49 protein-coding genes and 2 tRNA genes (1 of these 51 running past the window's edge) are annotated in these 57,671 nt (G+C 36.1%); 34 read left to right on the top strand and 17 right to left on the bottom strand.

Annotated elements, in window-relative coordinates; all coding sequences use genetic code 11:
* The 6 genes from AC6I5C_RS16075 to AC6I5C_RS16050 form a co-directional block, all read left to right on the top strand.
* A protein-coding gene (locus AC6I5C_RS16075; protein ID WP_497906034.1) for a formimidoylglutamase crosses the window boundary here: on the top strand, nt 1-1,058 show its 3' portion. 109 nt of this gene lie to the left of the window's left edge; 1,058 of the gene's 1,167 nt are visible here — the last part of the coding sequence; its start codon lies off the left edge, out of view; its stop codon occupies nt 1,056-1,058.
* A gap of 202 nt (nt 1,059-1,260) precedes the next feature.
* Complete coding sequence (gene porK, locus AC6I5C_RS16070; protein WP_497906046.1) at nt 1,261-2,619, top strand: T9SS ring complex lipoprotein PorK/GldK; 1,359 nt, start codon at nt 1,261-1,263, stop codon at nt 2,617-2,619.
* A gap of 75 nt (nt 2,620-2,694) precedes the next feature.
* Nucleotides 2,695-3,342, top strand: coding sequence for a type IX secretion system motor protein PorL/GldL (gene porL / locus AC6I5C_RS16065; RefSeq protein ID WP_053975922.1), 648 nt, complete (start codon nt 2,695-2,697; stop codon nt 3,340-3,342).
* Between the two features lie 55 nt (nt 3,343-3,397).
* Nucleotides 3,398-4,945: a type IX secretion system motor protein PorM/GldM gene (gene porM / locus AC6I5C_RS16060; RefSeq protein ID WP_497906033.1), complete on the top strand. Its 1,548-nt coding sequence runs from the start codon at nt 3,398-3,400 to the stop codon at nt 4,943-4,945.
* Between the two features lie 69 nt (nt 4,946-5,014).
* Entirely contained in the window at nt 5,015-5,905 is an 891-nt protein-coding gene (gene porN, locus AC6I5C_RS16055; protein ID WP_497906032.1) for a type IX secretion system ring subunit PorN/GldN, read from the top strand.
* 97 nt (nt 5,906-6,002) lie between these two features.
* Nucleotides 6,003-7,046, top strand: a complete 1,044-nt coding sequence (locus AC6I5C_RS16050; protein ID WP_497906031.1) for an NAD(P)/FAD-dependent oxidoreductase — start codon at nt 6,003-6,005, stop codon at nt 7,044-7,046.
* Here AC6I5C_RS16050 and AC6I5C_RS16045 read toward each other — a convergent pair.
* Nucleotides 7,027-7,419 carry a DUF983 domain-containing protein gene (locus AC6I5C_RS16045; protein ID WP_497906030.1) on the bottom strand — a complete coding sequence of 131 codons (393 nt, stop codon included), beginning with the start codon at nt 7,417-7,419 and terminating at the stop codon, nt 7,027-7,029. The two genes, AC6I5C_RS16050 and AC6I5C_RS16045, sit on opposite strands and share 20 nt — an antisense overlap.
* A gap of 83 nt (nt 7,420-7,502) precedes the next feature.
* Between AC6I5C_RS16045 and AC6I5C_RS16040 the strand changes: the two genes are divergently transcribed.
* The 21 genes from AC6I5C_RS16040 to AC6I5C_RS15940 all read left to right on the top strand — a co-directional run bounded on the left by AC6I5C_RS16040 (nt 7,503) and on the right by AC6I5C_RS15940 (nt 35,448).
* Nucleotides 7,503-9,410, top strand: a complete 1,908-nt coding sequence (locus AC6I5C_RS16040; RefSeq protein WP_497906029.1) for an ABC-F family ATP-binding cassette domain-containing protein — start codon at nt 7,503-7,505, stop codon at nt 9,408-9,410.
* Between the two features lie 59 nt (nt 9,411-9,469).
* A complete protein-coding gene (locus AC6I5C_RS16035) occupies nt 9,470-9,646 on the top strand; it encodes a CPXCG motif-containing cysteine-rich protein (protein ID WP_497906028.1) in 177 nt (58 codons plus the stop codon).
* A 152-nt stretch (nt 9,647-9,798) separates the two neighbouring features.
* The gene (locus tag AC6I5C_RS16030; RefSeq protein WP_497906027.1) at nt 9,799-10,704 is read left to right on the top strand and encodes a leucine-rich repeat domain-containing protein; all 906 of its coding nucleotides are present in this window, start codon (nt 9,799-9,801) and stop codon (nt 10,702-10,704) included.
* Nucleotides 10,705-10,811: 107 nt separating this feature from the next.
* Nucleotides 10,812-10,884 (top strand) — tRNA-Met (locus AC6I5C_RS16025).
* 55 nt (nt 10,885-10,939) lie between these two features.
* The gene (locus AC6I5C_RS16020) at nt 10,940-12,283 is read left to right on the top strand and encodes a tyrosine-type recombinase/integrase (RefSeq protein ID WP_497906026.1); all 1,344 of its coding nucleotides are present in this window, start codon (nt 10,940-10,942) and stop codon (nt 12,281-12,283) included.
* 2 nt (nt 12,284-12,285) lie between these two features.
* Entirely contained in the window at nt 12,286-13,014 is a 729-nt protein-coding gene (locus AC6I5C_RS16015) for a hypothetical protein (protein WP_497906025.1), read from the top strand.
* A 5-nt stretch (nt 13,015-13,019) separates the two neighbouring features.
* Complete coding sequence (locus AC6I5C_RS16010) at nt 13,020-13,547, top strand: hypothetical protein (RefSeq protein WP_497906024.1); 528 nt, start codon at nt 13,020-13,022, stop codon at nt 13,545-13,547.
* A 360-nt stretch (nt 13,548-13,907) separates the two neighbouring features.
* Complete coding sequence (locus AC6I5C_RS16005) at nt 13,908-14,219, top strand: DUF6660 family protein (protein ID WP_497906023.1); 312 nt, start codon at nt 13,908-13,910, stop codon at nt 14,217-14,219.
* Between the two features lie 110 nt (nt 14,220-14,329).
* Nucleotides 14,330-18,664 carry a CusA/CzcA family heavy metal efflux RND transporter gene (locus tag AC6I5C_RS16000; protein ID WP_497906022.1) on the top strand — a complete coding sequence of 1,445 codons (4,335 nt, stop codon included), beginning with the start codon at nt 14,330-14,332 and terminating at the stop codon, nt 18,662-18,664.
* A 4-nt stretch (nt 18,665-18,668) separates the two neighbouring features.
* Entirely contained in the window at nt 18,669-19,874 is a 1,206-nt protein-coding gene (locus tag AC6I5C_RS15995) for an efflux RND transporter periplasmic adaptor subunit (protein WP_497906021.1), read from the top strand.
* A gap of 2 nt (nt 19,875-19,876) precedes the next feature.
* Nucleotides 19,877-20,290 (top strand): Fur family transcriptional regulator, encoded by a 414-nt coding sequence (locus AC6I5C_RS15990; RefSeq protein WP_497906020.1) that lies wholly within the window; start codon nt 19,877-19,879, stop codon nt 20,288-20,290.
* 58 nt (nt 20,291-20,348) lie between these two features.
* Nucleotides 20,349-22,301, top strand: coding sequence for a heavy metal translocating P-type ATPase (locus AC6I5C_RS15985; RefSeq protein WP_497906019.1), 1,953 nt, complete (start codon nt 20,349-20,351; stop codon nt 22,299-22,301).
* Between the two features lie 60 nt (nt 22,302-22,361).
* Entirely contained in the window at nt 22,362-22,775 is a 414-nt protein-coding gene (locus tag AC6I5C_RS15980; protein ID WP_497906018.1) for an HYC_CC_PP family protein, read from the top strand.
* A gap of 108 nt (nt 22,776-22,883) precedes the next feature.
* The gene (locus tag AC6I5C_RS15975) at nt 22,884-26,591 is read left to right on the top strand and encodes an efflux RND transporter permease subunit (protein WP_497906017.1); all 3,708 of its coding nucleotides are present in this window, start codon (nt 22,884-22,886) and stop codon (nt 26,589-26,591) included.
* Entirely contained in the window at nt 26,588-27,811 is a 1,224-nt protein-coding gene (locus AC6I5C_RS15970) for a TolC family protein (RefSeq protein WP_497906016.1), read from the top strand. Before AC6I5C_RS15975 ends, AC6I5C_RS15970 begins: the two co-directional genes overlap by 4 nt.
* Before the next feature lie 3 nt (nt 27,812-27,814).
* On the top strand, nt 27,815-30,316 hold the full coding sequence (locus tag AC6I5C_RS15965; protein ID WP_497906015.1) for a heavy metal translocating P-type ATPase: 2,502 nt from the start codon (nt 27,815-27,817) through the stop codon (nt 30,314-30,316).
* Between the two features lie 4 nt (nt 30,317-30,320).
* Nucleotides 30,321-32,087: an efflux RND transporter periplasmic adaptor subunit gene (locus AC6I5C_RS15960; RefSeq protein WP_497906014.1), complete on the top strand. Its 1,767-nt coding sequence runs from the start codon at nt 30,321-30,323 to the stop codon at nt 32,085-32,087.
* Between the two features lie 32 nt (nt 32,088-32,119).
* A complete protein-coding gene (locus tag AC6I5C_RS15955) occupies nt 32,120-32,560 on the top strand; it encodes a heavy-metal-associated domain-containing protein (protein ID WP_497906013.1) in 441 nt (146 codons plus the stop codon).
* Between the two features lie 141 nt (nt 32,561-32,701).
* Nucleotides 32,702-32,884 carry a hypothetical protein gene (locus AC6I5C_RS15950; RefSeq protein WP_497906012.1) on the top strand — a complete coding sequence of 61 codons (183 nt, stop codon included), beginning with the start codon at nt 32,702-32,704 and terminating at the stop codon, nt 32,882-32,884.
* Between the two features lie 488 nt (nt 32,885-33,372).
* The gene (locus tag AC6I5C_RS15945) at nt 33,373-34,707 is read left to right on the top strand and encodes a tyrosine-type recombinase/integrase (RefSeq protein ID WP_497906011.1); all 1,335 of its coding nucleotides are present in this window, start codon (nt 33,373-33,375) and stop codon (nt 34,705-34,707) included.
* A gap of 3 nt (nt 34,708-34,710) precedes the next feature.
* Nucleotides 34,711-35,448 (top strand): hypothetical protein, encoded by a 738-nt coding sequence (locus tag AC6I5C_RS15940; RefSeq protein ID WP_497906010.1) that lies wholly within the window; start codon nt 34,711-34,713, stop codon nt 35,446-35,448.
* A 1,193-nt stretch (nt 35,449-36,641) separates the two neighbouring features.
* Here AC6I5C_RS15940 and AC6I5C_RS15935 read toward each other — a convergent pair.
* The 12 genes from AC6I5C_RS15935 to AC6I5C_RS15880 all read right to left on the bottom strand — a co-directional run bounded on the left by AC6I5C_RS15935 (nt 36,642) and on the right by AC6I5C_RS15880 (nt 47,784).
* The gene (locus AC6I5C_RS15935; protein ID WP_497906009.1) at nt 36,642-37,424 is read right to left on the bottom strand and encodes an ABC transporter permease; all 783 of its coding nucleotides are present in this window, start codon (nt 37,422-37,424) and stop codon (nt 36,642-36,644) included.
* Complete coding sequence (locus AC6I5C_RS15930) at nt 37,417-38,124, bottom strand: ABC transporter ATP-binding protein (RefSeq protein ID WP_497906008.1); 708 nt, start codon at nt 38,122-38,124, stop codon at nt 37,417-37,419. Before AC6I5C_RS15930 ends, AC6I5C_RS15935 begins: the two co-directional genes overlap by 8 nt.
* Nucleotides 38,121-39,344 (bottom strand): nitrous oxide reductase family maturation protein NosD, encoded by a 1,224-nt coding sequence (locus AC6I5C_RS15925; protein WP_497906045.1) that lies wholly within the window; start codon nt 39,342-39,344, stop codon nt 38,121-38,123. The genes AC6I5C_RS15930 and AC6I5C_RS15925 overlap by 4 nt, the downstream gene beginning before the upstream one ends.
* A 32-nt stretch (nt 39,345-39,376) precedes the next feature.
* A complete protein-coding gene (locus AC6I5C_RS15920; RefSeq protein WP_497906007.1) occupies nt 39,377-39,811 on the bottom strand; it encodes a CopD family protein in 435 nt (144 codons plus the stop codon).
* Complete coding sequence (locus tag AC6I5C_RS15915; protein ID WP_497906006.1) at nt 39,811-40,251, bottom strand: nitrous oxide reductase accessory protein NosL; 441 nt, start codon at nt 40,249-40,251, stop codon at nt 39,811-39,813. The genes AC6I5C_RS15920 and AC6I5C_RS15915 overlap by 1 nt, the downstream gene beginning before the upstream one ends.
* Nucleotides 40,248-40,862, bottom strand: a complete 615-nt coding sequence (locus tag AC6I5C_RS15910) for a hypothetical protein (RefSeq protein ID WP_497906005.1) — start codon at nt 40,860-40,862, stop codon at nt 40,248-40,250. Before AC6I5C_RS15910 ends, AC6I5C_RS15915 begins: the two co-directional genes overlap by 4 nt.
* 114 nt (nt 40,863-40,976) lie before the next feature.
* Entirely contained in the window at nt 40,977-42,938 is a 1,962-nt protein-coding gene (gene nosZ / locus AC6I5C_RS15905; RefSeq protein ID WP_497906004.1) for a Sec-dependent nitrous-oxide reductase, read from the bottom strand.
* A 39-nt stretch (nt 42,939-42,977) separates the two neighbouring features.
* Nucleotides 42,978-43,550 (bottom strand): fasciclin domain-containing protein, encoded by a 573-nt coding sequence (locus tag AC6I5C_RS15900; RefSeq protein WP_497906003.1) that lies wholly within the window; start codon nt 43,548-43,550, stop codon nt 42,978-42,980.
* Between the two features lie 7 nt (nt 43,551-43,557).
* Nucleotides 43,558-44,067, bottom strand: coding sequence for a c-type cytochrome (locus AC6I5C_RS15895; RefSeq protein WP_497906002.1), 510 nt, complete (start codon nt 44,065-44,067; stop codon nt 43,558-43,560).
* 218 nt (nt 44,068-44,285) lie between these two features.
* Nucleotides 44,286-45,140 carry a hypothetical protein gene (locus tag AC6I5C_RS15890; protein WP_497906001.1) on the bottom strand — a complete coding sequence of 285 codons (855 nt, stop codon included), beginning with the start codon at nt 45,138-45,140 and terminating at the stop codon, nt 44,286-44,288.
* Nucleotides 45,141-45,176: 36 nt separating this feature from the next.
* Complete coding sequence (locus AC6I5C_RS15885; protein WP_497906000.1) at nt 45,177-47,015, bottom strand: TonB-dependent receptor; 1,839 nt, start codon at nt 47,013-47,015, stop codon at nt 45,177-45,179.
* A gap of 400 nt (nt 47,016-47,415) precedes the next feature.
* Nucleotides 47,416-47,784 carry a hypothetical protein gene (locus tag AC6I5C_RS15880; protein ID WP_497905999.1) on the bottom strand — a complete coding sequence of 123 codons (369 nt, stop codon included), beginning with the start codon at nt 47,782-47,784 and terminating at the stop codon, nt 47,416-47,418.
* Between the two features lie 776 nt (nt 47,785-48,560).
* Here AC6I5C_RS15880 and AC6I5C_RS15875 point away from each other — a divergent pair.
* The 3 genes from AC6I5C_RS15875 to AC6I5C_RS15865 all read left to right on the top strand — a co-directional run bounded on the left by AC6I5C_RS15875 (nt 48,561) and on the right by AC6I5C_RS15865 (nt 51,327).
* On the top strand, nt 48,561-48,995 hold the full coding sequence (locus tag AC6I5C_RS15875; protein ID WP_497905998.1) for an RrF2 family transcriptional regulator: 435 nt from the start codon (nt 48,561-48,563) through the stop codon (nt 48,993-48,995).
* Nucleotides 48,996-49,279: 284 nt separating this feature from the next.
* Entirely contained in the window at nt 49,280-50,002 is a 723-nt protein-coding gene (ric, locus tag AC6I5C_RS15870) for an iron-sulfur cluster repair di-iron protein (protein ID WP_497905997.1), read from the top strand.
* A 149-nt stretch (nt 50,003-50,151) separates the two neighbouring features.
* Nucleotides 50,152-51,327: a hypothetical protein gene (locus AC6I5C_RS15865; RefSeq protein WP_497905996.1), complete on the top strand. Its 1,176-nt coding sequence runs from the start codon at nt 50,152-50,154 to the stop codon at nt 51,325-51,327.
* A 31-nt stretch (nt 51,328-51,358) separates the two neighbouring features.
* Here AC6I5C_RS15865 and AC6I5C_RS15860 read toward each other — a convergent pair whose 3' ends face one another.
* From AC6I5C_RS15860 to AC6I5C_RS15850, 3 genes are all read right to left on the bottom strand, one after another.
* Nucleotides 51,359-51,487 (bottom strand): hypothetical protein, encoded by a 129-nt coding sequence (locus AC6I5C_RS15860; RefSeq protein ID WP_497905995.1) that lies wholly within the window; start codon nt 51,485-51,487, stop codon nt 51,359-51,361.
* A gap of 119 nt (nt 51,488-51,606) precedes the next feature.
* Nucleotides 51,607-52,557 (bottom strand): IS4 family transposase, encoded by a 951-nt coding sequence (locus tag AC6I5C_RS15855; RefSeq protein WP_497905994.1) that lies wholly within the window; start codon nt 52,555-52,557, stop codon nt 51,607-51,609.
* A 303-nt stretch (nt 52,558-52,860) separates the two neighbouring features.
* Complete coding sequence (locus AC6I5C_RS15850) at nt 52,861-53,328, bottom strand: hypothetical protein (protein ID WP_497905993.1); 468 nt, start codon at nt 53,326-53,328, stop codon at nt 52,861-52,863.
* Between the two features lie 616 nt (nt 53,329-53,944).
* On the opposite strand from AC6I5C_RS15850, the gene AC6I5C_RS15845 reads away from it, so the two are divergent.
* A tRNA-Met gene (locus tag AC6I5C_RS15845) sits at nt 53,945-54,035 on the top strand.
* A gap of 213 nt (nt 54,036-54,248) precedes the next feature.
* A complete protein-coding gene (locus AC6I5C_RS15840; protein WP_497905992.1) occupies nt 54,249-54,425 on the top strand; it encodes a BF3379 family histone-like protein in 177 nt (58 codons plus the stop codon).
* 473 nt (nt 54,426-54,898) lie between these two features.
* On the opposite strand, the gene AC6I5C_RS15835 is transcribed toward AC6I5C_RS15840, so the two are convergent.
* Complete coding sequence (locus AC6I5C_RS15835) at nt 54,899-55,765, bottom strand: helix-turn-helix domain-containing protein (protein ID WP_497905991.1); 867 nt, start codon at nt 55,763-55,765, stop codon at nt 54,899-54,901.
* Nucleotides 55,766-55,905: 140 nt separating this feature from the next.
* On the opposite strand from AC6I5C_RS15835, the gene AC6I5C_RS15830 reads away from it, so the two are divergent.
* Together AC6I5C_RS15830 and AC6I5C_RS15825 are read left to right on the top strand one after the other, a co-directional pair.
* On the top strand, nt 55,906-57,042 hold the full coding sequence (locus tag AC6I5C_RS15830; RefSeq protein WP_497905990.1) for an acyltransferase family protein: 1,137 nt from the start codon (nt 55,906-55,908) through the stop codon (nt 57,040-57,042).
* A 5-nt stretch (nt 57,043-57,047) separates the two neighbouring features.
* Nucleotides 57,048-57,602, top strand: coding sequence for a sugar O-acetyltransferase (locus tag AC6I5C_RS15825; protein WP_497905989.1), 555 nt, complete (start codon nt 57,048-57,050; stop codon nt 57,600-57,602).
* Nucleotides 57,603-57,671: the final 69 nt, after the last annotated feature.

Below are 57,671 nucleotides of genomic sequence, written 5' to 3'. Positions count from 1 at the left end.
GATTTCCTGATTTAGAAGGAGTGCAAATGGCTGTCATAGGTGTGCATGAAAACCGAAATGATGTCGATTACATGGGGGAAATAGTTGCTTTTGATTCTATTAGAACTTCTTTGTATAGCCTTTTCCCTGGAAATTGGTACACCACCATGGCCGATTTAGGGGATATTCTCCCAGGAGAAAGTGTTGAAGATACTTATTTCGCTCTTAGAACTACTATAGGTAGTTTGTTGGAAAAACAAATCATACCTATAATATTAGGAGGGAGTCAAGACTTAACGTATGCCAATTACAGGGCATATGATACCATAGCGCCTATGATCAACATTGTAAATGTTGATAGTAATTTTGATTTAGGTGATGCATCACTTCCTATTAAGAACAATAGCTTTCTTGGAAAGATCATTTTAGAAGAGCCCTTCAATCTATTCAACTATTCTGCTGTAGGCTATCAAACCTATTTTAATTCGCAGGAGGAAATAGACTTGATGGAAAAGCTCTATTTTGAAGCTTACAGATTAGGAGAAGTTTCCAATAGTATTAGTTTGGTAGAACCGGTTATGAGAGATGCGCATATAGTAAGTGTAGATTTAAAATCGGTGAAAGCCTCAGAACTTAGCTCAAGTCAACGCTATTCTCCAAACGGTTTGGATGGGAAGGAAATTTGTGCAGTAGCTAGATATGCAGGTATCAGTAATAAGGTATCCTCTTTTGGGATATATGAGTTTAAGCCGTCTAGGGAAGATGGGGTAACGGCGATGCTGGTTGCGCAAATGATATGGTATTTCATCGAAGGAGTAAACTGCAGGGTAAAGGATGATGATTTTAAAAATGATGCTAATTATCAGAAATACAATGTGTTAATTGAAGATGATGAGCTGATATTTTTTAAAAGTATTAAAACTGGAAGATGGTGGATTGAAATCCCTTTTTTACCAAATGTTAATAATAAATTGAAAAAGCATACGTTATTACCTTGCATGTACGAAGATTATGTGGAGGCTACTCAAGGCAAAATTCCTGAAAGATGGTATAAGGCCTATAAAAAGAATAGTTTTTAGTATCTTTACTTTTTGATTTTTTTAACACTTTATCATCGATGAAATGCAAACTTTATAGGATGAAATGCAAAAAAAATCAAAAAAAAATTGTTTTTTTGAAAATATATAGATATGTTTACAGCCTTTAAAAAAATACGCTCAGTGTTTTTTTGAAAAAAAAGATAATTACAACTAAATAATTTAACCTCGAGTTTCTATGAATATGAAGAAGTTTGCTTTATTAACCGCTGTATTGGCTCTATTACACAGTTGTAGCTCTGGTGACAGAGGAGAACTGGTAGGAGTTAAAGGAAAGAAATGGCATCCTGAAAAACCTTATGGTATGACCCTTGTTCCGGGAGGAGCATTCATCATGGGTAAATCGGATGATGACCTAGCTGGTGTGCAAGATGCACCAACTAAAACGGTAACCGTAAGGGCGTTTTATATGGACGAAACTGAAATCACAAATAGTGAGTATCGTCAATTCGTGAATTGGGTTCGTGATTCTATCGTAAGAACCAAGTTGGCGATCCTAGCCGATGAAATCGGTAAAACACCAGATGATGGTGGTATTGGTGAGTTTGCATTTAAAGATGCTGACACTGCCAATATGAGTGTGTACGAAAAGTACATGTTGGATAACTATAGTGGTTTGGGCCCAACAGGATATGAAGGTAGAAAGCTTAATAAGGATGTAGACCTTATTTTTGATACCAACGATTATCCAGATGAGTACTACGCTGAGGTTATGGATACCATGTATCTTCCTATAGAGGAGTCTTATAATGGACAGCGTACTTGGGACGTAACTAAGTTTAAGTTCCAGTATACTTATATGGATATTCAAAAGGCTGCTAAAAACAGAAACCTTAGAAGGAGTGATGTGTTGATTACTGATGAAGTAGCTGTATATCCGGATACCACCGCTTGGATTCGTGATTTTGCATACTCCTATAATGAACCAATGCATAACGATTATTTCTGGCATGATGCTTATGGAGCATATCCAGTGGTAGGTGTGTCTTGGAAACAAGCTAATGCATTCTGTCAATGGCGTACTATTTATAAAAATGGTTACCAGAAATCTAGAGGTAAAGCTCATGTTAACTCTTTCAGATTGCCGTCTGAGGCAGAGTGGGAGTACGCTGCTAGAGGTGGTCTTCAAGGAGCTACTTTCCCATGGGGAGGTCCTTACACCAAAAACGATAGAGGATGCTTTATGGCAAACTTCAAACCGCTACGTGGAGATTATGCAGCAGATCAAGCTTTGTATACTGTAGAAGCTGATGCATATGAGCCAAACGATTATAACCTATATAATATGGCCGGTAACGTGTCTGAATGGGTACAAGGATCTTACGATCCAGGATCGTATGAGTATTTCTCTACAATTAACCCTAACGTAAACGATGCTGCTAACGAGCGTAAAGTAGTACGTGGTGGGTCTTGGAAAGATGTTGCCTACTTCTTACAGGTAAGTTCAAGAGATTATGAGTATGCAGATTCAGCTAGAAGCTACATCGGATTCAGAACTGTACAAGATTACATGGGTACTGAAGTAACCAAAAATTCACACTAAAAATATTAAAACTAAAATCTATTATTAACCTACTTAAGTAATAATACATATTAACTTAAACTAAAAACAAAAATTATGGCACAGTCAAAAGCAGGTAAGCGTTTTATGAACATGGCTTACGGATTAGGAGCATCAATCGTAATCATTGGAGCACTTTTTAAGATTACTCACTTCGAATTAGGACCACTTACTGGTAACGTAATGTTAACTATTGGTCTTGTATCTGAAGCAATTATTTTCGCGATTTCCGCATTCGAACCAGTAGACGATGAATTGGATTGGTCTTTGGTTTACCCAGAATTAGCTGGAGGTAAGTCAGCTCCAAAAGCTAAGAAAGAAGAGCCTAAAGACGCTGAAGGTCTTTTATCTAAAAAATTAGACAACTTGTTGAAAGAAGCTAAAATTGATGGTGAATTGATGGCAAGTTTAGGAAACAGCATCAAAAACTTCGAAGGAGCTGCAAAAGGAATCAGCCCTACAGTAGATTCTATCGCTGCTACTAAAAAGTATGGTGAGGAATTATCTCAAGCAGCTGCTCAAATGGAGTCTTTAAACAGTCTTTATAAAGTACAGTTAGAAAGTGCATCACGTCAGGCTTCAATTAATGAAGAAGCAGTAGAAAACGCAGCTAAACTTAAAGAACAAATGCAATCTTTGGCATCTAACTTGTCTACACTTAACGGTGTTTACGGTGGAATGCTATCTGCTATGAACAAAAACTAATTAGGTTTTTTAGTCTGAAATTTAAACAATTAACAACACAAAAAACTAATTAGAAATGGCAGGAGGAAAATTATCTGCAAGGCAGAAAATGATTAACTTGATGTATTTGATCTTCATTGCGATGTTAGCATTGAATATGTCAAAAGAAGTACTTTCGGCTTTCGGTTTGATGAACGAAAAACTGACCGAATCCAATGAGGCTTCTACTGAAAGAAATACTCAGTTTATGAATGGTTTGGCAGCTAAGGTTGATGAGCAACCAGCTAAATACAAACCATTAAAGGATGCTGCTGATCAAATTGATCAATTGGCTACTGGTTTGGATTCTTATATCGCTAGCCTTAAAACTGATATGACCGCTAAGTTGGAAGATCCTACTCAGTATGAGTCTATGGACAAAGGTGATTATTTGGATAACCTTTGGTTTAAAGGAGATAAACTAAAAGATGATGGACAGACCTTTAAAGCTGAAATCGCTAAATTTAGAGATGGAGTAGTTGCAATTTTGGAAAGCAATCCTACTACAGCTTCTATGGCTCCAGCTGTTAAGGCAAAATTTGCTACTGACGATGTAAAAAGAGGTGCTGGAACTGTAGAATGGTTAAGCCATAACTACAAAGGATTCCCTTTGGTTGCTTCTTTAACTAAGTTAACTCAAATGCAAGCTGACGTTAAAACTACTGAAACTGAAGTATTGCAATCGATGTTGGGTGAGCAACTTAAAGTGGAAGCATCTTTAACAAACTTTGACGCTATCGTTGTACCGGACAAAACTGCTTTCTTCTCAGGAGAAGAGTTTACAGGTAGAATCATTTTAGGTAAAAATGACAAAACGTTAAGAGCTGATAAAGTAATTATCAATGGTAAAGAATTACCTGCTGAAGCTATGCAAGCTGGACAAACTATGTTGAAGTTTGCTGCTGGTAATGTTGGTGAGCAAACTATTGAAGGTGAGTTCCAATTTAAAGAAGGTGACTCTATCATCTCAATCCCTGTTAAGAGTACTTATGCGGTTGTACCGAAACCTAACTCAGCTACTATTTCAGCTGATAAGATGAACGTTGTTTATCGTGGTGTATCTAACCCAATGACAATTTCTTTCGCTGGAGTTTCTGATAACAATGTATCAGCTTCTGCTCCTGGTTTGAAGAAAGGTTCTGGTGTTGGTAAATATGTGATGAATCCTGGAACAGGTAGAGAAGTAACTATAAATGTATCTGGTACATTACCTGATGGTACTAAAGTTAGTGATAAAGCTACTTTCCGTATCAAGGATATTCCTGCTCCTACAGGTACCATTCGTGGTGAAGCTGGAGTTGTACAAATGCAACGTAACGGTTTAGAAATTTCTTCTATCGGGGCTATGTTGGAAGACTTTGATTTCGATTTACCATTAGCGGTATCTGGATTTAAATTCAAAGTACCGGGTCAACCAACTATCACTGTAGGTGGTAACAAATTGAACGATCGTGCTAAGGCGGCTTTACGTAAAGCTAAGCGTGGTGATGCAGTTCAGATTTTTGATATCGATGCAAAAATTACTGGAAATAGCGGTTATAAGCTTAAAAAGGTATCTCCAGTATTTATCGAATTAACAAACTAAGATAATTTAGTTAGACAACAAACGTTTTATACGTAGAGACTTAAAGTCCCAAACATTAAAAGATTTAAGATGAAGATTAGAAATATTGTATTAACCGTTTTAGGAGTTGTTGCTACAACTGGGGCATTTGCTCAGGCAAATATTCTTAACGCTAAAACACCAGACCAAATAGGAGTTAAAACAGAAGCTCAATTGGCATTGGATCATGACAGACCTTTAGAGTATGGTTATGTAGATGACAGAGATATTTTGTTTTCAAAAATGACCTGGGAAAGAATCGTTTTAGATGAGCGTGCCAACTTCCCGCTTTACTACCCTGTAGATACTAACAATATTGGGAGTAACAGACGTTCTTTGTTTGATGTGATCATGAAGAATGTAGCAAATGGTAATATTGAAAATATTTACGCTGACTCTTATTTCACTGAAAAACGTACACTTAAGGATCTTGATGGCGCTTTAAAACTTGTAGATACTACAAACCTTGGTTTTGAGCAATACAATGCTGAAGGGATTGTTGATCCACAGTATATCAGAAAAAGAGAAATCTCTTCTTATGATATCAAGGAATACCGTATGAAAGGATTATGGTATTTTGACAAGCGTCAAGGAGAATTAAGATACCGTCTTTTAGGATTGGCACCAGTTTGCCCAGATGTTAACTTTATTGACGAAGAAAACCCTGATTTGGTAGAATTATTCTGGATATTTTTCCCTGAGGCCAGAGATGTGTTGCACGAAGCAAAATCGTTTAACAACAAGAACAGTGCTGTACCAATTTCGTTTGACCACTTGTTAAATTCAAGACGTTTCAGCGGCTTTATGTACAAGGAAGAAAACGTGTATGGAGACAGAGAAGTTAAGGAGTATATTGCGGACAACGCTTTAATGCAGTTGTTGGAGTCTGACAGAATCAAAGAGAAGATTCGTAACTTCGAACAAGATATGTGGTCTTACTAAGGTAAATCACAATCATTATAGAGAAAAGCCCACTTTTTAGTGGGCTTTTTCTTTTTTGGGTATGGGTTATTGTTGCAATCCTAGTAATTTTGCAAACATGAATGTAGATTATTTTATAGTAGGTTGTGGTTTGGCTGGTATCGCTTTTTGTGAGCAATTGCGCCAACATGATAAATCTTTTCTGGTTTTTGACAATGGATCTCAACAATCATCTAAGGTAGCGGCGGGATTGTACAATCCGGTTATTTTAAAGCGCTTTTCAGAGGTTTGGATGGCTAAGGAACAGTTGGAATTGGCCTTGCCCAAATATAAAATTGTAGGAGAGCTTTTAAAGACACAAGTTGATTATCCTATTCCTATTCATAGAAGGTTTGCTTCTATTGAAGAACAGAATTTATGGTTTTCCGCGTCAGATAAACCAGGTTTAGAACCGTTCTTATCTATTTCTTTAGTTAAAAACCATAATGAAGAAATCAATGCGCCTTTTGGATTTGGGGAAGTATTGCATACCGGACGTGTGGATACCACGGCCTTAATTGATGGTTATCAGGACTACTTAAAAAAAGAAGGAAGGCTTGTTTCTGAAGCGTTCAATCATGAGCTATTTAATGTTGAATCCAACACATTTTATTATGGTGAATATATAGCGGATAGAATTGTCTTCTGCGAAGGATTTGGTATAAAGAGCAATCCATATTTCCAACACTTGCCTTTAAATGGCACCAAAGGGGAAACTATCACCATTAAGGCTCCTAATCTTAAATTGGATGTTATTTTAAAGGGATCAGCGTTTCTATTGCCTCTTGGAGGCGATGTGTATACTGTTGGTGCGACCTATAATTGGACGGATAAAACTAATCAACCTAGTCAAGAAGGACGGGAAGAATTGGTAAATAAAGTAAAGGAACTTATCAATTGTGACTTTACTGTGATAGATCAGGAGGCAGGTATTCGGCCAACCGTAAAGGATAGACGTCCTTTGGTAGGGGAACATCCAGAGCAACCAAATATGTACATTTTAAATGGGTTGGGAACTAGAGGTGTTATGATTGCACCATATGTATCTGAACAGCTATATGAGCACATCGAAAACAATCAAACCCTGAACCCCGAGATCGACATTAAGCGGTTTTCTTCTTAGCCCATTCTTTATCGTAATGCATAAAAATATTGATCCAGATATTTCTTGATAAGCGCATAATAACGGGGTAAAAGGCTATCATCGTACCTACTATGGCGATAAAGGCGGTTTTTAAGGAGGTTCCTAAAATTAAATAGCTTATCACAAACGCGGCAACGGCAAAGGCAATACCAACAGCATAGCTTACATACATGGATCCATAAAAAAACGATGGTTCCAATCGATATTTAGTACCACAATGGGAGCAATGATCATGAATTTTCAAAGTGTCAGTAATGATGTACGGATTTTTGTTAATGTACATAGATTCTTCTTGACACTTTGGACAAGTTCCTTTCAAAATGCTATACAGTTTGGTCCCTTTTTTTATCATGGATTTATAGTGTATTTTTGCGTTTTCTATTGAACTGTAAAGTTACGTTTTATAGAAACATTAATTGTAACAAAAGTCACTAAATGCTCAATATCCATAACCTTTCTATTTCGTTCCAAGGCGAATATTTATTTGAAGAAATTACGTTTAAACTCAATCCAGGAGATAGGGTTGGTTTGATAGGTAAAAATGGCGCTGGTAAATCTACAATGCTTAAGATTTTGTCTGGAGATATGGAACCTGATTCAGGACAAATTGCTTCTGATAAAAATTTAAGCATAGGCTTTTTAAGACAGGATATTGATTTTATTCTGGGAAGAACCGTTTTAGAAGAGTCCTATGAAGCCTTTCAGGAGATTAAGACTTTGGAGCGCAAATTGGAGGAAATCAACCTTGAAATGGCTGAACGCACCGATTATGAAAGCGAAAGCTATCACCAATTGATGGTAGACTTGAATGAAATTCAGCATCAATACGAAATATTGGGAGGTTACAATTATCAGGGTGAAACTGAAAAAATCCTGCAGGGCCTAGGTTTCAAAAGAGAGGACTTCAACAAACTTACCGACACTTTCTCTGGTGGGTGGCGTATGCGTATTGAATTGGCCAAGTTGCTACTTCAAAACAATGATATTTTGCTATTGGATGAGCCTACCAACCACTTGGATATTGAGTCCATTATTTGGTTGGAAGGATTTTTAAAAGGCTATTCTGGAGCTGTGGTGATTGTGTCTCATGATAAAATGTTCTTGGATAATGTGACCAACAGAACAATAGAAATATCCTTGGGACGTATTTACGATTACAACAAACCCTATTCAAAGTTTTTGGTTCTTAGAAAGGAAATCAAGGAGCAACAGTTGGCGTCTCAAAAGAATCAGGAGAAGCAAATTCAGCAAACTGAAAAACTTATAGAAAAGTTTAGGGCTAAGGCTTCCAAAGCTTCCATGGCGCAATCCTTAATCAAAAAATTGGATAAAATTGAGCGTATTGAAGTTGATGAAGATGACAACAGTGTAATGACTTTAAATTTTCCAGTGTCCATTACACCTGGTAAAGTGGTGGTTGAAGCCGAAAATATTACCAAGAATTATGGTGCTTTACAGGTTTTAAATGGTATAGATTTAAGTATTGAAAGAGATTCTAAAACTGCTTTTGTAGGCCAGAATGGTCAAGGTAAATCTACTTTAGCTAAAATTATTGTTGGGGAAATAAAGCATGAAGGTCATTTAAAGTTAGGACATAATGTACAAATAGGGTATTTCGCTCAAAACCAAGCGGAATATTTGGACGGTAATAAAACCGTTTTGGATACTATGATTGATGCTGCCAACGAAACCAATAGGAGTAAGGTAAGAGATATTTTGGGATCTTTCCTGTTCCGTGGTGAGGAGGTTGATAAATATGTGCGAGTACTTTCTGGAGGGGAACGAAACCGTTTGGCCCTTGCAAAGTTGTTGCTGCAACCTTTGAATGTGTTGGTAATGGATGAACCTACCAACCACTTGGATATTAAATCCAAGAACGTTTTAAAAGAAGCGTTGAAGAAGTTTGAAGGAACTTTAATTTTAGTATCTCACGACCGTGATTTTCTTCAAGGGTTGACTAACAAAGTATATGAGTTCAAAGATCAACGAATCAAGGAATATCTTGGAGATATCGATTTTTATTTGGAACAGCGTAATGTAGAGAGTTTGAGAGACGTTGAAAAGCGTGATGTTGTAAAAGACCAACCAAAGGAGGCCAATAAACAATCTTACCAGGACCAAAAGAAGATGAAATCCTTAGCCAATAAGTTGAGCAATACTGAAGCTAAAATCAGTCAACTGGAAAAGGAAATTAAGGCTATAGATGCCGAACTTGCTATAAATTATGATGCTTTAGTAGCGGACCCTGGTTTTTTCAAAAATTATCAAGCCAAAAAGGATGAATTGGATAATCTGATGCTGGATTGGGAAACAATTCACGAGGAACTTGATAGTTTTAATTAATAGGCATCCATTTATAATAGAGGGATTTAAAATCGTTTCAAAAATCTGTAACTTACAGTATGGAAACGTATGTCTTTCAATGTCCATATTGTTGGCAACAAATCTCTGTTGTGGTAGACAAGTCTATTCCCAATCAAGCCTATATTGAAGATTGTGAAGTATGCTGTAATCCTATCTCTTTGGAAATCAGTATTAAAAATAATGACATATTTTACTTTCAAGCAAGTGGGGTATAAATGGCAGTTTCGGGTGCATTATTTTGGTTTATAGTGGTTTATGTTGTAGTTCTTTTTGTTCGGCTGCGCATTTCGTCGAAAAAAATTTGTATTTCACCGAATTAAGATTATATTCGTTAATGTAAATTTTTTCTCGTATCAAATCTACAGTTATGAAAACACTCCAACTATCCTTCCTCTTCTGTTTAATTAGTGTATTGTCATTTGGCGCAATATCGTCCAAAGAAAAAGCAGCCTTAATAGCATTGAATGTTTCTACCCAAGGTAAAAATTGGTTTAAAACATGGAACCTTAATGCTCCGGTATATACCTGGTGCGGTGTGATTATAGAAGATGATAAGGTTGTAGGGCTCAATTTGGATTCCAATAACCTTACAGGCACACTTCCTGAAGCATTGGGAGATTTGGTCCACTTGAAAAAAATTAGCTTTTTCAGAAATCATCTTACGGGAAAAATTCCTTCCTCAATTGGGAACTTAACAAGTTTAACAACGCTTAATATGGCTTTCAATGAGTTAAATGGGACTTTGCCAAGTTCTATTGTAAATCTGAAATCTTTGGTGTCGTTACAATTGTTTATGAATAGAATTGAAGGAGAGATTCCTCGACAGATAGGAAATTTGGCTAATTTGGAATATCTGGAACTGTACAATAATGATATTGAAGGGACCATTCCAAAGTCAATAGGAAAGTTGGCCAAGCTTAAAGAGCTTTTAATTAGTAGTAATAAAATAACCGGAAAATTGCCCACTGAAATATCAGGAATGACTTCGCTTAGAGTGTTGAGTGTTTTTGATAATAAAATGTTAGGTATTGTTCCAAAGTCTATTGGTAAATTAGCTGGGTTGGAGGAGTTAGTTTTGGCTAACAATGCTTTCTATGGAGATTTGCCAAATGAGCTTGCCAGCTTGGTAAACCTGAAAGTTTTGCTCTTAGGAAACAATGCTTTTAAGGGGGATTTGGCGGCTTTGGAAAAAAACTTTCCAAAAATGAAAAATTTTGATGTGCAAAATACAGAGGGAAGAGGGGTGATAGTAACCTTGGACCCAGAAGATTAAAAGTTGTCCGTAATAAATGTGTGGCTCCTGGCAAGAAATTGTTGGGAGTTATTTTTTAAAATATGCTTTGTATTCTCAAAAAACGTCTTATATTTGCACCACGATATCGCGGGATAGAGCAGTAGGTAGCTCGTCGGGCTCATAACCCGAAGGTCACTGGTTCGAGTCCAGTTCCCGCTACAAAGGACAAAAGTCAAGTATAACAAACGGTTTGGAGTTGCCAAACCGTTTTTTTATGCCTAATTTTACCGACCTTGTCAACAATGCATATGAAAGTGCATATGGAAATGCATATGATTTGTCCTTGAAAAAAAAGTATTCCAAACCCAAAATCTACACAGCAAAAGGCGACCTCAAGAAACGATGGTATGTCTATTTTTCCTATCGAGATCCCCAATCTGGGAAGCTCAAAATGCAGACCCCATTTTATGGCGATGCCAATAAGTATAAGACCAAGGAAGAACGTTTGGCAGCTTTGGGGATTTACAGTAAGGTCATCAACAAACTTTTATCGGAAGGTTACAATCCCTATGAGGATAACACCGAGCGTTTCTATTCAAGCGAAGAAGGCAAAGAGGTTGTTGTAAATAAGGAGCCAGTCCCAGAGGTGAAAGTGGAAACTGTGAAAGCTGTTGCAAAAGTAGAAGTTCCCCAGGAATCCAAAGAGACGGAAACAGGGGAGGGATTCATAGAGGCCCTTGATTTTGATCTGAATTTAAAGAAGCGTTTGCTACGGGAGAGCAGTTTGAGGTCTTACGAGAACCATCTGAGTGTGTTCAGGAGATGGATTGAGGAGAACCATCCCAAACTCAAATATATTGCCCAACTTGATAAGAAGGTTGTTCTTGAGTTTTTGAATGACGTGCTGGATAGAACCTCTGCAAGGAACTATAACAATTATAGGGCGAGTTTGAGCAGTATGATGGGAACCCTTGAAAGCAACGATAAGGTGGCGAGCAATTTTGTAAAGAACATCAAAAAGCTCAAAACGGACCCCAAAAGGAATAAAACCTATAGTAGGGAAGAGCAGGAGCGAATATTCCAATATCTTGAAGACAACGATCCATTGTTGCTCCATTTTATCAAATTTGTTTCCTATAGTTTTATGCGTCCAATTGAGGTGTGCAGATTAAAAGTGGGCGATCTTGACCTAAAGAACAAGACCCTTAGCTTTAAGGCCAAAAACAGCCCGTTGAAAACAAAGATTATCCCTGATATTCTCATTGATGAACTGCCTGACCTTTCTGATCTAAAAAAGAAGGATTCACTGTTTACACCAAATGGATTGGGAGGTGTTTGGGATATCACTCCCGACCAAAAGAGAGGTTATTTTACCAAACGCTTCAAGAAAGTGGTAAAGGATGAGTTTGGTTTTGATGAAGACTACGGAATCTATAGCTTCAGACATACTTTTATTACGAAACTATACAGGCAAATGTCCCAAAAGACAAATCCACATACTGCAAAGGGGAATCTAATGTTGATTACGGGGCATACCTCAATGGCTGCCCTTGAAAAATACCTTAGGGATATCGATGCCGAACTGCCAAGTGATTATTCAGAAATGTTAAAGAATTAAAAATGCCGAATGTACTGTCTATGGAAGAGATTCTTTTGGACCTTGGAAAAAATCTTCTAAGGTCTTTGGTGTTTTATTTGCCCAAGAACCTCTCGGAGTATTTGGATGAAGAGGGAAAGGGACTTTGGGAGGAACATGCCAATAAATTAATCTTGATTGAAAACAATGGCTCGAACTATTTTGTAGAAGATAAACTGGCCTGTCACCACATCATGTCCAAATCCATGTTGCTCAGTGATAATCTGTTCAAGTTAATGGAGCTGAAAGGTGATATAAAAGAAGAGAGTCTGGGCTATCTTTTGAAGAAGTATGGGCAACAGGTGGAAGGTTGTGTGTTGATGAGCCAATGGTTTCTTGACAATTGGCAACGTGATATACCCGATATTACCAAGGATCAACAGAGGGCGATAGCATTTCAGCTAAAAAGCTTTCAGGAGCATTTTGAGGAGTTCAAATCCCATTTTGGAAGCTATGTTTTGGAGAAGAATGATATAAATGAACTTCGTCGTGAGGCTATAGAGAGGTGGAAAGAACAATTGGTTCAAATCAAAGCGCCAATTGTTGTTCCCGCACTGCCTCAAAAGGAACCAGAGAAAGTCACCAAAAATGATGAGAGGAAACAGCGTTTGGATAAGGTGAAAGAGCGAGCAATGAAAAATGCAAAGGAACAGATACTCACACAAATCTTCAAAGTTAAATTTAGGGAGGAAACAACCGATATAACCAATTAAGGCATATGGCTAAAAAGAAAAAGATTCAAAACGAAGAAGAGAGCTTAAATTTTAGAATTCCAAAAGAGCTTAAGGCGACAATAGTGTCACGAGCTGAAAAACGTAATATCACCGTTTCCAAATATGTTAGGGAGGTATTGCAACAGGTTCATGATGGAACCTATTGTGAAGAGGAGTTTGGGAAATTTGAGCGGGAAGATTTTCTGTTTTCAAAGGAATTCATTCAGTTGGTGATTTGGATGTATAGCTTGCGTAGTGATAGGAGTGTAAAGGAAAATCGGGAGCAAGTTGAAAAGTATATAGCCACGTTAAAGAAAGTTGGTGATCATGTATCCGATGAATTGAGTGCGGAATTCGATAAGGTATTGCTAGAGCTTTTGGAACTTAAAAAGAAAGACACATGGACTTATCAAAGCTATTATTTTTCGGACTCGGGCTCTGGTTCAAGTAAATTTAATTTTAGGGTGTTGGAATCCTTTTTCTTAAACGAGGGATGGATAAGAACCTTCACCATCGATATGAGTAGAAGCTAAATTTTGCTTCAGATTTTTTTCGTGATAATTCCTGTGATAAATTTGTGATATTTTTTTATCACAAATTTATTTTTTGTTTTTTGAACTGTTGATTTGCTGTTGAAACCCTTTGTTATATAGGTGAAATTGGCTATCAATGTTCAATATCGAACTGTTGCAACAGTTTGATTTTTTGTGATACAAAAATGGCTTTTTTGGTGGTTAACTGAGATGAGTTTAGGCTTTCTTTAAATAAGAATTCTATCATTGTTATTGACCGCTGACGTTGTTGTTGCTTGTTTTAACACTTAGAGAAGTATTGCTGTCGATATAGGTTTGTTTGCACAACCTTTGCATAAAATAATTTATATCTTTGTCTTGATGAAATTTTTAGCATTTATATTATCAATCTATATTTTCGGGCTCAATTTAGTGCCATGTGAAGATAATGGTGTGCTTTATGATGAAGTTAAAACAGAAATTTCAGATGCTTTAGACAACGACCATCAACACCAAGGTGCAGATTTATGCTCGCCATTTTGCCAGTGTCATTGTTGCCATATCCACGTAACACATTTTAATGTTGTAGATTACAGTTTAACAAATACTGTTATTTCAACACAAGTATTCTATCATTTTGATGGTTTTGAAAAAGATTTCAATACCACCCTTTTGCAACCTCCTCGAGTTTAATTCAGGTTTTATTGGATAGTTATATCCTTTTATGACTGTTTAGTCATTTTTATTCGATGGGTTAGAAAATAACCTTAATCGAAATGTTTAACTGAATTATTACATTTTATATGATCAATAAAATCATTGATTTTTCAATCAATAATAAATTCATTATTGGTTTGCTTACGCTTGCCATAATTGGAACAGGTATTTGGAGTATGACAAAAGTACCCATAGATGCAGTCCCGGATATTACCAACAATCAAGTTCAGGTAATAACACAATCACCAAATTTAGGTACAGAGGATATAGAACAAATAATCACTTATCCTGTTGAGGTGGCAATGAGCAATTTGCCAAATGTGGAAGAAATACGTTCAATTTCACGCTTTGGTCTGTCAGTAGTAACCATTGTATTTGATGATGATATGGGGACATATCTTCCGAGACAATTGGTTGCTGAAAAACTCAACGAAGTAAAAGAACAAATTCCTGCGGGTTTTGGAGAGCCTACAATGGGACCTATATCCACAGGTCTGGGAGAGATATACCAATACACATTAAAAGTAAAACCAGAATATCAAGATAAATATTCCATTTCAGATGTTCGTACAATGCAAGATTGGATTGTACAACGTCAAATGGCAATGGTTCCTGGTGTTGTCGAGGTCAACGCTATTGGTGGTAAAATAAAACAGTATGAAGTAGCTGTAGACCCTAACGAGCTTAAATCAATAGGGATTACCATTACAGATGTATTTGAAGCCCTTGAAACTAATAATGAAAATACGGGAGGTGCTTATATAGAAAAAAACCATCAGGCTAATTTTATAAGAGGGGAAGGATTGGTAAGAAGTTTAGATGACATCAAAAGGATAACGGTTAAAACCATTAACAATGTACCTATTACCATTGGTGATATAGCAACAGTTCAATTCGGTTCAGCCATTCGTTACGGAGCATTAACACAAGACGGTGAAGGAGAAGTTGTCGGCGGCTTGGTAATGATGCTTAAAGGTGCAAATTCAAATGATGTGATTACCAATGTTAAAGAGCGAATGGTTGAAATACAAAAATCGTTACCAGAAGGCGTTGTTATTGAGTCACTTTTAGACAGAAGTAAGTTAATTGGAGAAACGACATCAACGGTTGCTACAAACCTTATTGAAGGGGCTTTAATCGTTATTTTCGTCCTCATTTTCTTGTTGGGTAATTGGCGAGGTGGCTTAATTGTAGCTTCAACTATTCCACTATCGTTACTGTTTGCATTTATTTTAATGAATGTATTCAACGTATGGGCAAACCTGATGAGTTTAGGAGCTATAGACTTCGGAATTATTGTAGATGGAGCAGTAATTATTGTGGAGTCTACTGTATTTCTTATCGCTTCCCAAGTACTTAAAAAGAAAAAAATAACAACCAAGGAACGTGATGAGGTTGCTGCATCGGCTTCCAAAAAAATGATGAATGCTGCCTTTTTCGGTCAGTTGATTATACTTATTGTGTTTCTTCCCATTTTAGCCTTACAAGGTATTGAAGGTAAAATGTTCAAACCAATGGCATTGACCTTTATATTCGCTATGTTGGGGGCTATGGTACTTTGTTTAACCTATGTACCAATGATGTCGGCTTTAGTATTGAGAACACCAAAAAATGATAAATTATCTTATGGTGATAAATTTGTGCATTGGGTTGAAGATAAGTACAAACCTTTATTGGAAAAAGCCCTTTTAAAAGGGAAATTAATTGTAGGAATTGCTGTGGCACTATTTGCTGTAACAGTCTTTATGTTTATCCGAATGGGAGGTGAATTTATCCCACAACTCAATGAAGGCGATATTGCATTCCACGCCATTTTAAAACCAGGTAGTTCACTATCTGAAACAGTAGAAACCACTACTAAAATAGAGCAAATAGTAAAGGCAAAATTTCCCGAAGTCGAAAAAATTGTGAGCCGTATTGGTGTAGCCGAAATACCCACTGACCCAATGCCTATGGATATTGCCGATGTATTCGTTATACTGAAACCTAAAAATGAATGGACTACGGTAAAGACAAAAGATGAGCTAATTGAAGCAATGAAAGAAGCTGTTGAAATTATCCTTGGAGTCAATTATGAATTTACCCAACCCATAGAAATGCGTTTTAATGAGTTGCTTGAAGGGGTGCGGGAAGATATTGCCATTAAGTTGTACGGCGAAGACATCGGAGTCTTATCCCAAAAGGCAGAAGAAATTACTAAAATAATTGCAGGAACACCTGGTATTGGTGATATGAAAGCCGAAGCCACAACAGGTTTGCCTCAAATGACTATAAACTACAGTAGAGATAAGTTGGCTCAATATGGACTGCAAATCAACACACTTAACAAAATGGTGCAATCGGCATTTGCTGGAGGAAATGCAGGCGTTATTTTTGAAGGCGAAAAGCGGTTTGATTTGGTAGTTCGTTTAAATCAACACAACCGTAAGGATATATCAGATATTCAAAATCTGTTTATCAATTTGCCCTCAGGGGCACAAATTCCACTTCGTGAAGTAGCTGATATATCTTATAAAGCGGGACCTATGCAAATAAGTAGGGATAATACCAACAGAAGAACCTATGTAGGTATCAATGTAAGAGGACGTGATGTAAAATCGTTGGTAGAAGAAATTAAAGCCAAATTAGATGCACAATTGGAATTACCCTCTGGCTATTTTGTACGCTATGGTGGTGCTTTTGAAAATTTAGAGCGAGCCAGTAACCGCTTGCAAACCGTAGTGCCTATTGCCTTACTACTTATTTTCGTACTGATATACTTTGCTTTAAAATCAGTACCGCAAACCTTAATGATATACATTGCTATTCCAATGGCTACCATTGGCGGTGTGGTAGCGTTGTGGCTACGAGATATGCCCTTTAGCATTTCGGCAGGTGTTGGTTTTATAGTATTGTTTGGCGTGGCCGTATTAAACGGCTTGGTGATGATAAGTGGCTTAAATGAATTGAAAGAAGAAGGTATTACCAATTTAAAAGAACGGATTTTGGAAGGCACAAAGCGAAGAATACGCCCTATTATGCTCACTGCTTTTACAGATGTATTGGGCTTTTTACCAATGGCTGTTTCAGTATCGGCAGGTGCAGAAGTACAGCGTCCGTTGGCAACGGTAGTTATTGGTGGATTATTGACTTCTACATTACTCACTTTATTTGTATTGCCTATTTTATATCATTGGGTAGAGAATAAATCGTTTAGGTTAAGGCTAAACAAAAAAATAGTGAGTGCAACCGCAGTACTGGTTTTAATGTTTGTGTTTTCAACTCGAAGTAATGCACAACAAATCACGGATACCTTGCCTAAAATTTCGTTGAACGAAGCTGTTGCTTTATCTAAAAAGAACTACCCACTATTGAAACAAAAACAATTGGAAGTTACCAAACAAGAAAACCTAAAATCTACGGCATACGATTTTGGTTCTACTCAAATCTTTACAGGTGGTGAAGAAGTCAAAGATGGAACAGGAATCTACACAACGGTCGGTGTTGGACAATCAAACATGGATGTGTTTGGAATCGGAGCAAAACGAAAACTGCAACAACAACGCATTGTGTTGTCACAAAAAATAGTACAATTATCTGAATTGGAGGTAGAACTGGAAGTAAAAAAAGCGTGGGCAAAATGTTATCAATCTATGAGAAACTTTCAATTGTACAAAGAGCTTGATTCCATCTATGGTAATTTTGAACAAGCAGTTACGCTGAACTTTGAAGTGGAAGCCATTTCTAAATTGGAGTATTCAGCGGCAAAAAATCAAGTGTTTCAAATTCAAAATAAAAAAGTACAGGCATACAGAGATTACCTCATAGCCATACAACAGTTAAATCTTTGGTTATTTGAAGACGAAATTTATACTGTATCAGAAGAATTGGAAAACATTGCAACGATTGAAACTGATAGCTTATCAACAAATGAACATCCAATGGTTACTGTTTCAGAAAATCAATTGAATGTCGCCGAAGCAGAATTGAGGGCAGCAAAAGCTGATAATTTACCAAAATTGAACCTTCAGGGTGGTTTACAAAAAGTTAATGGTAATTCAGGTTTTTATACCTATCAAGCAGGAATTTCCATTCCATTCCTGTCAGGTTCAAACAAAGCCCGAATTAAATCGGCAAAAATTGACAATGCTATTGCAGAAAGTAATTTGCTATTCAAAAAACAAGAATTACAATCACAATATGCACAAGCAAAAGAAAATTATTTAAAATGGAAACTGTCTTGGGAATTTTACGAAACACAAGTGTTACCATTAACCAAAGACCAGAAATCAGGAGCGTTGTTGGCGTATAAGGAAGGAGAAATAGATTATACCACCTTTACACAATTGGTAAATGAAGCCGTACAGTCAGAACTGGAAGCTCAAAACGCTTTAATCAATTATTTAGAAAGTGCATTTCAACTACAATATTTCAATCAATAACATTATGAAAAAAACAGCATACAAATACATCGCAGTCATTTTTGCAGCACTTTTTATGGTGTCTTGTGGCAATAAAAAAGACCATTCAGAAAATGATGGACATTCTCACGATAAAACAGAACAAACCAGTGAAAATGAAGAACACCACGAAGAAGGCGAAGTAACGCTTAATCAGCAACAGTTTGATGCCTTAAAAATGAAAATAGACACCTTGGGCTTACGCAATATGAGTGGCTATGTTGAGGCAAACGGCACATTGGAAGTACCACCCCAAAACGAAGCTGCTATTACTTCTGTTATAGGAGCAAATGTAACATCCATAAAAGTAATTGAAGGCGATAAAGTTGAAAAAGGTCAGGTAGTGGCTTATTTGTCACATCCAAATATTATAGCCTTACAGACCGATTACCTAAAAGCTTATAGCAATAGCGAACTTTTAAAGAAAAATTACGAACGCCAAAAAAAATTATACGATGCAGGTGTAGGTTCTGGTGCCAATTTCCAAAAGGCAGAAGCAAAATACAAAGGTTCAACGGCTTTGGTAAATGGTTTGGCAGCTCAACTGAAAATTTTAAATATCAATACAGCATCAGTGCGCAACGGTACTATTGCACAGCAAATTCCATTAAGAAGTCCCATTGAAGGTTTTGTACAAAAAGTCGAGGTTAAAACAGGACAGTACGTAGTACCACAAACCGAACTCTTTGATATTGTGAATACACATCACGTTCACGCAGATTTGATGGTATTTGAAAAAGATGTACATAGAGTAAAACAAGGGCAAAAGGTAACTTTTAGTGTGCAATCCATACCAGATTCAGAACTTACGGCTGAAATTTACTCGGTAAGCAAAACCTTTGAAGACAACCCAAAAGCGGTTCACGTTCACGCCGAAATCGAAAATAAATCAGGTAATCTCATTCCAGGTATGTACATTCAAGGAAGAATACAAACCGATAATGCTTTAACAAAGGCATTGCCGGAAAGTGCCATTGTAAAAGATGGCGATAGATTTTTTGTTTTTACGGTAGAAAAAGAAGGTGAAATTTGGGCTTTTAAGCCTGTAGAAGTAATAACTGGAGAAAAAGATGGAGATTGGATTGCAGTTACTTTTTCAGAAGAAGTGTCCGCTAATACCAAGTTTGCATACAATAATGCCTATTACCTTATAGCAGAAATGAAAAAAGGAGAAGCAGAACACGCTCATTAATTATGGAAACAATAGAACAATTATTAGAGTCAAAAGATATTCGCGTAACAGCAATGCGGTTGCTAATTTATAAGTTTCTTGCAGAAAAGAATGTCGCAGTAACATTAAGTGATATTGAAAATGCGTTTGGAAAAGCAGATAGAACAACGCTTTACAGAACAATAAAGACCTTTGAAGAAAAGGATATTGTACATCAAATAGACGATGGTGCAGGTATTACCAAATACGCCCTTTGCGAACAAGGTTGCAGTTGTGATATTAAAACCGATTTACACTTACACTTTCATTGTAACAATTGTAGTGAAACCATTTGCTTAACAGACCATAAAATACCACAAATCAAGGTTCCTGAAGGTTTTGTTTCCGAAAATGTAAACTTGGTAGTAAAAGGTATTTGCAATAAATGTAGCGGTTAATAATGCACTTCTGTTGCATCCCATTTTTATAGAACTTTGTATTTAAGACAAATTAAAAATGAAAAAAAAGAACATAAGGTTAAGAGATTTAAAGCCTGATTCTGATAACGGGCATAGTCACGATGATGGGCACAACCACGGAGACCAACCCAATAATTTTAAAATATATATACCTACAATTATAAGTTTTACAATGCTTATTACTGGAATAGGATTAGACTATTTTAATGTTTCTTTTTTTAAGGATTGGCTTCGTATAATTTGGTACTGTATAGCATATCTACCTGTAGGTTTTCCGGTAGTAAAAGAAGGTTGGGAAAGCATAAAAAAGGGGGATGTATTTACAGAGTTCTTTTTAATGTCTATAGCAACTATTGGTGCGTTCATAATAGGGGAATATCCAGAAGGTGTTGCGGTGATGTTGTTTTATGCAGTAGGCGAACTTTTTCAAAATGCAGCAGTCAATAGAGCTAAAGGAAATATTAAGGACTTATTGGATGTAAGACCAAAAGAAGCCAATGTTTTTCGTGATGGTGATTATATAAGTGTATCGCCCGAAAGTGTCGAAATAGGCGAAAAAATTCAGATACGTGTGGGTGAAAAAATTCCATTAGATGGTATTCTGCTTTCCGAAAAGGCATCATTAAATACCGCAGCTTTAACTGGCGAAAGTAAACCCGATTCTGTTTTAAAAGAAGCAAAAGTATATGCAGGAAGCATCAATCTGGAAAGTGTGATTGAAGTCGAAGTTACCAGTAAGTTTGAAGACAGTTCCATTGCAAGAATATTAGATTTGGTACAAAACGCCACGGCAAGAAAGTCCAAAACCGAACTGTTTATCAGGAAATTTGCAAGGATATACACACCTATTGTAGTGTTTTTAGCAATAGGAGTTACATTTCTACCATACTTCTTTGTTTATGATTATGTGTTTAGAGATTGGTTGTACAGGGCATTAATTTTCTTGGTAATCTCTTGTCCTTGTGCGTTGGTAATCTCTATTCCTTTAGGTTATTTCGGTGGATTAGGTGCAGCTTCAAAAAATGGCATTCTTTTCAAAGGAGCTTCCTTTTTGGATGCTATGACCAAGATAAACACCTTGGTAATGGACAAAACAGGGACAGTTACCAAAGGAGTTTTCAAAATCAAAAACATAAAGACGTTTGATTGGGATGAAAAAGAATTTATGAACTATTTAATGGCAATGGAAGAGCAATCCACACATCCCATTGCTAAAGCTATTATGGAATACCAGAAAGGAACCAACAATTTTGAAGCAAATAAGGTTTCTGAAGTTGCAGGTAGAGGATTGAAAGGTATGGTAAATGGTAAAGAAGTTTTGGTTGGAAATAAAGCGTTAATGGTGTCCAATAATATAGAAGTACCTAATGAAACTGAATCTATCGTGGAATCTATTGTCTTGGTAGCTATTGATACTATTTTTGCAGGTTACGTGGTAATTGCGGACGAATTAAAGGAGGATGCTAAAGAAACCATATCAAGTTTACATAGGGTAGGTATTAAAAAAATAATTATGCTTTCAGGTGATAAAGATTCCATAACCCAACAAGTGGCAAAGGATTTAAAAATAGAAATAGCCAAGGGAGGTTTATTGCCAGAGGATAAATTAAATGAAGTTGAAGCATTAAAGAAAAATTCAAAAAATAAAGTAGCCTTCATTGGTGATGGTATTAATGATGCACCCGTTTTAGCAGCAAGTGATGTAGGTATAGCAATGGGCGGATTAGGAAGCGATGTAGCCATTGAAACAGCAGATGTTATCATTCAAACCGACCAACCTTCAAAAGTAGTGAGAGCCATTAAAATAGGCAGTTCCACACGAAAAATTGTATGGCAGAATATCATTTTGGCTTTTGGAATAAAAGTAATTGTACTGATTTTGGGAGCAGGTGGTTTAGCAACAATGTGGGAAGCTGTCTTTGCCGATGTTGGTGTAGCATTATTGGCAATATTGAATGCGGTAAGGTTACAGAAAATGCAATGGAGTTGAGCATTAAACTTCTGTTAATTAAATAAGTATTTGTTAAAATTTCGTAACTTCGCAATTACAATGAAAAAAGTATTGCATAAAATAATGGCTTTGGCAATGGCTTTTGTAGTGTTATTCTCTACAATGTCATTTACGGTTAATATGCATTATTGTGGTGGTACTTTAGTAGAAACAGCACTGTTTCAAAAAGCGAAAGGTTGTGGTATGGAAATGGCCAACCCATCTACCGAAGGCTGTTCAATCACCAAGAAAAATTGTTGTGATGATAAGCAATTATCAATTGATGGTCAAGATGAGTTACAACTTACCATTGATAAAATTTCTTTTGAGCAACAAGTATTCATTGCATCCTTTGTATATACTTACATCAACCTTTTTGAAGGTTTAGAAAAAAACGTAACGGCTTACGAAGAATACAAACCGCCACTCGTCATAAGGCGTATCTACAAGATTGACGAGACCTATTTAATTTGATTCTTAAACTTTAGACTGTGTTATCCTATGGCTTTTTGCCATAAGGATAATTTGCTGTATTCGGTGTTGTCCTAACGCCAATGTCTAACTGTTTAATTATCAGAACCAATGCTAAACAAAAGCATCAAATTCTTAATAGAAAATAAACTCGTAGCAGTTTTACTACTCGTCCTTTTCATAGGTTGGGGAACTGTAAATGCACCTTTTAATTGGGATACAGGTTTTTTACCAAGCAACCCTGTAGCTGTAGATGCTATTCCAGATATAGGCGAAAACCAACAAATTGTATTTACCAAATGGGATGGTCGTTCGCCACAAGATATTGAAGACCAAATTACCTATCCATTAACCACATCATTGTTGGGTATTCCTGGAGTAAAAACCATTCGTAGCTCGTCTATGTTTGGCTTTTCCAGTATCTACATCATTTTTGAAGAAGATATAGAGTTTTACTGGAGTCGAAGTCGCATTCTCGAAAAACTAAATTCCTTACCAAGTGGTTTATTACCTGATGGTGTTAATCCTGCTTTGGGACCAGATGCTACAGGATTAGGTCAAATATTTTGGTACACACTCGAAGGTCGTGATGAAAATGGAAATGTAACGGGTGGTTGGGATTTGCACGAATTACGTAGTATTCAAGATTACTATGTAAAATATGCATTGTCATCTGCAAGTGGTGTATCTGAAGTTGCATCTATTGGTGGTTACGTGCAAGAATATCAAGTTGATGTAAACCCAGAGTTAATGCGTCAATATAATATTGGCTTGCACCATATTGTAAAAGCAGTTAAAGAAAGTAACCGAGATATTGGAGCACAGACTTTAGAAATCAATCAAGCCGAATATCTGGTACGTGGTTTGGGTTATGTGAAATCCATAGCAGACATCGAAAATGCAGTTGTAACTTCAGAAGATTACACAGCTATCAAAATTAAAGATGTGGCAAAAGTGTCTTTAGGTCCTGCAACAAGACGTGGAATTTTAGACAAAGAAGGTGCAGAAGTGGTTGGTGGTGTTGTAGTAGCACGTTATGGCGCTAACCCAATGGAAGTGATTAATAATGTAAAAGCCAAAATAAACGAATTAAGCGCAGGACTACCTACAAAAACGTTGGCAGATGGTAGAACATCACAAGTAACTATAGTACCATTTTACGACCGTACAGAATTGATTCAAGAAACATTGGGTACACTCAATGAAGCCTTAACTTTAGAAATACTCATTACCATTTTGGTCATTATCATAATGGTATTTAATCTTCGTGCTTCCGTATTGATTTCAGGGCTATTACCTGTTGCGGTGTTAATGGTATTTATAGCAATGAAGCTCTTTGGTGTCGATGCCAATATTGTAGCACTATCAGGCATTGCTATTGCTATTGGTACAATGGTAGATGTTGGTGTCATACTTTCAGAAAACATCGTAAGGCATTTAGACGAAAACGAAAACAAATTACCAATAAACACAGTCGTTTACAACGCAACAGCAGAAGTATCTGGTGCAATCGTAACCGCAGTAATGACAACCATTATCAGTTTTATTCCTGTATTTACAATGATTGGTGCAGAAGGAAAACTATTTAGACCATTAGCATTTACTAAAACCTTTGCTTTAACAGCGTCCATAATTGTAGCCTTATTTCTAATACCACCGTTTGCGGCCTTTTTATTCCGAAAAAAGAGCATTCAAAAACATTTTAAATATGCTTTAAACGGTGTTTTAATAGTATTAGGAATAGCAGCAATAATTTATGGATATTGGTTAGGAATCATACTCATCGCTTTTGGTGTCACAGCTTTATTAAATCTTCAAAACAAGATTTCAGATAAACAAGCAAACTTTGCCAACATCATCATTTCTGCTTCGGCAATTGTATTCTTATTAGCAGAATATTGGCGACCGTTAGGAGTAAACGAAAGCATCTTCTTAAACCTCATTTTTGTAGCTATTATTTGTTTTGGCTTGTTAGGTGTATTTTCATTATTCATTAAATATTACACACGTATTTTAAGATGGTGTTTAGACAATAAATTATTATTTCTTTCCGTACCTACAGCAATTGTCATAGCAGGCTTTTTCATAATGAAAAACACAGGTAAAGAGTTTATGCCATCACTAAACGAAGGTTCTTTTCTGTTAATGCCTACCTCAATGCCACATTCTGGTGTGGAAGAAAACAAACGTGTTTTGCAGCAATTGGATATGGCAGTAGCAAGTATTCCAGAGATTGAAACCGTAGTTGGTAAAGCAGGTAGAACAGAATCGGCTTTAGATCCTGCACCATTGTCTATGTACGAGAATGTCATTCAGTACAAACCCGAATATATGTTGAATGATAAAGGAGAACGTCAACGCTTTAAAGTCAATGAGGATGGATTATATGAGCTAAAAGATGGTCGTTTTATTGCAAATCCAAATAACTCTGAAAATGTCAGCTTGAGCGCAGTCGAAAGGTCTCAATTAATTCCAGACGATGACGGCGAGTTTTACAGAAACTGGAGACCAGAAATAAAATCACCAGACGATATCTGGAATGAAATTGTAAAAGTCACCAAATTACCAGGGGTTACTTCTGCACCCAAACTACAACCTATTGAAACCCGATTGGTAATGCTTCAAACTGGAATGCGTGCACCAATGGGAATCAAAATAAAAGGACAAGATTTAAAACAGATTGAAGCATTTGGTATGCAATTAGAAACCATTTTGAAAGAAGCTGATGGTGTAAAGGATGAAGCCGTTTTTGCAGACCGAATTGTAGGTAAACCGTATTTACTTATTGATATTAACAGAGAAAAAATTGCACGTTATGGTGTAAGTATTGAAGAGGTACAAAACGTATTAAAAGTAGCTGTTGGCGGTATGTCCTTAACGCAAACCGTCGAAGGTCGTGAGCGTTATGGTGTGCGTGTACGTTACCCAAGAGAATTACGAGCTAATCCAACCGATTTAGAGCAAATTTACGTACCTGTTGAAAAAGGCAGTCCTGTGCCTTTAAGCGAATTGGCAACCATTCGTTACGAACAAGGACCACAAGTCATAAAAAGTGAAGATACCTTTTTGGTAGGCTATGTGTTATTCGATAAAATGGATGGTTATGCAGAAGTAAATGTAGTAGAAAATGCACAGGCAATGATTCAAAGCAAGATTGATGCAGGTGAATTAATTGTACCAAAAGGCATTAACTACCAGTTTACAGGAACCTACGAAAACCAATTGCGTGCCGAAAAAACATTATCAGTAGTTGTACCATTGGCATTGGCCATCATCTTTTTGATTCTGTATTTCCAATTCCGTTCAGTCGGTACATCCTTAATGGTGTTTACAGGTATCGCAGTAGCTTTTGCAGGTGGCTTTTTAATGATATGGTTGTACGGACAATCGTGGTTTTTAAATTTCAGTGTCTTTGGTGAAAACCTACGCGGTTTATTCCAAATGCACACCATTAATTTAAGTGTTGCCGTTTGGGTTGGGTTCATTGCGCTCTTTGGTATTGCAACCGATGATGGAGTCGTTATGGCAACCTATTTAACACAAACATTCGACAGAAATTCACCAGAAACAAAAAAGGAAATTAGAGCCTCTATTGTAGAAGCAGGTGAAAAACGTATTAGACCGTGTTTAATGACCACAGCAACAACCATTTTAGCACTATTGCCTGTGCTCACATCAACAGGTCGAGGTAGTGATATTATGATTCCTATGGCAATACCGAGTTTCGGAGGAATGTTAATCGCTTTAATCACCTTATTTGTTGTACCAGTTTTATATAGCTGGAAAGCCGAAGTTCAACTTAAAAGAGCATCAAAATGAAACATATAAAAACAGTCTTTTTTCTTTTTTCAATTCTCTTTTGTCTCAAAGGAAACGCTCAACAATTAGAAATTTTAATTAATGAAGCGTTAGAAAACAATCCCGAAATTCAAAAATTCGAGTTGCAATACAAGAGAGTTTCAGAAAAAGTAAACGAAGTCAATACCCTGCCTAATACCGAATTTGGTGTGGGGTATTTTGCTAGCGAACCCGAAACCAGAACAGGTGCTCAACGGTTTAAAGTATCAGCAAAACAAATGTTGCCTTGGTTTGGTACAATTACCTCTCGTGAAGATTATGTAACCGCATTGGCAGATGCGAAATACGAAGACATCGTTATTGCCAAACGTAAACTAATGGCTTCGGTATCTCAATCCTATTACAATCTGTATGCAAACCAAGCAAAACAGCAAGTGTTAAGTGATAATATTAAATTGTTGGAAACCTACGAAACAATGGCTTTGACTTCTGTTGAGATTGGTAGAGCATCGGCAGTAGATGTACTGCGTTTGCAAATGCGACAAAACGATTTACAACAATTAAAAGATGTGTTGCAACAACAGTTTTTAGCAGAACAAACCAATTTTAATAATCTTTTAAATAGAGATAATGCAATTGAGGTTTCAGTTGTAGATAGTTTAACAATTCCTGCAGAAGATTTTGAAATCAATACTGAAAATTTATCAATACATCCTGAATTGGTAAAGTTTGACAAACTCTATCAGTCTGTAGAAAAGTCAGAATTACTAAATCAAAAAGAAGGCAGTCCAATGATTGGTTTTGGGTTGGATTATATCAATGTTGAGAAGCGACCAGATATGGATTTTAGCGATAACGGAAAAGACATTGTAATGCCAATGGTATCATTATCAATTCCAATATTCAACAAAAAGTACAAATCACAAACCAAACAGAATGAGTTGCAACAACAAGAGATTCTTTCACAAAAACAAGAGCGCTTGAATATTTTGGAAACCCTTTTAAGCAAGGCAATTAACGAACGAATTTCTGCAAGAATTAGTTATGCTACCCAAACCAAAAACTTAAAACAGGCTAAAGATGCAGAAGATATTTTAATCAAAAGCTACGAAACAGGAACGATTAATTTTAATGATGTTTTGGATATACAGGAATTGCAATTAAAGTTTCAAATGAACCAAATAGAATCCATTAAAACCTACTATGTTCAAAGTGTCATAATTAATTATTTAATTCAGTAAACAATGAAACATACATATCATATACACGGAATGACTTGTAACGGTTGTCGCAGTCACGTTGAAGAAACACTTTCAAAAGTAAAAGGTGTTTCAAAGGCATCGGTTAATTTAGAAAAAGCCGAAGCCATTATAGAAATGGAACAGCATATTTCTTTAGAAACATTTCAAAAGGCTTTAAAAGATGATGGTGGTAGATATAGTATCCATAATCAAGAAGATCACCACCATCATTCAGAATCTAAAAAAGAAGAAACACCAAAAGGCAAACGGACAGGTACTTTTTACTGCCCAATGCATTGCGAAGGTGATAAAACCTACGATAAACCAGGCGATTGCCCTGTATGTGGAATGGACTTGGTTGAAGAACAAAATCTATCAACATCAAATGCAGAGGAATGGACGTGCCCGATGCATCCAGAAATTGTAAAAGATGAAGCAGGTTCTTGCCCTATTTGCGGTATGGATTTAGTGCCAATGCAACCAGACCTTTCTGCTGAAGAAAAGACCTATAAAAAACTATTGAAAAAGTTTTGGATAGCAACAGCATTCACCTTGCCCATTTTCTTAATAGCTATGAGTGAAATGCTACATAACAATCCGTTATACGATATAATGGAACAGAAATATTGGAATTGGGTACAATTCATTTTATCCATACCTGTCGTGTTTTATGCTACTTGGATGTTCTTTGAACGAGCTTACAAAAGCATTAAAACGTGGAACCTCAATATGTTTACACTTATTGGTATAGGTGCAGGTGTAGCGTGGTTATTTAGTGTGATTGGTATGGTGTTTCCTGATGTATTTCCTAATGAGTTTAAAACTGAATCTGGAGCAGTTCACGTGTATTTTGAGGCTGCAACAGTTATTCTAACATTAGTGCTTTTAGGTCAATTATTGGAAGCTCGTGCTCACAGTAAAACCAATTCAGCCGTAAAAGAATTGCTCAAATTAGCGCCAAATAAAGCCATAAAAATGGTTGATGGTGAAGAAGTAGAAGTGAGTATTGACAAGATAGAACTTAACGATATTCTTAAAGTGAAACCAGGAGATAAAATCCCTGTTGATGGTATTATTACAGAGGGAGAAACCAGTATTGACGAATCAATGATTACAGGAGAACCTATTCCAGTTAATAAGGTTAAAGATGATAAAGTTAGCAGTGGAACAATAAATGGCAACCAATCCTTTTTAATGAAAGCTGAAAAAGTAGGTAGCGATACACTGTTATCACAAATCATACATATGGTAAACGATGCCAGTAGAAGTCGTGCACCTATTCAAAATCTTGCAGATAAAGTATCGGGTTACTTCGTACCTGTAGTAGTTATTATTTCTGTTATCACTTTTATTGTTTGGGCTATTTGGGGTCCAGAACCAGCCTATGTATATGCGTTGGTTAATGCAATTGCAGTGTTGATTATTGCGTGTCCTTGTGCGTTAGGTTTAGCAACACCTATGTCGGTTATGGTTGGTGTGGGTAAAGGTGCTCAAAATGGTGTATTGATTAAAAATGCAGAAGCATTAGAAAAAATGAATAAGGTAAATACCCTTATTGTAGATAAAACAGGAACTATTACCGAAGGCAAACCCACAGTTGAAACCGTAGGTGTTTTTAGTGATGATTATAACGACAAAAAGGTGCTTCAATACCTCGTCTCGTTAAATACCAACAGTGAGCATCCATTAGCAGAAGCAACAGTAAAATATGGTAAAGAACATAATGCTGAAATTCTAAAATCTACCAATTTTAGTGCTGTTACAGGAAAAGGTGTAGAAGCTGAAATTGATAGTAAAAAAATAGCTTTAGGCAACCCAAAAATGATGGAATACGCAAATGCTGAAATCACCTCTAAAATGAAGGAAAAAGCTAAAACCTTCCAAAAACAAGGGAAAACGGTGTCTTATTTGGCTATCGATAAAAAAGTGGTGGGTTATGTTGTAATAGGTGATAAAATCAAAGATACCAGTGCAAAAGCTATAAAAGAACTGCAAAGCAAAGGGATTGATGTGATAATGCTTACAGGAGATAATCACGATACAGCTCAAGCAGTAGCTTCTGAATTAAATCTAGCAGATTTTAAAGCGAGTATGTTACCCGAAGACAAATTACAAGAAGTTGAGAAACTTCAAAACAACGGTAAAGTGGTTGCTATGGCAGGTGATGGCATTAATGATGCACCTGCTTTAGCAAAAAGTGATGTAGGTATTGCTATGGGAACTGGAACAGATGTTGCTATTGAAAGTGCTATGATTACATTGGTAAAAGGCGATTTACACGGTATAGTAAAAGCTCGTCATTTAAGTAGTGCAGTAATGAAGAACATAAAACAGAATTTATTCTTTGCGTTAGTTTATAATACGTTAGGTGTACCTATAGCAGCAGGTGTGTTATTTCCATTTTTTGGAATTTTATTATCACCAATGATAGCAGCTTTGGCAATGAGTTTTAGCTCTGTTTCAGTAATAGTGAACGCATTAAGATTAAGAAATATTAAAATATAACACTATGAAAAAATATATAATTTACTTCGGAATATTGGCAGTTGGGTTGTTGTTTGGATGGTTGCTTTTCGGTGGTTCATCAAAAGAAGAGGCAGACCATAATCACAATGAAGTTACACAAGCTAATCAAATGTGGACGTGTTCTATGCACCCACAAATTATGCAACCAGAACCAGGTGATTGTCCTATTTGTGGTATGGACTTAATTCCTGCCGAAGCTGGTGCAGATGGATTAACAGCAGACCAGTTTAAATTAACCGCTAATGCTATGGCTTTGGCAAACATTCAAACTACGGTGGTTGGTAATGGTTCAGCAGAAAATGGAATCATAAAACTATCAGGTAAAATAGCTGAAAATGAAGAAGCCAATGCAGTACAAGTGAGTTATTTTTCTGGTAGAATTGAACGGTTGAATATCAGTTTTACAGGTGAAGAAGTACGTAAAGGTCAATTGTTGGCAACAATCTATTCACCAGAATTATATGCAGCTCAACAAGAATTGATTACAGCGGCTTCTTTAAAAGCATCGCAACCTGCTTTATACAAAGCGGTACGTAATAAATTAAAGCTTTGGAAATTGTCTGAAACTCAAATCAACCAAATTGAATCCTCTGGAAAAGTCATTGAAAATTTCCCTGTGTATGCTACTGTCTCGGGCACAGTGACTGAAAAAATAGTGGAACAAGGCGATTATATTAAGCAAGGTCAGCCTTTGTTGAAAATTGCTAATCTCAATACGGTTTGGGCAAATTTTGATGTGTATGAAAATCAAATTGAACAATTCAAAAAAGGTCAAGAAGTTAATATAATTACCAATGCTTATCCTAATAAACAATTTAAAGGAAAAGTAGATTTTATAGACCCAATTTTAAATACCAAAACTCGTACTGTAGATTTACGTGTGGTTTTAAATAATAAAGAAGCCATTTTTAAACCAGGAATGTTTGTAACCGCAGAAATTGAAAGTACTAAAACCAATGCAAAAGAAGTAATAACGATACCATCGTCAGCAGTACTTTGGACAGGAGAACGTTCTGTAGTCTATATCAAATCAAATCCAAACGAACCTGTTTTTGAATTGAAAGAAGTGGCTTTAGGTAAAAAAATCGGTGATAATTATGAGGTATTAGAGGGATTATTTACAGGAAATGAAATTGTTACCAATGGTACATTTACTGTAGATGCTGCTGCACAACTACAAGGCAAAAAATCAATGATGAACAAGCAAGGTGGAAAAACAATGACAGGTCACGAAGGTCATTTAGGTATGGATAATAATTCAAAAAATGAAAGCGACCATACTAATATGAATGAACGCTTAAAAGTATCGGAGAAATTTCAAGAGCAATTAAAAGAGGTATACAATGATTACATTAATTTAAAAGATGCTTTAGTAAAAGAAGACTTAAAAGGTAGTTCACAAAATGCAACTTCGTTACTATCAAATTTGAGTAAGACAGATATGAAATTGCTTAAAGATGAAGCACACAATCATTGGATGTCATTAGTAGATGAGATAAAATCTTCTACGACCTCAATAGCCGGTTCTCAAGACATTAAAACTCAAAGGAATCATTTTAAACATTTGTCTTCACATTTAATAAAAGCGGTTCAAATATTTGGAGTCAATGAAAAAGTCTATGTAGAATTTTGCCCTATGGCAGATAACAATAACGGAGCCTATTGGTTAAGCAAAGAAGAAAAAGTAATCAATCCATATTTTGGCGAAGCAATGCTAACCTGTGGAGAAGTAAAACAAGTAATAGAATAATAAATCAAGTAATAACAATTAAATTTTAAAAAATGAAGAAAGTAATTTTAAGTGTAGCTGTAATAGTAGCTATGGGTTTAACAAGTTGTAAAAACGAAACCAAAAAGGAAGTTGAAGCAACTAATACGGAAGTTTCAAAAGAAATAGCAATGACAGATATGTCTTTCGGAGTTAGAGGTAATTGCGGAATGTGTAAAAGCACTATTGAAAAGGCAGCTAATGGTGTTGATGGAGTAGTAAGTGCAGAGTGGGATGTGGATAAAAAGAAAATCGAAGTGTCTTTTGATGGCTCTAAAACCAATGAGATGGTAATCCACAATGCCATTGCCGCATCTGGTTATGATACGGAGAAAGTAGCTGGAAATGAGGAAGCCTACAGCAATTTGCCAGGTTGTTGTCAATATGATCACGAAATGATGATGAACCAATCTGGAGAAGTAAAAAGTGAAGACCATTCCCAACATGAAATGTAATCACTAACAAGTCAAAACTTCATTTGGCAGTTGTTGTTTTTGCTAGATGAGGTTTTGGTTAACTTTGAATAGTATCATGCCCTGAAATACGGCTACAGGTTAAACATAATTTTAAACTTTTATTTTTAGTAAATTTAAGTCATGTGTTTCCATATCAGTACATATCAAGAGCCAGAAAATTTAGAAAGGAATTTTAAAGTAAAATTGGTCGATGAAAGCCTACGACCTTATTTCAAACAGCCACGCTACTATCACAATGGCTTTTCCCATCCCAATCCACTACGCCAAAATGAATTTGGAGACAGACCTGTGAATCCTCATTAAAAATAAAGAACTGAAAGCAATTCACAACATTGGAAATGTTTCTGCCTAAAGAAACAATGGTGCCAATGGCGAGAGATTAGGCGATAAATCCTAAAGATATTCATTCAGTAAATTTGTAATAGTTACTGGTATTAGTAAAATAATATAAATATAAGATGGTTTTATAAGGATTTCCGTAATTATTTTTTCTTGAAGAGGAGGTTTTTGAGAGTCATTTTTTAAAATAAATTTTATTGGTTTTGAAGTAAAAAAAATCCTATATTCGAGTATTAAATTTTGTTTAACAAACAACTTCAAACTTTATATAAATATGCATAAGATTATGCATATGTTTTTGGAAAATGTGGTTTTTTAAACTGTTGAAAATCAATAGTTGTTGAAATGAGGGTTGGACTCATAACCCGAAGGTCACTGGTTCGAGTCCAGTTCCCGCTACTAATAAAAAGTCAAGTATAATCAACGGTTTGGTGTCCCCAAACCGTTTTTTTATGTTCAAAATTTCAGATATCTTGCGCGGCGAATACGAAAGTGAATACGCTAACGCATACGATTTGTCAAACCAAAAACAATTTTCCAAGCCCAAAATATACACAGCAAATGGCGATTTGAGCAAGCGCTGGTATGTTTACTTTTCCTTTAGAGACCCTAAGAACAATAAACTCACTAGGCAGTCTCCAATTTACGCTAGTGCCAACCGTTACAAGACCAAGGAGGAGAGAATGGCAATCCTCACGGTTTATAGTCAGACCTTGCACAAACTTCTCAAACGGGGTTACGATCCGTATGCAGATAATGTGGATCTGTTCAAAAAGGAGCAGAATAAAAAAGCCAAACAAAAGACAGCTTCTAAAGAAGGGGAAGTATCAGAGCAACCATTAAAACTGGATTTGGGGCATCCCGCTATAAAGGAAGAGGATAAAGGGAAGACTTTGGAGGAGGCTTTCGACTTTGATATGTCCATCAAACAACGGTCATTGCGTGAGAGCAGTATGCGTTCCTATAAAAGCCATATAAAAGTGTTTAGGGAATGGCTCGAAAAATCGCATAAGGAAATCACCCATATCCAACAGGTGGATAGGCCAGTGGTCATGGAGTTTTTGAACCATATCATGGATAGCAGTTCCCCAAGGAACAGAAACAATTACAGGGCAAGTTTGAGCAGTATGTTCCAGACCTTGGAAGACAATGATATTGTTAGCTCCAACTTTATAAAGAAGATTGTAGTTTTAAAGAGCAGTCCCAAACGGAACAAGACCTATACCAAAGGGGAGCAACAGGAAATTTTCGAGTATTTGGAAAAGAACGATCCCATGCTGTTGCTGTTCATCAAGTTTGTATCCTATAATTTTATCCGTCCCATTGAGGTATGTCGCCTAAAAGTGGGGGATATAGATGTGGAGCATAAAACCGTTACATTCAGAGCAAAGAATAGTCCATTGAAAACCAAGCTGATTCCAGAGATACTTTTGGAGGAACTTCCCGATATGAGCAAAATGAAGAAAGGGGATTTTTTGTTTACTCCTGAAGGCTTGGGCGGAAAATGGGAACTGAGCGATGACAACAAGCGGAACTATTTTTCAAAGCGCTTTAAAAAGGTTGTGAAGGATGAATTTGGACTCGATGAGGATTACGGTCTTTATAGTTTCAGGCATACCTTTATAACGAAGCTTTACAGGGAAAAGATTAAAGTTTCATCCCCTCATGTGGTAAAGAGTGAATTAATGCTCATTACTGGACATACTTCCATGGAAGCTCTGGAGAAATACTTGAGGGATATTGATGCAGAATTGCCAGAAGATTATTCAGAGTTGTTAAAAGCCTAGGGAATGGAAATGAATTTAGACGATTTACAGATGGAGATTATGGGCAACCTGTTTGTAGCAGGTGTGTACTACTTTCCAAGACTTTTGTTGGAAATGAGCGAAGCAGAGGCGCAAAAGGATTTCTCCATGTTTGGAAATAGGGTGTTGCTCATTGAGGAAAATGGGAGCAATTATTTTGTGGAGTCAGGTGAGATCCATTTGAAGGTGATGCATAAGCAGAGATTGCTTGATAAAAACCTGTTGAAACTATTGGGGCTTTGCGATGACCAGAAAAGAAGGGATGTGGATTTTCTGTTGGAACGGTATAAAACCTATGTAGAGGGCGTTTCGATGCTTTACAATTGGTTTGCGGAAAATATGGAAGTAGAAGTGAAGGGAATCTCCAAAGACCAAAAGCGTGCTTTCATATCCCAACGGGACACTTTGGCCCGACATAAAGAGGAGGTGGAGCAGCGCTTCTTTGATAAACCTGCGCAGATTGAGAAAAGGGATAAAACGGAACAGGATCAAAAAGAGGTCTTGAACAAAACAATAGCCGAACTAAAGAAGATGATAGCCCCAAATGCAGATATTTCATTGCCCGCCTTGGAACTGTATGAACAAGAGTCTACAGAGCCAAAATTGGATGAAAGGAAGCAACATCTTCAGAATTTAAAGGACAGAGCAAAACAGGAAGCCGAACATGTCCTAATGACACAGGTTTTTAATCTTAAATTAAAGCCAATTGAAGTCCAAGAATAGGTGTTTTTTATAGGCTGAAAATTGTAATACAATTTGTAAGACAATTGTAAGACAAATGTCTTACAAATTTCTTTTTTGTTTTTTGAACTATTGATTTGACCATATTTGTAGTCAAAAATAGCCTGTTTTTAGGGGTTTTTAGGTGGTGGTTGTTTAATAACGGTTTTTGATGTAATTGTTTGTGTATTGTTGTTTGTAAGACAAATTTTTGTTTTCATGAAGTTAATTTGATTTTAAGGATGTAAAAATCATTTCTGAAAAGGTTGTCTTTTTTCTTTCGTTAGGTATAGTATTAAAAGGTTTGATTTTTGGTAACCTTTTTTTGTTAGAAGCCTTCCTGGCATACGTTGTTGCTCCGTATTTTTAGCTTAAAGATCGGTGAGGAGTATTTAATTTTATTTTTTTGTTGTCATAGTAGCATATTCAAGTGTTAATGGGGGCTAGGCAGAAAACATGTGTTTTTAATCTTAATTAAATCCATTTGAAGTACATGAATATATGCTATTCGATAGACTTTAAATTGTGATAATTTCTGTGATATTTTTGTGATAAAAAATTATCACAAAAATATTTTTTGTTTTTTGAACTGTTGATTTGCTCTCAAAGGCCTTGTAAAATAGCTGTATTTAACTGTCAATCTTCAAAAATAAACTGTTGCAATAGTTTGTTTTTTTGTGATACAAAATTGATATGACAGCTGTATTGTGAGACTGAGAATGTTTTGTTAGAAGTGAGTGTCTCGAAACTCATAATAGAGAGCTCTTATAGCTAACCAAAACTTTTCAGTAACCCCCTTGCCTGTAAAAAATACCTTCCAGTCCTATAGTTTTTTTCTTTTAGAATAGAAGGCTAATAATTTTGCCATGTTTTGTCTGTTGTTCTATCTTATAGATAAGCAGAAGGATGTCATTGTAATGTCCTTCAACCGTGAACTCATAGGTTTATGAAATCAGATTATTTTGAGAACTTATATGGGGCTCCAAAAAAATGATAACTTTTAAATTATTTTGGTCGGCAAAAGTGTTTAAAGTTTTAGGTAGGTTATTTTGGTAATAATAGTATCCTCTGTGCTTAAATTATCACTTAGAGCCTACCCAATAACTTTACGGTTAAACAAATCAATAATAACAGTAAGAGCTTTTATTTCAAGAAACAAGACGCAGCAAAAAAAGAATATTAGTATCTGCATCGCTTTAAAAGTCCTTTTTTCTGCTCTTCCTGTAAATATTAAATACAGGAAATAATACCCAAAGCAATAGTGAAATGAGTGAAACAAACAAACCAAGGGAAGTTCCGAAAAACTTTTGAAAAACAGCTCCTGTATAGCCCAATAGTGCCGAAATATCGAGCTTTAAGAGAATTAGAATACGTGATAAATCAATAGGATTAAACATTGTGGCACTTATTGAAAATGAATCTAATGGATAGGATTGAAAAGCCACTAAGGACATAAGAAAAAGTCCATCGTAAATGACAGCCATAAATAACCATAACAAAATCGCATAACTAAACCCCTTTATCTTATTTTCATTGTATAAAGCGATGTTAAATGCTAGTGCAGTAAAGATTAAGGTAAGAAATGAACCTGTAATTAATAACAAACCAAAATCCCATATTTTATCAGATTGGAACAAACCGTATAAAGCAAATGGAATACCAAGCCCTATGATAAGACTTAATGATAGGGATAAGGCGACGCCCAAATATTGCCCTATGAAAATAGACGACCTCTTCTGAGGTTGAGCAAGAAGAAGTTCTGTAAATTCTCTGGAGTTGTAATAATACATTACGCCAAAGATGGTTCCTATTAGAGGTACTAAAATGGTAATAACATTCATTAATGTAATGACCGCCTTTGATAAGTCATTGTTCAAAAACAGTAACACACTACCTAAACCGAGGTAAAAGAGCAAGTACACATAACTCCACCTACTACGTATGAGGTCAAAAAAGCTGTATTTTAGGATTTTAAGCATATTCGTAGGTTAAAAGGTTAGCAATAGCTTGTTCAAAATTTGTCGTCTTGGTTTGTGTTTTTAAAGCTTCTATGTTTCCTTTAAAATAGATTTGTCCTTCCAACAGAAAAACAATTTCATCTGCCATCTCTTCAACAAAGCTCATTATATGTGAGGTAATCAGAATGATTTTTCCTTTCGTCTTTTCTTTGGCAATGAGTTCTTTTAAGTGGATGAGTGCAATGGGGTCGAGACCGGTTGTAGGTTCGTCTAAAATGATGATAGGACTATCAAACATCAATGTCAATACCAGATTTACCTTTTGCTTTGTGCCTCCGGAAAGATTGCTCAATTTTTTCGATAGAAACGGTTGTAATTTAAAGAGTTTGATTAGTTGGTCATCTTCTCCAGGCCGATTACGCAAGTCTTTAATCATTGTGATGAGTTCCTTTACCTTAAGGTTAGGTGGAAAGTTTGCGATTTGAGGAAGGTAATCTATATCATCTCTATATTTCCAATTTGTTTTTACAGAATTGTTATTCACCTCAATTTTACCCTTGTCGGGTAGTACCATCCCGAGTATGGCTTTTATTAAGGTGGTTTTCCCCGAACCATTAGGCCCTAAAATAGCAATTATCCCTGGAGAGGAGATATCTAAATCCACACCTTTGAGCACCTGATTCTTGGCAAATTTTTTATAAAGTTGTTCTATGTGTATCATTTATATGGTGTCATTTTAGGGGTTGCGTCCTGCAAATTGTCAGGTGTAAAAACAGGTGATACTTTTTCAGAAAAATCTATGATATCAATAAAAAGACTGCGCATTAAGATAATGGTCTCCGGAGTTTTGTTTACCACATAGGAAAATAGTTTTACAGGTCTAAAGGGTACATCACCAATACCATCTTTATCAAGGTCATAGCCAGTGTAGTTGCTCCAATAATTATCTTTAAAGATGTTATCATTAATCTTGCTGTTATACGATAAGTCAAAGGAGTTGTAAAGAAAGTTGTTTTTTTCAAAGGTATTAGTATAACAAGCACCTAACACTTTAATGGCATACCCGTTACTGATAAAATTATTTCCAGAGTATACTATTCTATTCGAGCCTTCTATATTTATTGCTACTGTATTTTCTTCAAAAACATTGTCTTTAATTTCAGCATCATTTATTTCTTTAAGAAGAATGCCAAAAGCCGCAGTACCCCAATTTTTCTTAAAGGTGTTGTTAAACATTTTAATGCGCTTTGAAAACATCACCGCCACACCCGCACCATTATTTTGGAAAGTGTTGTTGGTATACATATCATCGTTAGAAAACATAAAGTGCAATCCGTAGCGTAGGTTGCCAGTACTTACATTTTCATTGATAGTGATGTTATCAGAAAACTCTAGATATATGCCATCCCTTACTTTCTGGACAATGTTTTGTTCTACAACAACATTTTTAGAATACCATAATTGAATGCCATTGCCCGAATTATATTCGTCTTGGGCATCACCTATAACTTTGTTGTGGTAAATTTTACCATTACTAGACTTCTCAATATAGATACCAAAGAATAACTTTTCTAGTACGATGTTTTGTATTAAAAAGTTTTCACTACGTACCACTCGAATGGCAGCGTGGTCACTGGTATAGCTGGTTCCTACATTAATAATAAATAAACCGTCTATCGTAACATCGTCTGAGACAATCCTAATAATTTCCCCTTTATCTTCCCCGTCGATGATTGGATATTGTTCTCCTATAATAGTTAGAGGTTTATCTACCACAATATTGTATTCCTTATACGTTCCTTTTTTTACTAAAATGGTATCTCCTGCTGTTGCCGCAGTAATAGCATCACCTACTAATTTATAATCACAACCAATACATACTGTTTTGGTTTCCGCTTTAGCGAAAGCGAATACCAAAGCAGTAAAGATTACTAAGGCGATATGTTGTTTTCTATAATTCAAATTTTAACTATTCAAAGTAAACCACCACTTCTTGCACTAAAGCCTAGAAATACAAAAAATATGGCAAGTAATGTTACTGCTACAATATGTATAGCCAATGGTTTCAATTTTCTGGCGGGTATTAAATAAAATCTGGCGTGTATCGCAAATGCTATGGTAGTTAATAAGGTGGCATACTTTAGCACTATATGACGTGTATAATGGTCGTTCCAATCCAAACTAAAAATATTGGGAGCGTAGAATATAGTCATATAAATACCAGTAATCAACAGAATAGCAAGTGCAGGGATACCTACTTTTTCATATCTACACTCAAAGCTCTCTATAATTTTAAAATCATTCTTTTTTAAAGCTTTTGGTAAAAATCCAATGGATAATATTAGATGCCCGCCAGTCCAAATAGTAGCACAAAGTATGTGTATAAATATGACAAGTTTTAATACCATTAATGATTTAATTTATCCTTTAAAGAATTCCAGTTGTAAAGTTCGCCTCCTTTTTCACTCTGTACTTTTTTTGCAGCTTCTTCGGTTTTAAAGGCGGTAAGGTAAGCGCCCATTGGACTTGGTAGATTTTTACTTATTAAAAAAGTGGCATTTTCTACATTTATAAATTCTGTTGGGGCTTCATGGTAATTAGTCAGTAATGTTTTTACCTTTACATCGTTGTCGTCAGCTAAGAAGTTGAGCATACATTCTGTAGCATCAAATTTGAATACTTTTCCCTTATCAGTAATTAATTCTGCCCCGTGTATTTTATCTACTACGGTCATCTTACAGAAGTGGCATCCATCATTTCCATAGTCAATGCTTTGCGGACCTGTATTGCAGCTAAGAAATAACAGAAATGTTGCGCTAAGGATTATGGAAGTTATTGTCTTTTTCATCGTAATGTTTTATTTGATTTTTTACCTACAAAATAAGCTACGAATGTAAGTAGCATTCCAACTCCCATTAAATAACCACCCAAGCTTGGGTATGAATATGCGTCAAAGTTTAGAAGCTTTTGATGTCCGAATAAAGGTGGTTTATAACTCATAGGCGTACCGTCTGGATTTTGTAATTTCATTATGGCATTTGGGTCTAGATTTGTTCCATAATCGGTCATCCAAGCGTTAAAGTCATACATTCCCAAAATACCAAGAATAGTCATTAAAACAAGCCAGCCCAAAAACCAGTTATAGTTTGCCTTTCCCCAAAAAACTAGTAAACCAATAAGTACACCAAGTGCAGCCATACCGCCAATTACCATAGGAAATACACTAAACTCCCACATATCCTCTGGCTTGGGCAGTGTTTTCATCCCAATGTAATGGTTAAGCCCGTCTATATTTTGGATATCAAACTCGCTCATCCCTTTAATGCCATTGATGTAGATGTCCATACCCAAAGGTTCGGGGTATTGTGGTGCACCTAGCATTATATTCCATAGTGGAAATTTGAATAGTCCCAATAAGAGCAGGGAACCAATAATCATAAAAATACTAGCCTTTTTCATAATATTAAACGTATTGAGAAAACGCTTTTGTTAAAGCGTATCTAGGAAACGATAAATTAAACAGGCAGCAGCGTAATACTACTACTGCCTGCTACACTAAAACCTATCAAAAATCTATTCTCCTAACGACCAACTTAATTCGATATCCGAATTAGCAGGCGAAACTCTTACATATCCTTGCATTTCCTGGTGTAACGCACTACAGAAATCTGTACAGTAAAATGGCCATACACCTACTTTTTTGGGTTCCCAGAGCGAGGTTTTGGTCTGGCCAGGCATAATCAATAACTCAGAAGTATTCTGGCCAATCATAGAGAATCCGTGTGGTACGTCAAAATCTTGTTCGTGGTTCGTTATATGAAAAAACACTTTATCGCCCACCTTAACACCTTCAATATTATCTGGAGTAAAGTGACTACGGATAGTAGACATATAAATATGTACTTCATTCCCTTTGCGTTCTACTTTTGCCTTGTCCGGACTTGTCACTGCATAAGGGTGTTTATTGTCATCCAGCCTGTAAAATTTGGAGGCTTTAGGCTTTAATAAATCTGCAGGGCAACCAGCAGCATAGTGTGGCTCTCCGTGAGTAGGAAAGTCATAGAGTAACTCCATTTTTTCACCAGAGATATCATAAATCTGAGCAGAGTGTTCCATTTCTGGCCCTACAGGTAGGTATCTATCTTTGGTAATTTTATTCATCGCTACCACGTACTTACCAAATGGCTTTTTAGAATTACCTCCAGGAATCATTAAGTGTCCTACTGAATAATAAGTAGGCTGTCTATCTTTTACTTCCCAGCTGCCCAGTTCCCATTTTACTACTTCTGATGATATGAAGAATGTGGTATAAGCATTTCCTTTACCATCAAACTCTGTATGAAGTGGTCCTAAGCCTCCACTTTTAACCGTTCCCGCAAGTACATCTTCAAATTTAAGGATAGGTATTCCATAGGCCTCGCCATCAAATTTTTTGCCCTCTATAGCGGCTATCATATTATCAAATGAATGTACTGTAAGGTCTGCTGAAAGTTTACCGTTACCTATAATATAATTCCCTGTAGGGTCTACATCACATCCGTGTGGTGATTTTGGAGTTGGTAAAAAGAACACAGCACCAGGCACGTCTAAGGGATTCACGGTTAGCACTTCTTTTTTGATTGTGCTGGTACCAGTGTGTGTAGATTCATCATATACATTGTGTGCATATTCTGCTGGCATCATTTTACCGCCACCACCATTGACATACTCTTCAACCTTTTTCCAGTTAATAGCCGCAATAAAGTCCTTGTCATTTTGAGAAGCATTTACTTCTTGTAATGAATTAGCTTCTTCCGTATTATATGTGGTGAAGAAGAACCATCCATGGGATTTACCGCGACCAGGGTGTGCCAAATCGTAATTAAAACCTGGCATTATCACCTGAAATTTGATGTCCATATGACCGTGTTCTGGTTCTACACTAATAAATGACAAAGCTCCTTGGAAGTTTCCTTTATACTCACTAATTGGCATATCACGCTGCGGAATTGGTACCGAAAAGCGTGTTCCTGCGACTACGTATTCTGTATTTTCGGTCACAAAAGATGAGCTGTGATTCCCAGCGCTATTTGGAATTTCGAGAATCTCTTCGGTCTCAAAAGTACTTAGGCTTATACGTGCTATCCTTGGTGTATTATTTCCGTTGATAAAAATCCATCGTCCATCTAGCTCGCCTGCCGTTTGTGAAATGTCAGGGTGGTGAGCATCGTCCCAAGGGATAAATCCGTGAGAAGTATTAAGCATAGGTTTTGTTTCTTCAGAATACCCATACCCTGAGGTTGGGAATTGAGAGAAAACAGGAATTTCCTTAAACATTCTGCCTGACGGTAAGCCGTATACAGTCAAGTTACCGCTGTAACCGCCAGACATAAATGCGTAAAATTCATCGTGCTCGCCGGGAGCAACATATACCTTCTCAGCGGCGCTTGAATTTAAAGCACCGTTGGAACCTGTATTACCATTATTATTGCCACAGCTTGTTAGAAATAGTGTAGCACCTAATAGTGATAATAATTGAAATTTATGTTTTTTCATTAGTTATATAATTTAGTTGTTATCAATTTTTATTTTGGTTTATTGTGGTAATATGACTTTATCTACCACATATACGGTTCCATTACTTGCTTTTACAGCGCCGATTATTTTAGCTCCTCCAACATAAATATCATCGCCCTTTGTCTCCACTGCAACACTGGTATCATCGGCTTGACCTAATTTTTTGATACTTTTTAGAAGGCCCATGTCATAATTACCGGCAGTAACGTGATGTTTGAGTATGGTGGCAAGCGTTTCTTGATTCTCTGGTTTTAAAAGATTTTCAACGGTGCCAGCAGGTAATGCTTCAAACGCCTCATTGGTAGGTGCAAAAACCATTAAAGGTCCTGCATTAACCAATGCGTTTTCTAATTGTGCCGTCTGTACTGCTTTTACAAGAGTTGTATGGTCTGGTGATTTAAGTGCAATCTGCAACACGTTAGGGTTTGAAACATCATCTTTGACAAAGGCTTGTCCTTTTTGATTTTGAGGAACAGCTTCAGTTGTTGTCTGTGTACTGGTGTTTGGTTGTTTGGTCTCATTTTTACAACTAAAACCAAAAAACAGAAAGACCAGAACAGGAACTATTTTAAATAAATGAATGGTTCTCATATGATTATTATTTTAGGGTTCTGAAGTATTCTAATATGTCACGAGCTTGTGCTTCTGTCATATTTTGATTTGCCATGGCAGCACCATTAAATTCAACCAACAGATCTTTTGCGCAACGGTCTTGTTCTACCATTAATTGTGGGTCTAAAATCATATTCATAATCCATTCAGGACTTCTACGCTCCATGATGCCAGAAGGTGAAGGCCCTATAAATCGTTTTCCAACTTTATGGCAAGCTGTACAATTGGTTTTAAATAGGGCAGCCCCGCGTTCTACCATTGCGTTATCTATGGTAGCTGGCAATTCAAGGTTTTTGATTTTACCCACACCTTTATTGTCCAGTGTAATTCGTTTGGAAGCGGGAACTTCATCAGATTTTGGAGCTTCTTCTTTCTTTGTTTCTGTTGGGGCCTTTCTTTCATATGAAAAGCCTTCTTTCTTTTTTTCCTCTTTTCCGCCACAGCTTATTAATAAACCTAAGGAAATGAGTAATGCAAGTCGGTGAATTGTTTTCATTATAGTATTATTTAAATTATTGTTAATTAGTGATTATTTAGGTCTTGTAACAACACAAAAGTAAAAGACATTTTTGTCCGAAAATATGATTTTTGTCATATAAAAGACATTTTTGTCTTTTATGTGACAAAAATCTTTATATGTTTTCTAATTAAAAAAATCCTCTCGTAATCTTACAAGAGGATTTAAAAAACTAACAAAATAGAACCATCAAAGAATCAGAATTCAAAGTCAAAATACAATGAGCTTTCTGTATTGTTTTCGGTAACTTCTTCTCCTTTAACAAGTTCGCTATCTTCGTTATAGAGCATTAGGTTTACTTTCCAGTACCCTGTCATAGTCAAGGATAATTTGCCATCATACATTTGTGTACTGGAATTATAAGTTAAATCTTCATTATTGGGTGAACTATGGTTGCCCATTCCAGGCATTCTTGGGTCTACTGTTATCATATAATTTTCAACAGGAGTGAACGTCATCATATTTTCCATTTTGTAAAGGGCAGAAGTAAAATCGTTTACCATTACTTCAGGATTTTTCGGACCTACCATAGTCAATACATATTTTGTTTCGTCTGAGCCCATAAATACATTTATGCGTTTCATACCATCAGCGGGAGCCTGTACATTTATTCTTTCGGTCGTTTCGAAAGAGCCTCCATCTACTTCATAAGTGAACTTTAAATCCCAATATTCGGTATCGTTTCCAGGCATTTGAAAAATTATAAATCCTTTTTTTACTGTAGGATGTTCTGAAGCTGTGAGTGCTGATTTTGGGCAAGAGTGGCTCATTGCAGTCATATGCATAATCGGCATCCAGTTGATTGTAGGATTGTCAAAATAGGTGTCTGTTGCATTGTCTTTAATGCGGACACTTAGCTCGTTATACCCAACGGTAAACTGTGAATCTGGGCTATAAACTTCAATGGTATGTTCATTGGATATTATAGATTTTACTAACATTAAATCTGTGACTGGGTTTGCTTCAAAAAGCTCATCATCATCTTCGGTAGAACAAGAAAAAAAGGTGATTGTTAAAAGAAAGATTGGTAGTAGATATTTAATTGTTTTCATCGTTTTAAATTTAGTATTAATAATTGTTTTTTTGTGCTAACCTATTTTATAGGAAAGTGTAAAATGGAAATTTCGCCCCATTCTTGGAATGTTGTTCCAGTCTGCATAGGTGGAATAAAAGGTGTCAAAAATATTTTGAACACCTGCTTTTACATACAATATGTTTTTTGAGATGTAAAAGGTTTTGCCCATAGATAGAGAAAAAACTGTATAAGCATCTGTTTGACGTTCCCCGAATACAGGATTGAAATTAACTTGTTTAGTTGCTCCCTGCATCTCTATTGCACTATAGAAGCTGTTCTTTTGATAATTAATGGCTGTTCCATAAGATATAGGGCTTATAAACGGCAGGTTACGGTTGTCACTGTCTATTCCACGATGGTATGAAATACTTCCATTCCACTTAAAAGCAGCGTTTATTTTATAGTCTGCATTGAGAAATACGTTGGTTATGGTGCCGTAGTCAAGATTTGTATAAATCTTCACGCCCTCGGCTCCTATAGTCATTGTGCTCAGGTCTGTTTTAACCTCTCCAATGATGTAATTTGGCATTCGAAAAATATTACCATTAAGTGATACTTTTCCTTTTTTACCACTCATAGTTAAGGCTCCGTTCAATTCAATGACTTGCTCGTTTTTAAGCTCAGGATTTCCAATGTAATCATGATTATCTGCACTGTTGAACAGGTAAAAACCAAAACCCTCGGAAACCGATGGCGCCCTTGTAGCGTAAGAAGCTCCCATTGTCATATCAAATACCCCAAATTTCTTTATAAATGAAGCTGAGATACTTGATAGAAGCCTATTTTGAGATGCTGTTGTTTCGGGATAGAAGATTTGTAAACTTTTGAGTCCAAATTCATCAGCTATAAGATTATTTTGGAAGCTAAGGCGTGTTGCTAGTTTTAATTCAGCTTTAACGCTACGCTCTCCCGCTGGTCGTGAATCTCCTGAACTCGATTTCGCGAAAGTGATATTATCTTCCACATAAATACCGGTATTTAAAGTACGCACGTCTGGCCACGTTAACATAAACATAGGTGATTGGGCTGGGTCATTAGGGTACATTGTCATTTCGGCAAGCGAACGGTTATAGAAACCATCTACCTTGAATAGCATTTGGTGATTTTTCCTTTTAAGATTTGCTTTACTGTAAAAACCATAGGTGTCGCTCCAACCTGGCATATCCATACGAATAGGTACATCGGGTCTTTGAGAATCATCCATAATATGAGTGATTGAGTTAGCATATAATTTAGTTTGCCAATTGGTTAAAGCACCCAAGTTTAATTGCTCATAACTTACTGAACCTATAAAGGCTCTTGCCAACGAAACATCCATTGGAAGCGCCGGATAACCTACATCACGAGCTTCATCAAATATAAACGTCGCTGTTAGCTTACTATCTTCATTCAGTAACAAACCACCATTGAGAGAGAGGTTGTATTTTGTAAACTGCGAGTATAAAACCTCTTCTCCGCCACCAGCAGTATAATTTTCTGCATCCCGGTAAATGATATCGGCATCTACGTAAAAATCACTATCGGAGAAATTAATATCTGCTCCTACGATTTTTTGCTCATTATTAGTTTCAAAGCCATTTTCAATACTTATTTTTAGGTAGTCTTCTTTAAAACCAGTTTTGTCCAATTCTAAGTCAATGGCACCACCTACACAGACTCCATTCTCACTACCTTCTTGACCTGATGCCACGGTAATTTTAGATAAATTAGACACGTCTACATAAGAGGTGATTGGGTCCATCTTATCTGTACAAGCGGCAAAGATTCGCATTCCATCAATGGTTACCGACAATCGCTCGGTTGCCATATTGTTAATATTGGGTTCCCAGGCGTAAGCACCGCGCTTAATCATATTTATATGTCGTGCCTTCTCTAAATACTCATCTACCGAGGAGAGCGGTTTTGATTGACGCTGATAGGCGAGTTGCTTTTTAGGAGCCACAACAATGACTTCGAAAAGGCGTTGAATTTTTGTGGAATCCAGACAAAATTCTACACACTGTAAAGTGCAGCTTTCAGAACATATTGATGGTTTTTCTTCCTGCCCGTAACTGTATATGTATACCGCCAGCATGACCAATGTGAGACATAGTTTTTTAAGGAAAACACTCTTAATATTAGGGCATAAGAATCCTCTGAAAACTTTGATAGGTATCATAAGCTAAATAATTAAATAGTTAATGAATGTCGAGACATCACTGTGTGATTGAAACCAAACATCACAATGTCACGACCTAAATATGTGCGGGTAACTATTTGGGAGGAGTAGTAATATCACAACACATTAATCTGTGATATAGGTTTTGAACGTCATCAAAATGGTGTTGTTTACTTTCCACAATCATAACAGATAAATCGTATTTTGTACCACTTTCGTAGAAAAGTGTACAGGGAATTTCAATTTTCTCTGTTGAATTAACTGGAGTATCTTCAGACCGTTCTGCTTCTTTTGCTATTTGTTTTGTGAGGTAACACTTCCCGTGACATTTAAGTTCAGGCTTCTCTTTATTCTCACAAAGCACATTTACAATATACTCATAATTAGATATATAGTCTGCAACAGGCCATAAAGGTTTAAAAAGCATTGTAAGTGAAACTAATATGAGGACTATACTTTTCATTTGTTCGAGAATCAGGATGATTTTACCCCAATTACAGAGCAAATTTAAAAGTCTTTAAGATCAGAGAAAATGACAAAAGTCATATATAGGATATTTTTGTCTTTTATCAATAGTTGTTTTTCTAATTGAGCAGATGACTCGAGTTATTTTGATATTGTAAGGATTGCCCGTGTATTTTTTGAGATGAGGTGAGAGTTTACAGGTTTATATTCCAATTGTCGTTGAATTATGTGTAAAATCAACCTTTATTTTACACATAATTCGATTTTTTGGTTCTGTGCCATCTAAATTGGCAAAATAAACAATGGTTTTGGTTATAATTGGAAATTTTTTGGCCTTCAATATTCAAGATAAAACCATAAAAAAATAGCACTGGTGGTAACAGTAGCTGCTCAAATTAATTTAATTATGTTGGTTAGTGAACTTTTCAAAGAATTTTACGCACCAACTCATCACAGTGAAAGTGCTTACTATTTGTTTTTCGGTCTTTACGGAAAAAACGCCTTATTATCATGGATTTAGACAGCAATGCCATTAAATGTATTGGCAACTATTTTATTAACAGTTCATAAGTTAAGGAATAATTTTAAAATGTTATACGTTGCCTGCTTTATGTTTTATATTGCATTTGGATGGAAGTAGGTTTTGGTTTGATAGTGCCAGGATTTATTCCGGGGCCTTATGGAAAAATTGCCGAGTAATCATCAAAAAATTAATTAAGATATTTTTATCTTAATTAAAATCCTCTTTATATATTTGTGTTTTAAATTGAATGTATGTTTTCAAAAGCTTGTGAATACGGTATCAGAGCCTCTATTTTTATAGCTCTAAATTCTTTTGAGGGTAAACGCGTGAGTCCAAAAGAAATTGCAAAAGAAATAGATTCTCCAGTAGCTTTTACCGCCAAAATTTTACAGGCACTGGTAAGACATCATGTTATTAATTCAGTTAAAGGAGCCCATGGAGGTTTTGAGATTGATAAAACCAGAATTAAGGACATTAAATTGGCTGATATTGTTGATGCAATAGATGGAGATAGTATTTATAAAGGATGTGGACTTGGATTGCATGCTTGCGATGAAGATAAGCCCTGCCCGGTACATGATAAATTTAAAGTTGTGAGAGACGAACTTAAAGCCATGTTAGAATCTACAAATCTTGAAACTTTAGCCTTTGAGATTAAAGAAGGAGAGACATTTTTAAAACGGTAAAAAAATTTATAATTAATTAGGATAAAATTATCCGAATTAAATTTGAATCAAACAAATGATTTTCATGAAAACGAATAAAGTCATGGCTGTAATTTCCTTTGCTGTATTGCAGTAGTAGAGTATTGAGTGGGTTTAATAGGACTAATGACTAGATCAAATCACATTAAAATGGCTTAGAACTATTGGCGATGTCATTTTCGCCGTAGGTATCGTTTCAACCTGTTGGTTTGTATTCGATTAACCTTAAAAAATAAAATAACAAAGAATAAGTAAAAATGGATATTATGAGTACAATAACACAAAAACAAGTAGGAGAGTTTGTTGCCGAAGATTTTAGAACAGCAGCAGTTTTTACACAATACGGCATCGATTTTTGTTGTAGAGGACATAGAACACTTGATGAAGTTTGCGAAAAGAACGGTATAGAAGTAGCCGAATTAGCACTGCGCTTAGAGCAGGTTTTAAGCTCGCAAGGCAATCAAACCATTGATTATAAATCCTGGCCTTTAGATTTGTTGGTCGATTATATAGAAAAGAAACACCACCGTTATGTAGAAGAAAAAACACCCATATTAAAACAGTTTTTAGACAAATTGTGTCGAGTGCATGGTGAAAGACATCCTGAACTTTTTGAAATAAATGAGTTGTTTACGGCATCGGCAGGAGAACTGGCTCAGCATATGAAAAAGGAAGAATTGGTATTATTCCCATTTGTTAAAAAATTAGTGAAGGCCGAATTAACCAATACAGCGATTGAAGCGCCAGGATTTGGAACGGTTAAAAACCCAATAGCTATGATGATGCAGGAACACGATAATGAAGGTGTACGATTTAGAAAAATTGCAGGGATTACCAATAATTATACGCCACCAGCTGATGCTTGTAATACCTATCGTGTAACATTTGCGATGCTTCAGGAGTTTGAAGAAGACCTGCACTTACACATTCATTTAGAAAATAATATCTTATTTCCAGCGGCTGAAAAACTGGAAAGCAGATTTTGTTAGTATTAATCTCTAATTAATTGATGTACAGAAATCCTATGTTGCTTGTCTTGAAACAAGGTAGGATTTCTTACTTTTAAAAGTATTACAGAATTCTTATGCTAAAAAAACAGATTGTCGTTTGCCTGATAAATTCCTTAATCGCTGCCTTAATGGGATTGGCACTGCGTTATTCGTTTTTAGAATCCATCGGGATAAACTATCGGTTTTTAACGCACGCGCATTCCCATGTAGCCATGTTAGGCTGGGTGTATTTAATGCTGTATACTTTTATAGTTCATTATTTTGTTCCGCTTAAAAAGCCAATTTATAATAAGTTATTCTGGCTAACCGAGATTGCAGTTATAGGTATGATGCTTAGTTTCCCATTTCAAGGATATGCCGCAATTTCCATTACGTTTTCAACCCTGCACATTTTTTGTTCCTATTACTTTGTGTATTTAATATGGAAAAATCATCAAGTAGACTCCAAATCCACACGACTGTTACTAAAAGCAGCTTTAGTGTTTTTGCTGATTTCTACAGTAGGAGTATGGTGTTTGGGGCCAGCCGTAGGGTTGTTAGGTCAGGCTTCGGCGTTTTACCAGATTGCCATTCAGTTCTTCTTGCATTTTCAATTTAAAGGATGGTTCTTAATAGCTGTTCTGACTCTGTTTTTACATTTTTTAAAAATTGAAGATTCCCGTGGGTTTCAAAACTTTTTCAAATTATTAGTTGCATCCACCGTACTTACTTTTGCCATGCCTGTACAATGGTTTGCTCCGCATCCCGTTTTAATTTATATAAATATATTTGGGGTTCTGCTTCAATTTGTAACCTTATATTTATTTTTTAAACTTATAAAACCTAAGTTTAAGGAAGCCTTAAATACACAATCTAAACTCGTCGTTACCCTGTATTATTTCAGTGTGTCCTGTTTTTTACTTAAAATACTTTTACAAGGCGTTACTTTATTGCCGGAATTTTCGAAAGTGGTTTTTATGCACCGTAATTTTGTTATCGGATTTATCCATTTAGTAATGCTTGGTGTTATTTCTGGGTTTCTTTTTGCGTTTTTGTTTCGTAAGCAGAAACCATCCTTATTGTTAAAATCAGGCGTCTACAGTTTTCTTGCTGGATTTGTATTGACCGAGGGGATTTTGTTAATTCAAGGCGTACGATTCTACTTTGGTATAGGGCTTATTTCAAACTATTATTTATTATTGTTTTTATTCAGTGCCTTGTTGCCTTTAGGTATTTTTTTCATCTTATTAAATTATATAAATCATTGTTGTCCGATAAAAATCAGAAGTAGCTTAAAAAGCTTTGTTGTCGACCTTTTTTATTGATCGTTCTCTGTATTTTGAAAACAGAACCTCCCTATGGATCAAAAAGGCTTAATTGTCCAATGTTTTTGGTTGTGATCTCTTCCCATTTTGCTTCTGGGTTTTTCAGGAATTTGAACAGGTCGATATAGGTCATCAAATGATACCGTATGACGGACATCATATTGGAATACGCCCAATTTCTTTGGGCTTTCCTTTGAATCACAAGCATAATGAGCTGGACTATCAAACTGACCCAGATTTGTATTTCGATAGCATTTTGATTGTCGCCCAGAAAATACTTTAGCGGAAAGTTCTGTTTAAGCCGCTTGAACATCGTCTCGATCTGCCACCTGTTTTATAGATGTCGGCTATTTTGTCCGCGCCAAGATCATAATCATTGGTGATGAACTCATAGACCTTTTGGTGTTTTTCGTGCCAAAAAGCGATTCTCCTCAGGAAAAAAGGGTTGCCCTTTTGGTCGGTAAGCCCTATTTTTTCGTCCTTTAGGACAGCATCGTCCACTCTATCGGGAATATCAAACTCTTCAAGGCCTATATAGCGGGCATTGTCCTTTTGCCGAGTCACAAAGTAAATATCTTCCAGGGTCCATTTTTGGTATTGCTCATAATCCACATATCCTTTATCAAAGACCACATAAGAGCCCTTTTTGAGTTCCAGGTCTTTTAGAAAGGTGTGGTCGTGCGTGGCTGCGCTTGAAAACTTGATCAGACAAGGCACGTCTTCCATGGCATTTATCATAGTGTGCATCTTGATGCCGCCTTTCTTCTTGCTGTTGAGCGGGTTCCTTCCCACACCTTTAAGGATGTCGCTGAATAGCGTTATGGTCGAAGAATCGACAATCTTAAGGTTCTTCACCGCAGGATCTGAGAGTCTGCTGTCCGATAAAAAGCGATGGTAACGTTTGTAGAGCAAATGATAGATTTCTGCAAATACAGCTGAGCTTCTTCTCTTGTTGGCATCGGACAGGGTGCTGCGTTTTGGAAAGTCCTTGAGCCCTAAATGGTTGATCTTTCCCTCACAGGCAAGCATAATACTGGAAACCTCGCGAAGTGAGCTGCAGCCGCTGATCACGGTAAATATCATGGTAGTCAAATGCTCATAGGTGGTGAACTTTTTGGTATAGCGATCGCTGTTGTGCTTTTTGGCTGTCCGATAAACATCCTTGGGCAAAATAAAATTTAAGACCTGTTTGATTATGGGTTGTCCGCTAAAGTTTTTACTTTTATTCATATCTTGGATGTGTGGTAACTTCAAGATATAAAATAAGCGGGAAATCCTATCTTGGAAATCCCGCTTTTAAAATCTTTTATCGGACACTACTGATTCTTTATATCTCATTATTGCCAATTAACCAATTTTTGTGAAATTCAACCTTTGAACCTCCTAAACTAATTACATGTTTGGTTCTCTGTATTTACTAATGCAAATTATAATATTTGATTTTTTTAATGCAAAAATTCCATTACATGTAAAATTTCATATGATTTTGGGTGATTAAATGGGGCAAAAAAAGTTGATAAATAGGCTTTATGGTTAATTATATTTAAGTTCAATAGTTTTGTCTCCGATTATTAATTCGTCAATCATTTCATCTTTGTCCATTGCAGGTATAAATTCTATACCTATTTTTCTTTTTGCATTAGGTTTAAGTTTTTGCTGCATGTTATTTGTTCTTGCTGTCAATTTCATAGCCATGACAACAAGATCTATTTTGTGCAACTCAGAGTTGTTGTCTCTTATAAACATTTTTTCGAAGTCAATTATCTGATCCTCGGATGATTTATTGTTGAATTCTAGGACAATCGAAATAAATCGTTTTCCTTTTTCTGCAAAAATTGTGTTTGAATAATTTGAACCCCCTCTATCTATCATTTTTGGTTTTCTTAGGGAATAAACTCTAAATTCAACATCTTCCGAATAATCATAGTATGTGCTTCTGTCTATTTTTTGTTCAGAAGGTACAAATGAGAAAAGTAGTAGGATTAACAGAACTTTATTCATAATGTAGTTTTTAATTATGTATTGAATCAGGTAATTGCATGATTCCTATTGATGTGGCTTAGTGTATGTTATTTTGACTAAAGTTAGGCATTTATCAATATACTTTGTATGAAAATGCTCTATTTTGTAGTATAAGGGGTATTATACTTAGCTTTGATTGATATTGAAATTGTAAGGATGCCAATGTATTTCTTTAGTTAAGGTGATACTTTGCAGGAGTAAATTTCAAATTGTTGTTGAATTATGCGTAAAATAAACGTTTGTTTTACGTATAATTGAGTTGTTTTAATTAGAAAGTTGTTATGACGACAACAAAAGTGGTCAAAGGTAAGGTTGAATCGATGGGCTAATTCGTTTTATTGCAATTACTGTGAAAAGTTGGAGAGTAGCGGCATAAAATTAAAAATGCAAAGTGCAACAAACAAGATTTGATTGATGTATTTCATAGGCGGATTTGAAGTTGTAAACCATGAATTTTTGTACTGAAATTTTTATTTGTTTTCGGTGGGGAATAGGTGTAAAAAATCTCTTATATTTGAGTAAGAAAAATTAAGTCTAATCAGACATCAAACTGAATACGTTTCGAATACGAAAACGAATACGATTTTATAAATTAGGCGGCTTGAAACCCTTGTAAAAAGGTGTTTTTAATTTTTGGTTTCGGACTCATAACCCGAAGGTCACTGGTTCGAGTCCAGTTCCCGCTACTAATAAAAAGTCAAGTATAATCAACGGTTTGGTGTTCCCAAACCGTTTTTTTTATGCCTAATTTTACCGACCTTGTCAACAATGCGTATGATTTACCAACCAAAAGACTTTTTTCAACCCAAAGGTCTATACGTTGAAATTGGGTAATTTATCTCTTGTATATAGCCTTTAATATGCTATTTTCGCCAGCATTAATTTTAAACCTTGAATCTATGAAAGAACTTTTAGAACAAATCAGCGCACAATTCGAAGCATTTTCTTCTGATGCTACAGCACAATTGGAAAATGGAAACAAAGCAGCAGGTACAAGAGCTCGTAAAGCAACTTTGGAAATGACCAAGTTAATGAAGGAATTTCGTAAAGTGTCCTTAGAAGCTTCTAAGCAATAAGGGATTTTTTTCAATTAGTTGTTATGCTGTAGTTATAATCAACTTCAAGTAAATACAAATAAAAAGCGGCTCCAATGGATGCCGCTTTTTCTGTGCATCCACATTCTTGGAACTACCCGCGAAATTCGTTACAATTCAAAAGTAGTATAATTTTTTTGTCATTCTGGCCAACTTAAACCCATCGGCAAATAGGATCCGTAAAACCGTCTTTTCCCTTGGCTCTATAATCTTTTTCTATCCTCTAAGTTCTTTACTCTTTACTTTTTGCTCTCGCTACCCAAATCAATTCTTTATTTTTTTACTTCTTCATTCTTAATTAATAAGGGTTGGGGTGAAAGTCCAGGAAGGGCGGTTAGCTAAATTATCTCTTCTATATAGTCTTTAATGTGTTGTTCTTTAGAATCTTGAATTTATGAAAGAACTTTTAGAGCAAATCAATGTTGCATGCATTGCAATTTATGAAGCCTGTTCACTTAATTTCTCTTGAATTGAGATCTATAGTCGTTGGGAGAACAGCCAATTTGGCTTTTGAAAGAACGATTGAAATAGGGGATATCATTAAAACCAACAGCAAAACATATTTCGGCAATAGGTATTTCTGTTTCCTTAAGCATTAAACATGCAGAATTTATTCTGTATTCTCTGATGGCAGAAAAAAAAGATTTGCCACTTTCCCTTTTAAAAAAGGTGCAAAACGATGACCGATTCATTCCAACATGTTTAGCTATATCATCAAGTGTGATTTTATTGCTATAGTTAACAAGGATATACCGATATATGTTTTGCATTTTTTGTGCATTCCTATTTCTTCTTTCATTATAGCCTACCACTCGCATTTCTTTGCTGGAAGCTATATAGGAAAATATTCGGAGTAGGGATGATAGCTGTTCCAGGTTATTTTGGCCAGTCATGGATTTCATTAAGGATTGAACATAAGGTAAAATTTCACCTTCAAGGCTCATTCCTTTTTTTATGTTTTTTATATGTTCAATAGGCTTTATTGCTTCTGGAAACACATCGGCGCACTTCTTTAAAAAGGAGTCAGGGAAAATGATGGTGATATTTTCAATCTTTCCATATTCATCATGAACATGTTCATCAAAATACCAAACATGTGGGAGCTTTGGAGGAAGCAGTATGATTTCACCTTTTGAAAACGTTTCCATGACATCGCCAATTACTCTTGTGCCACTACCTGTTATAATATATGACAATTCCCAATCATCACTTTGATGAAAAGAAATCTGTTCATCCCAAACAATATGGACATGGTCAAAAAAGAAAGACTTATCGGAATCGATGTCTACATGACTATATTTTATGTTTTCCGTGATTTCCATGTCCAAACTCCTCAATTATTGTAAATATAAAACAATAAAAATCTAATATAAGACAATAACTTAGATTGACATCGCTCTAATTTTGATGCTTATTAACATCTTTAGTTTAGGTGTGAAAAAAATATTTAGGATATACATTTATGGTAAAAGCAAGTTCAACATTTTCAGATTCAAAAAAACACTTTCTAATCCTTGATGCCCTGCGTGGTGTTGCGGCAATAGTAGTGGTTTTGTTTCATGTTCTTGAAGTCTATTCAGGAGGAGATCATGTAAAACAGTTCATCAATCATGGTTATTTAGCAGTGGATTTCTTTTTTATGCTTTCTGGTTATGTAATGGCCCATGCCTATGATGACCGTTGGGACAAAATGACGGTAAAGGATTTCTTTAAACGTCGCCTCATTAGGCTTCATCCCATGATTATATTTGGAATGACCGTTGGTGCTTTATGTTTTTATTTTGGAGAGTCACCCTATTTTCCCAAAATAGCAGACACTTCTTTTTGGCAATTAATATTAATAACACTCATAGGCTATACTTTAATTCCTGTGCCTCCTTCCATGGATATCAGGGGGTGGCATGAAATGCACCCGCTTAATGGTCCTGCCTGGTCTTTGTTTTTGGAATATATTGCCAATATATTACATGCGTTAGTGCTAAGAAAGTTATCAAAAACAATACTCTCAATCTTGGTTTTTATAGCTGCTATTGCCTTGATCCATTTGGCTGTGACAAGTCCAAAAGGCGATATTATTGGCGGTTGGTCTGTAGAGCCCGACCAATTAAGAATTGGCTTCACCCGTCTTTTGTTTCCTTACATGGCGGGAATGTTGCTTAGACGAGTTGTGAAAGTGGTGGAAGGTAAAACAACATTTTTGTTGAGTAGCCTGTTGTTAGTAGCCGTTTTATCCTTTCCAAGAGTAGGCGGATACGACCACTTATGGGCAAACGGAATTTATGATTCATTATCTGTCATTTTGGTGTTCCCTGTGATTATATACTTAGGGGCTATTGGGAAAGTAAAAGCTGGTTTTACAGAGAAACTGTGTACGTTCTTAGGGGATGTATCATACCCTATTTATATTATTCACTTTCCGTTTACCTATGTCTTCTATGCTTGGGTTGTTAATAATGATATCCCCTTAGGACAAGGGATTTTAGTTGGATTGGTTCTATTGATAGGAACCTTATTGTTGTCTTATATTGCATTAAAGCGATATGATGAGCCTTTGAGGAATTGGTTGGCTAAACGTTTTACGCGAGCAACATTAAAGTAAAAAAAATGAAAACCGAAAAACAAAAAATGCTTTCGGGAGAACTCTACCAAGCCTTGGATGAAGAGCTCATAAAAGAACGTGAAAAAGCACGATTGCTGTTAAGGGCATTCAATGAGGCACGAGAAGACGATGTCATAAAACAGGATGAAATATTATATAAATTACTACCATTTGCAGGTGATAATTTATGGGTGCAACCGCCTTTTTATTGCGATTATGGCACAAATATAATTACGGGTGAAGGTGTCTTCTTTAATTTCAATTGTGTGGTATTGGATGTAATGAAGGTGAAAATTGGCAGTAGAACAATATTGGGCCCCAATGTGCAAATTTATACGGCAACACATCCTATAAACTCTAAGGACCGAAGCACAGGTCTTGAATATGCCAAACCCATAACTATTGGTGAAGATGTCTGGATTGGTGGAAACACGGTTATTTGCCCTGGTATAACTATTGGCAACAATACTGTAATTGGGGTAGGGAGTGTAGTCACAAAAGATATGCCTTCAGATGTATTTGCAGAGGGGAATCCGTGTAAAGTAATTCGGGTATTATAGGTGCACACCTCTCCTAGTTCTCGACATTGTAGATTCAACGAAGCTAATGCATCGCATTCTCCAAAACCA

The organism is Mangrovimonas sp. sgz306409, from assembly GCF_059735265.1.
This window is presented reverse-complemented; position numbering and strand designations above follow the sequence as displayed.

Excerpts from the sequence above, each read along its gene's own strand:
- porK (WP_497906046.1), top strand. The coding sequence starts at position 1,261 with ATGAAGAAGTTTGCTTTATTAACCGCTGTATTGGCTCTATTACACAGT.
- porL (WP_053975922.1), top strand. The coding sequence starts at position 2,695 with ATGGCACAGTCAAAAGCAGGTAAGCGTTTTATGAACATGGCTTACGGA.
- porM (WP_497906033.1), top strand. The coding sequence starts at position 3,398 with ATGGCAGGAGGAAAATTATCTGCAAGGCAGAAAATGATTAACTTGATG.
- porN (WP_497906032.1), top strand. The coding sequence starts at position 5,015 with ATGAAGATTAGAAATATTGTATTAACCGTTTTAGGAGTTGTTGCTACA.
- AC6I5C_RS16050 (WP_497906031.1), top strand. The coding sequence starts at position 6,003 with ATGAATGTAGATTATTTTATAGTAGGTTGTGGTTTGGCTGGTATCGCT.
- AC6I5C_RS16045 (WP_497906030.1), bottom strand. The coding sequence starts at position 7,419 with ATGATAAAAAAAGGGACCAAACTGTATAGCATTTTGAAAGGAACTTGT.
- AC6I5C_RS16040 (WP_497906029.1), top strand. The coding sequence starts at position 7,503 with ATGCTCAATATCCATAACCTTTCTATTTCGTTCCAAGGCGAATATTTA.
- AC6I5C_RS16035 (WP_497906028.1), top strand. The coding sequence starts at position 9,470 with ATGGAAACGTATGTCTTTCAATGTCCATATTGTTGGCAACAAATCTCT.
- AC6I5C_RS16030 (WP_497906027.1), top strand. The coding sequence starts at position 9,799 with ATGAAAACACTCCAACTATCCTTCCTCTTCTGTTTAATTAGTGTATTG.
- AC6I5C_RS16020 (WP_497906026.1), top strand. The coding sequence starts at position 10,940 with ATGCCTAATTTTACCGACCTTGTCAACAATGCATATGAAAGTGCATAT.
- AC6I5C_RS16015 (WP_497906025.1), top strand. The coding sequence starts at position 12,286 with ATGCCGAATGTACTGTCTATGGAAGAGATTCTTTTGGACCTTGGAAAA.
- AC6I5C_RS16010 (WP_497906024.1), top strand. The coding sequence starts at position 13,020 with ATGGCTAAAAAGAAAAAGATTCAAAACGAAGAAGAGAGCTTAAATTTT.
- AC6I5C_RS16005 (WP_497906023.1), top strand. The coding sequence starts at position 13,908 with ATGAAATTTTTAGCATTTATATTATCAATCTATATTTTCGGGCTCAAT.
- AC6I5C_RS16000 (WP_497906022.1), top strand. The coding sequence starts at position 14,330 with ATGATCAATAAAATCATTGATTTTTCAATCAATAATAAATTCATTATT.
- AC6I5C_RS15995 (WP_497906021.1), top strand. The coding sequence starts at position 18,669 with ATGAAAAAAACAGCATACAAATACATCGCAGTCATTTTTGCAGCACTT.
- AC6I5C_RS15990 (WP_497906020.1), top strand. The coding sequence starts at position 19,877 with ATGGAAACAATAGAACAATTATTAGAGTCAAAAGATATTCGCGTAACA.
- AC6I5C_RS15985 (WP_497906019.1), top strand. The coding sequence starts at position 20,349 with ATGAAAAAAAAGAACATAAGGTTAAGAGATTTAAAGCCTGATTCTGAT.
- AC6I5C_RS15980 (WP_497906018.1), top strand. The coding sequence starts at position 22,362 with ATGAAAAAAGTATTGCATAAAATAATGGCTTTGGCAATGGCTTTTGTA.
- AC6I5C_RS15975 (WP_497906017.1), top strand. The coding sequence starts at position 22,884 with ATGCTAAACAAAAGCATCAAATTCTTAATAGAAAATAAACTCGTAGCA.
- AC6I5C_RS15970 (WP_497906016.1), top strand. The coding sequence starts at position 26,588 with ATGAAACATATAAAAACAGTCTTTTTTCTTTTTTCAATTCTCTTTTGT.
- AC6I5C_RS15965 (WP_497906015.1), top strand. The coding sequence starts at position 27,815 with ATGAAACATACATATCATATACACGGAATGACTTGTAACGGTTGTCGC.
- AC6I5C_RS15960 (WP_497906014.1), top strand. The coding sequence starts at position 30,321 with ATGAAAAAATATATAATTTACTTCGGAATATTGGCAGTTGGGTTGTTG.
- AC6I5C_RS15955 (WP_497906013.1), top strand. The coding sequence starts at position 32,120 with ATGAAGAAAGTAATTTTAAGTGTAGCTGTAATAGTAGCTATGGGTTTA.
- AC6I5C_RS15950 (WP_497906012.1), top strand. The coding sequence starts at position 32,702 with ATGTGTTTCCATATCAGTACATATCAAGAGCCAGAAAATTTAGAAAGG.
- AC6I5C_RS15945 (WP_497906011.1), top strand. The coding sequence starts at position 33,373 with ATGTTCAAAATTTCAGATATCTTGCGCGGCGAATACGAAAGTGAATAC.
- AC6I5C_RS15940 (WP_497906010.1), top strand. The coding sequence starts at position 34,711 with ATGGAAATGAATTTAGACGATTTACAGATGGAGATTATGGGCAACCTG.
- AC6I5C_RS15935 (WP_497906009.1), bottom strand. The coding sequence starts at position 37,424 with ATGCTTAAAATCCTAAAATACAGCTTTTTTGACCTCATACGTAGTAGG.
- AC6I5C_RS15930 (WP_497906008.1), bottom strand. The coding sequence starts at position 38,124 with ATGATACACATAGAACAACTTTATAAAAAATTTGCCAAGAATCAGGTG.
- AC6I5C_RS15920 (WP_497906007.1), bottom strand. The coding sequence starts at position 39,811 with ATGGTATTAAAACTTGTCATATTTATACACATACTTTGTGCTACTATT.
- AC6I5C_RS15915 (WP_497906006.1), bottom strand. The coding sequence starts at position 40,251 with ATGAAAAAGACAATAACTTCCATAATCCTTAGCGCAACATTTCTGTTA.
- AC6I5C_RS15910 (WP_497906005.1), bottom strand. The coding sequence starts at position 40,862 with ATGAAAAAGGCTAGTATTTTTATGATTATTGGTTCCCTGCTCTTATTG.
- nosZ (WP_497906004.1), bottom strand. The coding sequence starts at position 42,938 with ATGAAAAAACATAAATTTCAATTATTATCACTATTAGGTGCTACACTA.
- AC6I5C_RS15900 (WP_497906003.1), bottom strand. The coding sequence starts at position 43,550 with ATGAGAACCATTCATTTATTTAAAATAGTTCCTGTTCTGGTCTTTCTG.
- AC6I5C_RS15895 (WP_497906002.1), bottom strand. The coding sequence starts at position 44,067 with ATGAAAACAATTCACCGACTTGCATTACTCATTTCCTTAGGTTTATTA.
- AC6I5C_RS15890 (WP_497906001.1), bottom strand. The coding sequence starts at position 45,140 with ATGAAAACAATTAAATATCTACTACCAATCTTTCTTTTAACAATCACC.
- AC6I5C_RS15885 (WP_497906000.1), bottom strand. The coding sequence starts at position 47,015 with ATGATTAAGCGCGGTGCTTACGCCTGGGAACCCAATATTAACAATATG.
- AC6I5C_RS15880 (WP_497905999.1), bottom strand. The coding sequence starts at position 47,784 with ATGAAAAGTATAGTCCTCATATTAGTTTCACTTACAATGCTTTTTAAA.
- AC6I5C_RS15875 (WP_497905998.1), top strand. The coding sequence starts at position 48,561 with ATGTTTTCAAAAGCTTGTGAATACGGTATCAGAGCCTCTATTTTTATA.
- ric (WP_497905997.1), top strand. The coding sequence starts at position 49,280 with ATGAGTACAATAACACAAAAACAAGTAGGAGAGTTTGTTGCCGAAGAT.
- AC6I5C_RS15865 (WP_497905996.1), top strand. The coding sequence starts at position 50,152 with ATGGGATTGGCACTGCGTTATTCGTTTTTAGAATCCATCGGGATAAAC.
- AC6I5C_RS15860 (WP_497905995.1), bottom strand. The coding sequence starts at position 51,487 with ATGATGTCCGTCATACGGTATCATTTGATGACCTATATCGACCTGTTC.
- AC6I5C_RS15855 (WP_497905994.1), bottom strand. The coding sequence starts at position 52,557 with ATGAATAAAAGTAAAAACTTTAGCGGACAACCCATAATCAAACAGGTC.
- AC6I5C_RS15850 (WP_497905993.1), bottom strand. The coding sequence starts at position 53,328 with ATGAATAAAGTTCTGTTAATCCTACTACTTTTCTCATTTGTACCTTCT.
- AC6I5C_RS15840 (WP_497905992.1), top strand. The coding sequence starts at position 54,249 with ATGAAAGAACTTTTAGAACAAATCAGCGCACAATTCGAAGCATTTTCT.
- AC6I5C_RS15835 (WP_497905991.1), bottom strand. The coding sequence starts at position 55,765 with ATGGAAATCACGGAAAACATAAAATATAGTCATGTAGACATCGATTCC.
- AC6I5C_RS15830 (WP_497905990.1), top strand. The coding sequence starts at position 55,906 with ATGGTAAAAGCAAGTTCAACATTTTCAGATTCAAAAAAACACTTTCTA.
- AC6I5C_RS15825 (WP_497905989.1), top strand. The coding sequence starts at position 57,048 with ATGAAAACCGAAAAACAAAAAATGCTTTCGGGAGAACTCTACCAAGCC.